The following is a 44906-nucleotide window of genomic DNA, read 5'->3' on the forward strand; positions in this document are numbered from 1 at the left end:
ACGGAACAGTATTCGAAAAAGAAGAAGCAGTTATCTGGAAATGTTGGAATTGTGGATTCTTATATGAAGGCAAAAAAGCACCAAAAATTTGCCCAGCTTGTAAACACCCACAAGACTTCTTCGAAGTTGCAAACTTTAACTATTAATAAGTAGAATATAGAAACGAATTATAAAAAAAATAAAAATTAGAATCTTTCAAAAAATTTCCTGCCTAAGGCAGGATTTTTTTTATCCAAAATTTTATTTATTCCCATATTTTCTCTAATGTGCTAGAATATTTGTAAGAAAATAAAGGAGATTTTTATGAAAGCAATTTTGACAATTATTGGAAACGACAAACCAGGCATAGTTTATAGGGTAAGCGAACTACTTTATAAATTTAATATTAATATTTTAGATTTTAACCAAACAATTATGGAGAAAAATTTTGTTGGTATAATGAATGTTGATATGACAAATGCAAATGAATCTTTTGAAAAAATAAAAGATGAGATGACAAAGCTTGGTAAGGAAATTGGCCTTGAACTAAGACTTCAAAATGAAGATCTTTTTGATAAGATGGCAAGGATTTAGTATGGATACAAAACAAATTATTGAAACTATAAAAATGCTCGACCAAGAACACCTTGATATTAGGACCATAACCATGGGAATTTCACTTCTTGATTGTGCTGATAGTGATTATAAAAAATCTTGCCAAAAAATTTACGATAAAATGATGAAAGAAACTGAAAATTTCATCAAAACTACAAGGCTTGTCCAAGAAATATACGGTGTTCCTATAATTAATAACAGGATTTCAGTAACACCAATCTCACTTGTAGCGGCAAGCTCAAAAATTGACGATTACACCCCTTATGCTGAAGTTTTAGATAAGGTTGCAAAAGAAGTTGGAGTTGACTTTATTGGGGGATTTTCTGCCCTTGTCCATAAGTCTATGACAAAATCTGATAAAATTTTGATAAATTCTATTCCTCACGCCCTATCTTCTACTGACTATGTTTGCTCATCTGTAAATGTTGGTTCAACAAGAACTGGAATAAACCTTGATGCTGTAAAACTTTTGGGAGAAAAAATAAAAGACCTGGCAGAACTAACCAAGGACCAAGACTCACTTGGTTGTGCAAAATTTGTAGCCTTTGCAAATGCAGTTGAAGACAATCCCTTTATGGCAGGATCTTTTCTTGGAGTAGGAGAAGGAGATACGGTTATAAATGTTGGAGTATCAGGTCCTGGAGTTGTAAAAGCTGCCATTGAAAAAGATAAGGGAAAGCCAATTAACGAAGTTTATGAAACAATCAAAAAAACAGCCTTCAAAATTACTAGGATGGGTGATTTGATAGGCCGTGATGTTGCAAAAAGACTTGGAAAAGAATTTGGAATCCTAGACCTATCCCTTGCCCCAACACCTGCAATTGGCGATAGTGTTGGTAGAATTTTGGAAGAAATTGGAATTGACCATGTGGGAGGTCATGGCACAACAGCAGCCCTTGCCATGTTAAATGATGCAGTTAAAAAAGGTGGCCTTATGGCATCATCATCGGTTGGAGGACTTTCTGGAGCATTTATTCCTGTAAGTGAAGATGAGGCAATGATAAAGGCAGCAGAAGCTGGACATTTAACTTTTGATAAATTAGAAGCCATGACTTCAGTTTGCTCAGTTGGACTTGATATGATAGCAATTCCTGGAGATACACCAGCCTCAATAATTTCTGCCATGATTTTAGATGAAGCAGCAATTGGAGTAATAAACCAAAAAACAACAGCCGTAAGGGTAATTCCTGTAATTGGAAAGAAAAAGGGAGAATTTGCAGAATTTGGTGGACTTTTGGGCTATGCACCAATAATGGATATAAGAGACTCTAGTGCAGAAAAATTTGTAAATAGGGGAGGCAGAATCCCTGCTCCTGTTCATTCATTTAAAAATTAAAATCTTTTAAAAAAATAAAATTCTAGTAAAATACTATTATTAAGGACTGGATAATTTATCTAGGACCAGATTAGTAAAGTAAAGAAAAAGGAGTAAAAATGAAAGTAATAATTTCAGATTCATACGAAGAATTATCAAAAAAGGCAGCTGACCTTTTTATAAGCATTTTACAAGAAAAGCCCCAATCAAAACTAGGACTTGCAACAGGATCATCACCAGTAGGCCTTTATAAAAATCTAATAAAAGCACAAAAAGAAGGAGAAATTTCCTTTCATTGGGCAAAAACAATAAACTTAGATGAATATGTAGGAATTGATCCACAAAACGAACAATCTTACCAATATTTCATGAACGATAATTTATTTGACCATGTAAACATAAAAAAAGAAAATACTCACCTACCAAAAGCTGATAGAAACGATGAAAAATATACAGAAGAATATAATAAATTATTAGATGAATTTGGTACAAGGGACCTTCAAGTTTTGGGACTTGGACCAAATGGTCACGTTGCTTTCAACGAACCTGGAGAGTTTTTAAACAAAAGAACATCAATAATAGAATTAACAGACCAAACAATCGAAGCTAATTCAAGATTTTTTGATTCAAAAGAAGATGTTCCAAAATACGCAATATCAATGGGAATGGCAGATGCTTTCAATGCAAAAACACTAATAGTAATAGCAAATGGGAAAAATAAAAAAGAAGTCGTAAAAAAATTACTAAAAACAGATAAAATTTCCACAGACTTCCCAGCGTCCCTTCTATTACTCCACCCAAATTGCTACCTCTTTGTAGACAAAGAAGCAATAGAAGACTAAAAAAAGATGATGCAATCTTGCATCATCTTTTTTAAATTTCAAAATTACAAGGCCATATCATCAATAAAATCCATAGACCTTCTAATTTTAGACAATTCTCTTGCAAACATCATATACATAATCTTGCTAGCATTATTAAAATTATTCTTCAAGGCCCTGTCCCTATTAAGAGAAGAAAGAGTCATACCATTTTTAAGAATTATCTCACAATTACGAATATCCTCAACAAAATAACAATTCACAAAACCTCGTCTTAGATCATCATTATCAGTTTGCCTAATCTTAAAAGGAAAAAAGACATTAAAACTATCAATACAATAGGGTAAATTCCTAGAAACCTTCAAAATTTCCTTCATATTTTTGTGCATAAGCTTGATAGAAACAGACCTTTTACTTGCCATGTGCTTTAAAAAAAGACAAGGAGTGCTCCTATCAACAAAAACTCTCTTTTCAGTATAAACTTCACACCCAATCCCAACTCCCTTAATCTCGGCTGGAAGGATGGCAACAATCTTGTCCATAAATCCTCCTTTCTTTAAAGAAGAAAGACTTCTCTAGACGTTAAGTGTACAACAAAAAGTTTAATTAGTCAATAAAAGACTAGAACAAATCATTATCAATAAAATATTTCCTAAGTTTTCTAACAATATTATAATGATAATTAGTAATAGACTTAGTAGAAAGGTTCAAAAGCCTTGCAATCTCCTTGTGGGGCAAATTCTTATCATATTTCAAATACAAAATTTCCCTCTCTTGCTTTTTCAAAGTCTTAATAGCCTTAAAAAGCTCCTCGATTTCCAAATCCTTAAAAAAATCATCCTCAATAGAATTATCATCATCAATTTTTTCAATAAGCTCGACCCCGTTTTTATCAAGATTATTCAAAGAATCAACCCTTTCCTTCTTACATTCATTCAAAAAATAAAAATAAAGTCTGTACTTTAAATATCCACCAAACTTTCCCTTATCAGGATCAAAATCCCTAACAATTTCAAAAACCATATCCCTTGCCATAATATAGGCCTCATTCCTATCAAAAACAGGAAAACGCCCACTCATAGAAAGTAAAAGTGGCTCATATTTTTCAATAATCGCATCCAAATTTTCCAAACATATCTTCATAAAAATTTCCTAACTGCGATCGCTTAAATTTGTCGACACCTAAATTCTAGTAAAAATTTTAAAAAAAGTTTAATTGGATAAAGGCAAATAAAATAAAAAAAATTAGCCTAAAAGACCTTTACAAAAAGAAAAAGTAAAATAAAAGAAATTTATCATAAAAATATTTTTTAAAATAAAAACAAAAAAATAACCTTTAGAATTAAAACCCAGAAAAACCATAACCCATCTCGAGCCCAGTCGAGAGATCTCATAGATTAAATATTGCGAATACTAAAATCAATTGCTTAAATTATTCAAAAAAATAGAAAAATACACACAAAAAAACCGGGGCCAAACCCCGGTTTCTTCTTATCTTCTTATCCTAAATTAAAATCATCTCTAGAAATATTTTCCATATAAGCCTTATTCAAACCTGTAACCTTCTCATCTTTAGTTTGCAAGACCTTGGAATCTACCATAGCTTGCATTTGAGATTTTACAATTTGGTCATTTAAATCAGCCTTTGGATGATTTATACTTACCATCTTTCCTTTTCCCTTACTATCTTTGAAAGATAGTTTTAATATTTTTGTATTCATTTTTGCTCCTTTCTAAGCCTAGATTCTTTCTTCTGTGACTTTTTCAACTATGTGATTTTCAACTTCACTTAGGGCTACAAAGGCCTTGGCGAAATTTGATAAATCTTCATTTGTAAGCTTATCATCAAGATTTGTAAATGTTCTTGAAAATTTTCTAAGCTTCTCACCATCGTTTACTTCATATCTAATTCTAAGTTTCATATTATCGCTCCTTTCATATATAGATAAAGAAAAATGACAAAATGTCCCTAAATTTTCTTTGATTTTTTAAAAAAACCTTTATTAATAATCTTTTTTAGTGTAAGATTAATTCGAGTAAGAAAATTTAAAAACGGTGATACAATGAAAAATAAAAAGAAAAAATCAAAAATATCTAATATTTTGTGGAGACTTATATTTTTAATTGGAATTCTTGTCCTACTTTATCCAATCATCTCAAGATTTTATTATAGGATAGATTCTAATAACCAAGTCGAAGTCTTCAATCAAGGAAAAAATAAACTAGACAAAGAAGAAATTCAAAGAAGAATGGGCCTTGCCAAAGCCTACAATGATTCCTTATCGGGAGGGCCAACCAATGATCCTTTTACCGAAAAAAGATATAAGGAAGGTAGGAAAGAATATGCGAGGATGCTTGAAGTTGAGGAAATGATAGGTCATATAGAAATTCCAAAAATAAACCAAGACCTACCAATTTATGCCGGAACTAGCGAAGATGTTTTGCAAAAAGGCGTGGGCCATTTGGAAGGAACTTCTCTTCCAATAGGGGGCAACAATACCCACACAGTTCTCACAGCCCACAGGGGACTTCCAGAAAAAACTTTATTTACAAATTTAAACGAACTTGAAGTCGGCGATAAATTTTATATCCATAATATAGAAAAAACTTTAGCCTACCAAGTTGACCAAATAAAGGTAATTGAGCCAAGCAATTTTGATGATTTAATGATTGCTCCAGGCCATGATTATGCGACCCTTCTAACCTGTACACCTTTTATGATAAATTCTCATAGGCTTTTAGTAAGGGGTCACAGGGTAGAATATGTAGAAAGTGTAGATGAAGAATTGATTAAAGAAAACAAAACAAATTGGATATTTAGAATATTATTCTTCCTAGCCTTAATAATTATAATCATATTATTGCTAAGAATTAGAAAACTAAGAAAAGAAAACAAAAAAACATCAAGCAAAATTGATCAAATCAAAGAAAAACTAGATAAACTAGGTGAAAATGATGAGAAGAAAGACTAATATAAAGAAAAATCTTCCCTTCATAATCATATTTTTGATAGGATTTTTGATTTTTTCTTACCCCTTTATAAGCCAAAAATATTACCAAATAAAGGCCAACGATGAGATTGTTGTCTTTAATAAGGCAAAAGATGAAATCGACAAGAAAGAATTGGAAAGAAGGATGGAACTTGCAAGGATTTATAACCAAACTCTTGACCCATCAAAACTTGTAGACCCATATGATAAAAAGGTAAAAGATGCTAAGGCAGAATATGCAAAAATGCTAGAAGTCCACGAAATGTTGGGCCATATAGAAATACCAAAAATTGCAGTAGACCTTCCTATTTATGCAGGAACTAGCGATGATGTTTTGGAAAAAGGGGCAGGCCACTTGGAAGGAACCTCCCTTCCAATCGGTGGATCTTCAACCCACACGGTAATAACAGCCCACAGGGGACTTCCAAATGCTCTTTTATTTAGAAACCTAAACCAAATGGTTGAGGGGGATATATTTTATATCCACAACATAAAAGAAACCTTAGCCTATAAGGTCGATAAAATCCAAGTAGTAGAACCATCAAACTTTGAGCCCATTTTGGTAGTAGAAAAAAAGGATTACGCGACCCTTTTAACCTGTACTCCCTATATGATAAACTCCCACCGACTTTTGGTAAGAGGATATAGGATACCCTACACCCAAGCCATAGACGATGGATCAGCAAATACACCAAGACTAAAACCAAACTTTTTCCAATTATTTTTAGTATTGTTGCCAATATTATTATTTACAATAATGGTATATTTAAGAGAAAAAAGAAATGCCAAAAAGATGAATATGGAGGTACTAGAAATTGAACAAAAACTCAGCGAAAAAGAAAAGTAAAATAATAGGTTACATCCTGATATTACTAGGACTTTTAACCCTAGCCTTTCCATTTTCAAGAAGAATATACTCAAACATAGAAAACAAAAGCCAAATAGAAAAAGTGATCAAGGCCCAAAAAGAAGACAAACAATTCGACCAAATAGAAAAAAAGGCCCAAGAATATAATGAAATTGTAAAAAATTCAGACATATCAATGGTTGACCCCTTTACAAGTAAAAATCTTGGCTCAGTAAATATCCTAGAAAACCAAGATGATATATTTGCATACTTGCAAATACCAAAATTGGATAAAAATATTCCTATATATTTAAATGCCTCTTATAATCATTTAGCTTGGGGACTTGGACAAGTATCAGGAACATCTGTACCAATTGGAGGTGAATCTACCAGAAGTGTTCTAGCTGGACATAGGGGATGGTGGGGCGATACTATGCTCTTATATGCTGATGACTTGGTAAAAGGAGATATGATATATGTAAAAAGATCTGATAAAGTTTTAAAATATTCAGTTTGTTCAAAAGAAGTAATTGGACCTTATGATTGGGAAAAATTAAAAGTTATAGAAGGTGAAGATATTATAACTTTATTAACTTGTCACCCATTCATATGGCCAAGGCCTAACAGATTATTAATAAATGCCAAAAGAGTAGAAGACAAAAATGAAGATCCAAAAGATCAAATTCAAAAAACTGAGATAAGTAAAAAAGTAAAGCGAACCAACTACGCCTATATAGGATTTTTACTAATAGATTTAATCTTAATAATCCTTGTAATAAAAAACTTAATAAAGACAATAAGAAAATAAAAATAATCCCACCTTAAAGCAAAATAATTTGCCAAAGGTGGGATTTTTTTACCTACCTAATAATAAATATAAACGATTCTCTAACAAAAAAACCAAGACACCTCATCTCGAGCTTGTCGAGAGATCTCATGCACAAATTATGTCAAACAATAAACTACAATCATTGACTTACAAAATAAATAAAAAATCAAAAAAATTTATATCCAACCATCTTATAAAATCTTTATAAAATATTGAAAAAATTTTAGCAATATAAATTAAAATAAAAAATATGTAAAAAATATGTTGACACAAAAATTTTTAAGTTATATAATTAAATAAACTTAGAATGAAAACAATATCTAAAAAAATATTAGTTCTCAAACCTTATATTTTTTACCCAATCACTTTATCAAAGTACAATAAAAAAATATAAGGTTAGAAAAATTAATTTTATATCCCGTAAGTATAAAAATCAAGAAGAAAGTGCAAGCGATTAGTCATCAAATTTTAGGTAATTTTAAAAAACTCAAATTAGCTAAAATAAAAAAGGAGTTATCATGAAAAAGTTATTGAGAAAATCGACGTCATTATTTATGGCCCTTTTTATGGTATTGCAAGTTATGCTCCCCGCCTTTGCTACAAAGTCCAAGGCAGAAGAAGCCGAGCCTAATTCCATAAAAAACATTGAAAATTTAGACCAAGACCCAGACTCTTACTTTTCACTCACAGATTCGCAAAAAATTTATGACAAAAAAGAGAAGAAAAAGGATGAAAGTAAATTTACTATCGCCTTAGGTATCTCCGATACGAGTACAAATTTTAGACTAGTAAAAAGAAACGACCTAAAATTATATGACGATAGGTATTTTCCTACAAATGAAGAGGCATCCAAGGAGTATTGGAAAATCAAAGATAAGCTCAAAGACCAAGGCCTTGATATAGAAATAGATATAATAAAAGATGACCAAGGTTACAAAATCGTAGGAAAAAATCAAGACCAAGACTCAGAAGAAAATTCTTACGGGATAAATTATTCATACATAGACTTTAAAATAATAGACGATTTTGATTTTAATAAAAAAGGAAATCAAAAATTACTAGAAAAAGATAAATTAGTATTTAATTTAGAATTTACCCAAAACATATCCCCAGATCCATCTTACAACTTGTTTAAAAAAGACCAAGATGGAAATTATGAGATTAAAGATCAAGGACAAATCTTTGCCCTAATCGATAATGACAAAGTTAACATCTATGACACATCTTCTTTATCAAATGATTTTAACGAACTAAATCAATACAAGGAAGATAAAAAATCTGAGGACGAAAGAAAAAAATTAGAAGAAGAGAAAAAAGCTCAAGAAGAAAAGAAAAAGGCTGAGGAAGAGAAAAAAGAACAAGAGGCCCAAAAGCAAAAAGAAGAAGCCGAGAAAAAGGCCCAAGAAGAAAAAGCCAAAGCCGAAGAAGAAAAGAAATTAGCAGAAGAAAGGGCTGAAAAAGAAAAAGCTGAGAAAGAAGAAGCTGAAAAAGAAAAACTTGAAAAAGAATCAAAAGAAGATTCCAAAATAGAAGAAAAATCTTCTTCCAAAGAAAAAGCTGAAGAAGGGAAGAAAGAAGAAGAAAAATCAGCCCAAGAAGAAAAAGAAAACCAAGAAGAGGCTCAAAAGGCAAAAGAAGATGCTGAGAAAAAAGCCCAAGAAAAAAAGAAAGAGGCTGACAAAAAACTCTACTTCCCCAAAAAAGAAGAAAGTCCTAAGTCCATAATGGATAAAAAAGACTCAGAAGAATCCTCCCTTTCAAAAGCAGATAAGGAATTGAAAGAGGCTCTTAAAAATAAAAAGCTAAGCCTTGAGGACCTACAAAAACTCCTAACCACACTTGGAGAAAAATATAAACTAAACAAGGCCGACCAAGAAAAACTTATGACTGAAAATGATAAGTCAATAAGAGACCTTGTTGAAAAAGATAGAGAAGAAAACTTTAGGGCTTTGATGCTAAGACAAGCAGCAAGCCAAGAATCTAATAGCTTTGATGGTAAAAAATTTAACCTAAAAACAACTATGAAGGTTAAGGCAGCACCAGGCTGGCCAATTCCATCTGGTTGGTACTTTGATGTTAATCTTGGACCATACCTAAAAGAAGATATAGGACAAGGAATTAATGACCTTTACAATGACAAACTCGGTCTAGTAGCAACTGCCCAAATCTTTAAAAGAGGTAATGACAATATCATTAGATACATCTATGTAAGAAAGGTTACAGAGTCCATAGACTTAGATATAGACCAAAAATTAGCCTTTGATACAAATGCAATTGGAAACCAAAACCCAATTACCCTAAATATCAAAGTATCTCCAAAAAATAATCCGGTTCAAAGCCTAGATCCAATAACAGTATATAAAAATACACCAAGTCCAGTTACAAGTGAATATGTTGTAAAAGATGAGGGAGAGACCCAAACAGGAACCTACCCTTACCAACTAGACTGGAGAACGACCTCCCAAAAACTTAAGGATAATAAGGGAAACCCAATAGAAAAGTTAGTTGATTTGGACAAGTCCAAACTAACAGGAGCCTATGTAGAATGGGATATAGAAGTCGATACAGATAAGCTTGTAGATCCTAAAAACCCACTTAAATTTGAGAATTTAAATTTAACAGTATTTGGATCAGCCAACCAAGGCCTTACAAATATTTACTACAAGGCATCTAAAAATAAAGAAGACCTTGAAACAACAGCAGGCTACACTTCTTCAACAAATCTTGGAGAACTTTTAATCCAAAACTCACAAATAAGTAAAAATGATCTTGGAAATAAATTATATATCAAGGTCAAAGCAACAATTGACCCTAACCAAGTTCACGAAACTTACTCTATAGGTTTTAGGATCAATCCAGATTCTAACTACATCCAAAAGATGCTTAAAGATATCAAAGAGAAATATGACGCTATCCCAGTTCCACCACCACTCAAATGGTTAAAGGGTGTAGAAGATGCTAGAAGATTTGCAGAAGTGCCATTCAACTTGGTAGAAACAAATATACCTGCAACCTTCCTTGGCCTAACAGATAAGTTTACCAACGAGAGATTCTACTACGACAACACCAGAACTATAACAGCAAATAGAAAATCAGATACTAAGGTAGATTGGTATGCCCTAGATCTTATAAGACGTGGTGAGACCCAAGACCCAGCTCTAGACAATCCTGATTTTGATAGAAATAATGGCAAAGATGAGAGAACTATTAAGGCAAAAAAGGTCTACTACCTACCACTCAAAGACGGTGGCTATAGGAGAACTACTCAAGCAGGAGATGTTGTCTTACAAAATGGTCAATATTTCCCAGGAACCATAGTTTCTTATGAATATCCTAACCACTCAGGAAAAAGAGACGACACCTACAACTTTAGGCCTAACCTAAAAGAAAAGAAGAAATTCAACATCGATGAGTCTTACGATTATGAAGGTGGTCGTGTGAATCTCTTTACAGAAAAAATCTCCGACCAAGACCTAGCCAACGGCTATATAGCCTATACAGAAAACCCATACCCAATCATGCGTATCAATAGAAACTTCGATATGGTATCTTGTTTCAACGACCGTGTCAATGCCCCAGTATACACAGGCAACACCAAGGTCTTCCTAGATAAACATGAGGATGTATCAGGTGACTACCTAATCACAAGGCTAAATGAATCCCATGGTAGACCAACACCTAATTATAGGTTAACAAATCACTTAGCTGGGACTTTATATGACGGAGTTTCTCTAAACCATAATGGTGATTTAAGCCAAGGCCAAGCCATGGAAGAACTTATGAAAAAAATCTACTTCTATGGTGAGGAAGTAAAGAAAGAATACACCCAAGGTAATTATGATAAAAATACCAAGGGCCAACAGATGCACAGGATGATAGAAGCATCCATGTACCAAAGGGTGATCCACCACTTCACAGATGGTAAGTCCCTAGAAGATGACTACTTCCAAGCCCCATCATCCTACAATATAGATGAATGGAAGGTCGGCCACACCCTATCAGGTATCCGTCAAACCTACCCAAAAACAGGTTGGGATGGATCTTTTGCAGGAAGTGACGAAACCAGGAGAATAAATAATCAGCCAGGCGCTCCTAGAAAATTAAAAGATAATGAAACTAAGATAGGAAACTACCCACCAGTCCAATCAACCCAATATGAAATGGCAGAAAAGCTATATAAAAAGGTAATAGCTTCTTATAAAGCTAATAATGATTGGAATGCTGACAAGGCAGATTCTGTAAAATTAGTATTCTATTCCCACACCGACGAAGGCAAATACCAAGAGTTAATCGCAGGTCGTGTCATGGCTCCAATCGAGATTGATAAATATAAGAAAGATGGCAGCAAGCTAAAAGATGCCGAATTCAGATTTACCAATATCGATACAGGTGAGAAAAAAGAGTGGAAATCAACAGAAGATAATAATCCTCACAAACTTTACCTAAGACCAGGTAAGTACAAAGTCCAAGAAATCGAAACTCCACAAGGCTTTGAAAAAATCAAAGACTTCGATATAGAAGTAATAAGAAAAGAAATCTATCCAGATGATGGTTCATACGATGCCAAGAAGCTCCCAAGAATCCATGTCAACGATGGTTTCGAAACAGAAGTGTCAATAGACCAAAAAACTGTTCCAAAAGATACAGACGGCAAAACCCCTCTTGTAGTACTTGATAAAGACAACAAAATTAAAGTCAAGGTTACAAATATAGAAGATAACCTCGGTAAACTTGAATTTATAAAAAGAAATAAATTTATCAAACTAGACGGAGCAGAATTTACACTTAGAAAAATAAATGCAAAAGATCTAGCTGATGCTAAAAATAAATTCAAGAATCCGGCAGACCTAACTTATGATTCAAAATACGACAAGACCGAAAAGGGAAATATTGGTGAATTTAAATTCGACCAAATCCTAGCTGGTTTCTATGTATTAGAAGAAACAAAAGTACCACAAGGCTACGAAAAAGCCCCACTCTACCTAATCCACGCAGAGGAAAAGACAGATGCTTCTGACAAGAAAAAGGTTGAAGTAAGCTTTGTACAAGAATACAAAGAAGTTACAAATGAAAAGGGCGAAAAAGAAGCAAAAGTAGCAGATGCTAAACTTGAAACAGAAAAAGCAAGAAGAGATGGCAAAACAGTAGACCTACCAATAATTAGAAACAAAACCAAAAAGACAGAAATCAAATTTAGAAAAGTAAGAACCGAAAACCTAGGAACAGACAAAGAACACCTAGGCCTAGGAGATGCTAAATTTAGGCTCATGTCCCTAAAAATGGTAGACGGTGACTTCTATATGGAAGAAGCCTACACAGATAATTCCACCAAAACCAAAGCTCCAAGAGAAAAGGTCGATGGCCAACAAGCTGAGGGTGGCGGATATATCACCTTCAAAGACCTAAAAGTCGGCGAATACTTATTAGAAGAGCTAGAAGCTCCAAAAGGCTACAAAAAAACTGACCTCTACGGTTGGAAGCTTGTAGTAAGCCTAGACGAAAAAGGCAACTTCACCCACAAGCTCTACGAAGTTCCAAAGGCAAAAGCTGGAGAGAACCAAGATAAAATCTTTAACTCCGATAAGCTAAGAGAAGTTAAGATATCTAATATAATTAAGGGTCATGAAAAAGTTGATGCCTATCAAATAGGAAACGACGCCAGAACCATAGATATAAACTTCAAAAAATACAAGGGAAAAATCGTAGAAAAAGAAAATGGCAAAACAGAAGTAGAAGCTACAGAAGTTAATGAAAAATTATTGGGCAAAGATAATAAGCCAGTAAGCTTCAACCTCTACAAGTCAGACTTCTACGGGGCAATAATTGGCGAAAAGGACGAAAAAGGAAACTTTATTCCAATCAATAAAGAACCAATCATCCAAGATGAAAAGGGCATCTTCCACCTCAATGGCCTAGAATTTGGTGGCTACTATATCCTAAGAGAAACAAACCCACCAAAAGACTATAACAAGGCTGATGACATCCTTCTAAAGGTAGAGGCAGAGGCCATAGCCAACGAAGGCCAAATGAAGGTAATCGTAAGAGACCCTAACACCAACGCTAAAACCGACATCCACTCAGTATTTAAGGGAGTAGTAGACTTCCTAGAAGATGAAAAACTAGGAAAATTCTCCATAAAGAAAGTCGGTAATGCAATAGGTTACACCGATAAAAATGGTAACCCAATAAGAGTCGGCCTAAGACGTGCCTACTTCAGACTCTATACAGCAAATGAAAACTATGAGATAGAGTACAAGGATAAGGACAAAAAGTATCCAAAAGAATACATCCAAAAGGTAACACCTGGAGATCCAATCACAGAAGATGACGGCAAGGGTGGACAAAAGGGTAAAGACCCTGACAAACTCCCACCAAACCAAGGTATAATAACCTTCGACCAACTAAAACCAGGCCACTACGTCCTAGAAGAATTTAGGGGACCTGCAGGATACGAAAGAGATCCAAACCCTTGGTACATCCTAGTAGAAAGAGATGGAACAGTCAAAAAATACAGGGATAATCCAAAAACAACTAGAAACCCAAAACAAATGGATTACACATCCAACAGCCCAAGATTTAGGATGGCAAGCCTAGATATTTCAGAAAAATTACCTATGCCAAGACTAATGGCAACTCCAAAAGAATCATATCTACAAGATATAGAATATGATGCAAGCTCTGATGATTTGAATATAAAAGTTAGGGCAAGCCAAGTTGACACCACAGATGGTAGTAGAACTATTGATTTATCAATAAGTCCAAAAGCTAAAGCGTCTCAAGAGACTGAAGAGCAAATAATTGGAAATAAGATCCAACTAGTCTTTGTTATTGATAGGTCCAAGGATGCATCAGAATTAACAAATAAAAAAAATCCAAGTGGTCCAACTATAGATAAAAATATCAACAAATTGATAACTGATATAGTTGATAAGGCTAGAAAATCAAATGCAAGTGTTGATGCAACCTTTATTCAATATGATAACGCAAGAAACTCATTAGTAGGTGGCGTAAATCAAGACTTACTAGCACTTGATCAGTCAATATCAAATACTCAAACTTACACAATGACAACTCCTTCAAATCCAAATGGGGAGAATGTAACAATAAAAGATTACCTAGGAAAAATTGGAGTTAAAAATAGAGTTGCAAATAATATTGACGGAAACGATAGGCTTGCAAAAAATAGGGACGACTATTATAGGCAAATCATAAACACAAATAAGGCCTACGATAAAAGAATATTTATTGATATATCAAACTTTATTTCTACTGGAACAAAAACTTTCTATGAAGGAAATACAAAAAAATTCCAAGCTGCTGAAATAATTTGGCCATTTAGAAATAAAGATAATCCAGTACATTTTGATACTTGGATGGCCCATATAGACTTATATTCTGGTTTAAATAGTGAATATACAGATTATATGGCAAATAACACAGCAAATGATCCGTCAGGAAATATTTTAAGTGATCATTTCAAATTCTTTAGAAATGATGATCATAACAATAACGGTAAAGGTCAAAATGCAAGTAAAGACTTTTTTGACAATAATATTTTAACTGATGATAACTTCATTAAAGAAAGAAAAATTATAGAAAAACCAAGTGATGAGTATCTAGTAAAAGATGCTAGCCTTAAGGTAAGTCTAAAAAATGCTATAAACTTAGTAGATGCTAGCGCAAAAATTGGAAATAATGATTTAACACCAATTTTATCAAAAAATGAAAGGAATCATTCAGCCAAATTAGAAAACATCAACCTTAAAAAAGGCCAAACTTTAGACTTTTCATATAAAATTAACCTAGTAAAAGATAATGCTACTATTAAACCTGAAAGTAATAGGGAATATGAAGTAGTTAAAAGCATGGTTTTTACAAACGAAGGAAAAGAAACTAAAATAAGTCCATATGATAATATTAACAATAGCTTTATAAAAACTAAGCTAATCAAAGAAGACCCTCCAACACCAGACCCTGGAACAACAGAAGGCCACAAGGTCATCACAAGCAGTACAGGTGGTGGAAGCATTAGTGCAAGCCCACAAAATAATGTCATACCAGGCACAGAAGTAAAAATAACTATTACACCTAATCCTGGCAAGAAGTTAGCTGAACTACTAATTAATAATGACACAGCCTATGTTGATGGATCTACCGCTACTTTCGAAATGCCTAATCATGATGTAAATGTAGAAGCAACCTTTATAGATGAAAATACCCCTCATCCTACAGGTGAGATGATCTTAAAGGCAAACTTCATTTATTCCAACCAAAAGGACGGAATAGATAATAGTAAGGATGAGCCAAAAGGTTCTCCAGGTACAGTTGAACTTTTCATCAACCAAAGAAAAGGCCTAGTAGACAATTGGGTCAAAGTTCCTGGAAGCGAAAGACCTGCTCGTTATAAGGGCACCTTAGAATACAAAGGTCTTGACCTAGATTCTGATTATAAACTAGTCTATACCAGAGATACAGAAATAGCTGGTGGTTGGGGATCTGAGACTGTATCAGAATACCGATTTGACTCTAGAGATGTTAAAGAGAATAATACTGTAATAGTCAATATCACAAATGGTAACCTAGTAGAAATCTTCAACCACGATGAAACAGGTTTTAGGATTCCGCTAAGAATTACCAAGGTCAATGAAAACAAGGCTGCTCTAACAGGTTCACAATTTAAGGCTCGTAAGCTTGTAAATGGTGAAAGAGTTCCAATCTATAAGAAAAACAAAGATGGTACCTACACCGATACAGGCAAAACAGGTTTTCCAAAATACTACGATGAAAAATTCGACGGAGTGTCAGAGGCTACTGGTAAGCCAGGAGATAACTACTTCAGAGAGCTAACCCCAGGTATCTATGAGCTTGAAGAAATCAAGACCCCAGATAATACCTACAGACCTCCAAAGGATAAAAATGGTAATGATATGAAGTGGTACTTCAAGGTAGTAATAAACAAAGAAAAAGTACCAAGAGATGCCAACTACATGGATATCACCTTTGACTTTGAACACACCTTCTCTGAAAAAGACGATTTCAACATCGGCATAAGTGAAGCTGAAAAGAAACACCTTATAGAAGACGTCAAAACCATCAAGGGCTTCAAAAAAGGAGACCCAGACTTTGCTAGATACATCGAGGAAGTAAAAGATGATGGTCGTTCCGACCCAGCAAGACCAGACGCCCCATACAAGTGGATCCACGATGCTAGAGTTACCAACTACAAAAATAAAACAAAGCTAAACTTCTTCAAAAAGGATAAGGCATCCTACCAAAATATAGGAGGAGCAGAATTCTCCTTAAGAAAAGCTAAGCTTGATAAAGAAGGAAAGCTAGTATTTAAAAATAACAAGCCAGCTTATGAAGAAGAACCAACAAAGGGCGCTGATGGCAAGCCTCTAACACCAGAACAGCTAGACTCAATCAGAGTCCAACCTTATGATGAGGACAAGAAATTTGCCAAGGCAGTTTCAAATGACCAACTAGGTGTAGAATTTACCAACATCGGTGAAGGTACCTACATCCTAGAAGAAATAAAACCAGCCGACGGCTTCAAGCCTACCGATTCCTTCCTAGCTATCACCTTCACAGAAGATGAAAAAGGTTCATGGAAGCAAGAGGTAAAAGGCTACGAGAAAAACAAACAAGGCATCTATCAAGAGATGTCTGATACAAACAAGTTCTTCTCTAAAAACACAAAGGGCGAATTTGTAAGTGTAAACAACGAAAAAGCCTACATCGACCTCAAATTCCAAAAAATCGAAGGAAAAAAGGGGGCGAATGGAGAGGACATCAAAGTAGAATCTGCCGACTTTAAGCTAACCCAAGTTGATAAGGATGGCAAAAAAATTGATGGAGGCTATGATAAGACTATCTACTCATACGCCAACTCTCACTTCGAGTTCAAATACCTTCCTCGAGGTCGTTACAAGCTCCAAGAAACCAGAGCTATTACAAAATTTGAAAAACCAGACCCATGGTTCTTCAATGTAGTTCAAGACGAAAAAACTCACAAGTTAAAAATTGTCTTTGAAAATGACCCAGATGGTACACTTGATAAGTCCATAGGATTTAAGACCAAGGCAAATGGAGATCCTGATTATGATGACGATGGTAACCTCCAAGACATCAAAATCAGAAACTACTCCAAGACCAATTTCTCCTTCATGAAGTTTAGAAATGAGACTAATGACAAAGGAGAAAAACTTCCATTAAAAGACGCCTACTTTAGACTTACAAAAGTAAGATTCTCAATGGACGAAGGAGCAAAGGCTTACGAGTACCACAAAGAAAAAGATGGTGCAGGCCTTAAGAAATATACTAACGGCAAGAAGGTTACAGAATACGACTCTGAAGGCAATGTAGAAAAATTCACATACGATAATAAAGAATATAAGTATGATGAAAAGAAGAATCTGATAAGTGTAGGTGGACAAACACCAACAGAAGAGGACAAAAAGGTCAAACCAGATGCAATCTCAAATGCCACAGGCAAGTACAGCTCCCTACGTCGTTCACAATCTTCTGGTAGGGTAGATTTCCAAAACCTCGGTGAAGGTATCTACCAACTAGAAGAAGTGGGAATCCCAGAAGGCTACCAATCTAACACCAAGCAATTAAAGTGGATATTTAAAGTAGAAAAGACAGATGATGGCCTACAGATAGTAAGAACATACAAGGACAGCAAAGGTAAAAGTCACGATGTCGAAGAAGAATACTTCCAAAAATACGATAAGGACTATTACGACAAGTTCTACTCAAAGAATAACTTTAAGAAAAACTCCAATATTACCGGTGACGGTAAGAAAAATCCTTACGAGATTACCAACACCAAGACCACAACCGACCTTAAGTGGAAGAAAATTGGAGGCAGGAATACAGATAATGTAATAAAGAAGGACACCAAGTTCGTCTTATTAAAAACTTCAAATAATCCAGAGGATTTAGACTCTGCCAAGTCAGGTCAATCAGAATTCCCACCTTACCAAGTGGAAAGTGATGAAGGTGTCTTTGAAATCACTAACCTAGCCAAGGGTGTCTACTTGTTAAAAGAAACCAAAGCCCCAGACGGCTATGATATCATGGATAGGCAAATAGGAATAAAGATCTATGAAGATTCAAAGGGAGCCTTACAAAAAGAATTCTTTGAAATAAAGACTACCAAGGAAGGTGGTAAGGAATTAGTAAAAAGCCCTGGAGATTTCCAAAACTTATTAAATAGAAATACCACAAATCCAGAAACTCATGTAGATAAGGATGGCACTTTCTATGTAATCAATAAGTCCAAACCATATTTCTTTAACCTATACAAAGGCTTTATGGAAGAAGGTAAGTTTAAAAATATCACCAAGGGCAAGCTAAAGGTAAAAATCTACGCTGACCCTGCTGATAAGAAAAACACTGATACAAATGTCTATGAACAAACCATAGACCTATCAAAAAATGCCCCTTACAGTATAGACTTAAATAACAATATCCAATTTGGAAGAGACTATCTCCTAGAAGAGGTTAAATCCCCAGATGGATATGCTAAGACCAAATATAGGTACAAACTAAGATTTGCCTATGATAATTCCTGGGACACTCCATTTGTAGCAACCCTAGTAGCAGTCCTAAAGGAAGTTAAAAAGGAAGATGGTACCAAGGAGTGGGTTCCACTTACAAATAAGGAAGGCAAAAATATATCAGACTCTGGTCAATATCTAGGAGATGGCAAATCCATTAACTCTGGATTCCCATTCCAAATCGTAAACAAGAAAACCGAAGTTGTCTTTACCAAAAAAGGAAAAGATAAGGTCAAGGGAGAAGATGGTAAACTTAAAGACAAAGAAACTCCACTAAAAGACGTTGAGTTCTACCTAGAAAAACAAGACCCAGACGATATCCAAAAGGAAAACCAAGGTTATTATCCATTGACAAAAGATATGAAATATATCAAGTCAGAAGTAGGACGTGACAAGCTCACACACTACTACATCGAAGAAGAAGATGGCAAAAAAACTTGGCTTACAGGACCACTTGGAAATGAGGAAGTCACTCCAGAAACGCACAGAGGAATCTACAAATCTGAAAAAGACGGTAAATTCAAAATAACAGACCTAACCGACGGTTACTATAGACTTATAGAACCAAAAGCAGCCAAAGATGCTAATGGCGAAGAGTACATGAAAGTCAATGGCCCAATCAAGACCTTCAAGGTAGTAGATGGTAAGGTTAAAATTTACACATACGACAAAGATACCAAAAAGATTAAAGAAGCAGAAGTAGATGCGAAAAGTGAAGCCACAGTTACAAACATCATTAACGAAAAACCAGGCAAGGGCGAATTTACCCTAACCAAGGAAGATGAAAAAGGTGGTAAATTAGAAGGAGTTAAATTTACTCTCCACAAGACAGACGCAGACGAAACTCCAATCGGAGATAAAGTTTATAAAACAGGTACTGATGGTAAAATCAAATTCACCGGCCTACCTTACGGCTACTATTGGCTCAAGGAAACAAAAACCAAAAACGGTTATATCCTCGACACCAAGAAGAAACTAATAGCCCTAGGCGGAGACAAAGAATGGAAAGTACCAGAAAAACCAAAAGATGATGTATCAAAAGCAATCAAATTTTATGGCACCCAAGACCAGCTTGTATCAACAGCAGACTCAAAGAGAAAAGATATTGTATATCCAAACAAGGCCGAGGGTATTTTTGCCAAATTCAACTTCAAGATTGACGAAAAAACAACCATCAAACCTGGAGACTTCTTCACAATCAAATTCTCCGACAATGTAGACCTAGATGGAATCAACAAAGATTACTATGACAAGGGTCAAAAGGGTGACGAATACTTCAACATCATAGGCCCTGCAGGACTTCTTGCAAAGGCAAAGGTAAATGATGACAGAAGATCAATCACTTACACCTTTACAGACTATGTAAAAGACTACAAGCCAGAATCAATGTCCATGTTCCTACAACTCTTCCCTAACAGAAGAAAAGTAGATCACACCCAAGACATTACTGTAACAGCTAATATAGAAAAAAATACTGATACAACAAATACTAACTATCATTACTCAGATTCTATAAATATTAACTATAGAGGACAAAATACCCATACAGATTCTGATGGAAAGACAGTAAACTACGATGGTTACCAAAATCCTAATACAGACGTATCTTCCTATATGTTAAGGTTAAACCCAGATGGTAAGACCTTCACAGCTATTCTTTATCTAAATCCATGGAATAGAGAAATGTTAGGCAAGACCCTATCATTTACAACTGATGAAGATATTCTTGTAAATGATAAGCTATCAGTAAAAACCTATATCAAATCAGGAAATGGAAGTAATCCAACTGATAAAGGTGGATGGCGAAATGGAGACCTACCAGACTCATATGACATATATGAAAAAGATGAAAAAGGTAATCTCAAAGTACGCTCTGATTTAAGTCTAATAAGTGATGACTATAACTGGTACACAACCAAAACTTGGACAGATTCAGAAGAAGTCAACTACTATGATGGATATGATTTCTATAGATATGACTACACTTCTAGGACCTATAGATATTACAGATACGTCACCAAGGACAACAGAGCTGATAATATCACTAGAAAAATAGATATCCCAGCAAGATATTTAAATAGAAAAGGCGATTCAAGCACTGCAACCTATGTAATAGAAATTAAGGGTGAGTTAAACCAAAATGCCAAGTCACTAAAAACTAGGGCAGATGAAACTCACTACAATTACAGGACACAAAACCGTATAACCTACAAGGATTCCTACAAATCTCACTTCGAAACCTGGTCACAATTCTTTAACCCAGGAGCAAGTGGAAATGTCAACAAGGAAATCAAACTTGTAAACTTCAAAAACAAAATTGAATTTGCAAAAGTAGATGGAGGTGTTTTATCAAATGTAGTAGATAAGGAAGCAGAAAATCCTAATACCCTAAAAGATTTAGGAATAGGAAATCCTCTAAAGGGAGCAGAATTTACTCTTAAGAAAGATGGAACTGAATTAACAGATTCAAAGAAAAAATCAGACGACAATGGAATCTTCTCTTGGGAAGGCCTAGCACCTGGCAACTACCAAGTCATAGAAACAAAAACACCAGATGATGAAAAATATGACTTGCCAAAAGATGCGATTTCAACCTTTGAAGTAGATAAAGATGGAAAGATTGTAAATATCAAAAACAATAAACAAATCCTAGAAAACTACAGAAAAGCTGAAATAAAAATAAGAAAAACTGACCAAGATGGAAAGGCTCTTCAAGGAGCAAAATTCTTGCTCACCCCAACAAGTGGACAAAAAGACCCTGAAGACCCTAAGAAAAACTATCCTGCTCTCACAAAAACAACAGGAAAAGATGGTCTAGCAACTTTCGATAAACTTGTTGCAGGAAAATACACCTTAGAAGAAAAGAAAGCCCCAACAGGCTACACTAAATCTGACAAAGTATGGGAATTAGAAGTCACAAAAGATGGTAAAGTCAAATGGACAAACTCCTTTGATGATACAAATGATATGAAGAAAGTTTCTGTAAATACCTATTCTGGAGATGCTGATAAAGAAAATCTAAAATCAGAAATCTTAGGGATAGACCAAGAATCTAAAACCTTCAGACAAAAAATAACCATCAAAGCCAAACCAAGCGAGCTTGAAAAAGCAAGATTAGTTTTAGATTCAACAGATAATAACCTAAAATTAAGTCAAGCTAATACAAAAGTAAGATTGGTACAAGCAAGTGGCGACTCTATAGTTAAAAAAGATAATACAACTTACACTGTCGATATTAATAATGGCGAAAGTTCAAACTTAACCCTAAGGATAAACCCTCCATACAGAGAGGAAAAGAAAAACAATCCTGTAGGTTCAAGCCAAGAAAATAATTCTGATCAAACATCATCAGACGATGACAAAGTAAGAGAATATCAATTTATAGTAGATATGCCATACAAAGACGAAGGAAGAATAGGAGCAAAAGCTACCTATCGAATAGGATCACTTGATAAAGATGGCAAAATAAAATTTGATGCAAATAATAAGGTAAGTCTAGATAAATACGTAGAAAAAACAAATCTTACAATTGATGAAAAAACAAAAGTAGATATGAAAGCCTACACAGATAACTATCTAGCCCGTGACATCAACCTACTAACAACAGATATAGGAAATATCAAAAAACCAGATATCTACTTTAAAAAGGTAGACGCTGATAATGAAGATCTTGCCTTAGCAGGAGCTAAATTTGAAATTCAACAAAAAGTTGGAAAAGCTTATGTATCCATTGATAAAAATGGAAAACAAATAGAAGAAACAGATAAAACAGCTGAAAAATGGATGGCGACTTCTGGAGATAAAGGTCAATTTGAATTTAAATCCATCCCAGATGGAGAATATAGGATAAAAGAAACCAAATCACCATCAGGATATATATTATTTAGACAAAAAGAGTTCAAATTTGAAGTGAAAAATGGTAAAATATATTATATAGATGCTAAAGATCTTAATATTTCTAAAACTGACTTGAATAATGGTGAAGAAATAAAAGAAAATACTGCTAATAAGCCAATTTTAATCACAAACAAAAAAGCACATTATCCTTCCACAGGAGGCCCTGGAGTTTGGATTGGATTTATGGTGATAGGTTTAATAGTAATGTTTACATCAGTATTGACCTATTTCAAAAGAAAAGATAAACTAGTAGTAAGAAAATAGTTAATTAACCTTGTCTTTGGGCTTTTTGCCCAAGGTAACAGGGTAAATTATAAATGTAGGAACGTTTCTAGTATAAATCTTGAAATAAAGATTATACATAATTGATAGGCGAAAGCCAAGATATATCAATGCATATTGACAAAAAAATATAAAGGAGAAAATTATGAAACACAAAATTTTGTCATTTTTAACAGCATTCGCAATGGTGTTCGGAATAATAGCAGCACCTTTTGTAAATGCTAGTGCGGCTGAAGCTACAGAAACAGAATCTGTAACAATTCACAAAATCTTGTTGACAAAAGAAGCATTAGATGCTCACGACAAAGACAAGAAATATGATGGTAATGAAATTCAAAACATCAAAGATTTCTTTGGTGATCAAAAAGCAAAAGAAATTAATGGAGTTTATTTCAAACTTCAAAAATTAAATGCTGACGTAGCTGAGGGAGACATCGACGTAAATAATGATGCTCAATGGACAGATATAGAAGGTAAATCTGGACTAACAAAAGACGATGCTGGTCTAAAACTAGATACAAAGGGACTTGGAAAAGGTACTTACAGAATAGTTGAAGACTTGAAACAATCAAAATATAAAGGAGACAATGGAGAATTATTAGCTGCATCTAAAGCAGTTCCAACTCTTTTAGTATTACCAGTAGTAAATGATGCAGAAGGTATCGTAAAAGATGCTCACGTTTATCCAAAGAACACTCAAGAAAAACCAGAAATTGACAAAAACTTTGGAAAAGATAATGATTTAACAACAGTTGAAGATAAAGAAGGAAACCAAAAAGCTGGAGCTGATTACAACAATTATAAAGCTAATAAAGCTACAGTAACAGCAGATATTGGAAAGAAAATACCTTATGAAGTAAAAACAAAAATACCAAAAGATTCTCACTATCAAAAATTGGTATGGAACGATAACATGACAAAAGGTCTTACTTATAATAAAGACTTAGTAGTTTCATCAGACCAATTAACAGGAGAGAATGCTCTTGCTGCTGCTGATTATTCAATAATCGCAACAGATAGAGGATTTACATTAGTATTTAAACAAACAGGTATTGATAAAATCGAAAAAGCAGCAAAAGCAGCAGATGTTGAAATTAAATTAGTATACTCTGCAACAGTAAATGGAGATGCAGTTGTTGATAATCCAGAGCTAAACGACATTGCTTTAGATTATTCAAATAAACCTGGTAAAGATAATGAACCAAAAGAGTTTACTCCTGGTAAAAAAGAAATCAAAATGAAAAAATCATGGGATATTACAGGAGATCAAACTATAACAGAAGCTGATAAGAATGTAGTAGCATACTTTACACTTCAAAAGAAAAACGACAAAGGCGAATGGGAAGATGTAAAAACTGTTGAAAAAACAGAAAAAGATGCATTCACAGTAACTTTTGATAATCTTGATGAAAATGGAACATACAGAATCGTTGAGTCTGTAAAAGGCTATGAAGCTGAATATATGGAATACAACAAAGAAACTGGCGAAATTGAAATCAAGGACCACAAAAATACAGATAACCCAAAAGAACTTAATCCAACAGAACCAAAGGTTCAACTTGGTGGAAGAAAATTCGTTAAAACAAATAACGAAGATAAAGGAAGCGCTAAACTAGAAAGACTTGCAGGAGCAGAATTCTACGTTAAAAACGCAGATAATAAATATCTAGTAGCAGCTAAAAAAGACGCAAAAGCAGTTACAGATGCAAAAGCAGCTCTTGATGAAGCAGTTAAAGCTTACAACGGGCTTTCAGCTGAAGACCAAAAAGGTCAAAAAGGAACAGATGCTAAAACTTTAATTAATCAAAAACAAGAAGCTTACAATGAAGCATTCAAGAATAATGCAACAGCATATACTTGGGGCGAAAAAACTGATCCTAATGTTGTTGTATTAACATCCGACGCTGAAGGTAGATTTGAAATTTCAGGTCTTGAATATAAAGCAGGATATGAATTAGAAGAAAAAACAGCACCAAAGGGATATGCTAAGCTACAATCTAATGAAAAATTTGAAGTAAAAGAAGGCTCATACGCAAGTACAGATGCTGAACTTCAATACAACAAAGATAACGCTGAAAAGGGATACGGACTACAAATCAAGAATAAGAACGTTGTAATCCCACAAACAGGTGGAATTGGTTCTATCATCTTTGTAGTAGCTGGTCTTATGATTATGGGACTTGCAGCTTACAAAATGAAAGCTAACAAAGAACAAGCTTAATACTAACTAACAGAGGAGTTACTATGACAAAAACTAATAAAAAAATAATAAGAGTAGTAGTCCTTGCGATTTTACTACACCTAGTTACTCCTCTTTTAGCTTTCGCTAAAAGCGGAAATAGCCTATTAATAAATACAAATTTCACAGATGGTGAAAGTAAAGAAGTTATTGTAGATTATGTAGATTACTGGAAAATTCCAGATGATAAAGCAAAAGATTTGAAAGATCCTCAAAAAAATCTTGATTTCATTAATCTTTATAAAGATAAAACAGACGAGGAAATTTCAAAAGATTTGGGTGAGATGAAATCATCAAACAAGTCAGAAGAAAATAATGGCATGTATTTTGCAAGTATTGATAATTTGGAAAAGGGAGCCTATCTATTAAGATATAGGTCAAAAGATTCTAATAGACCATATATTCCCTTTCTAGCAATAATTGACGAAAATACAGAAAATCCCCTCACAATTTATCCCAAAAAAGCCCCAGACGACTTGACCCTAACCAAAAGGGACAAAAATTCTGGTGAAGTTTTAAAAAACGTAGGCTTTGAAGTGGTAAATGAAAAAGGTGAGATTCTTTCCTTTGAAATAATAAAAGATGATAAGGGAGAAGAAAAATTAACCTACAAAAAAGACGGGAAAATCAAAGAACTTTTCACTGACGAAAAGGGACAAATTAAAATCTATGGTCTAGAAGAAAAGGTAAAGTTCAAAGAGACAAAGCCTCTAAAAGGCTATGAATCTCAAGTGGGAAAAGAAAGTGACCCAGCTCAAACTGGTAGCATCGAGATGACAAATGAAAAAGATAATCCAGAAAATTATTTTTCATTTATAAAAATTGACGGCACAAATGATGACCCACTAAAAGGAGCAGTTTTTAAAGTTCAAGTCAAAACCGACAAGGGCTATGAAGATGTCATGGAAAATGACAAAATCTATACCCTAACAAGTGACGACAAGGGCGAATTTAAAACAAAAAACCTCCCTTACGGACAATATAGACTAGTAGAAACCAAAGCCCCACAAGGCTACATCGAAAACACAGTCCCAAATGATTTCGAAATAAACGAAAACTCACACACAAAAACAATCCGCATAAAAAACTTTAAACCAACAACCCCACCCCCACCAACAAAAACTACCCCAAACGGTGGCACAACAGTAGGATCCAGACTAGGCAAAAACCTACAATCAATGGCCAAAACCGGAGATAACACAATCCTACTAATAATGGCAATAGCCTTGTTGATGATAGGAGTAGGAATAAGATTTGTTAGGGCTAAAGAATAAAATAATTTTAAAACTACCTTGCTTGGCAGGGTAGTTTTTTTGTGGAGAAATTTAAAATAAATAGAAAATAAAATACAATTTTTAAATTTTAAAATAATTATAGTAAAACTTTAAATGATAAATAAGCTTTTACTTTAGCAATTAAATAAGAAAAATCAACCCATCTCGAGTGAGCAAAGCGAATCGAGAGATCTCACGGATTAAGTAAATTTAGAAATAAAGTATGCATGTAAAGAAAATTCTATAAAAAACCCAAGGAAAGAGTAGAATTGCAATCTAAAAATAAGAAAGAGATCTCTCGACAAGCTCGAGATGGATAAGACTTCGATTGGTTATTAAAAATTTAATATAGAACGAATTATAAAAATAAATAGAGCATATAAATAAAATAAGGACTTTAGTAATAAAATAAAGAGAACATTAACCCATCTCGACCGAGTGAAGGGAGTGGAGAGATCTCATGTAATAAGTAAATCAAGAGAAAAAGTAAATATTTAAGGAAATATCCTTATATAATCCAAGGTAAAAATGGAATTATAATCACAATACAATCCAGAGATCTCTCGACAAGCTCGAGATGGGGTTAATCTTTATTTATAGGTTTTGCTACGAATAGGGATAAATTAAGCTTTAAAATAAAAATAGAAAACTATTAACTATCACAATTAATAAAATGATATTAGAAAAATATTAATAGAAAATTTTTAATTATTAAAATTAAGAATATAAATAACAAAAATATAAAAGAATTAAGTGAAACTTTAAATGATAAATAAGCTTATACTTTAGCAACCAATTAAAGAAAATCATAACCCATCTCGAGCGAAGTCGAGAGATCTCTGATATTAATATAGCTTATAATTAAATTCATTTAAAATTAGAACGTGCATTAAAAAATTGAAATATGGGTATTTTTTATTATAAATACAAAATATGGAGAATATTATGTCAGATTATTATGTATACATACTAGCAAATAAAAGCAATTCCACCATATATATTGGCTACACTCATAACCTAGAAAAAAGATTATATGAACATAGAAACCACGTAGTAGAAGGCTTTACTGACAAATACAATTGCACTAAATTAGTGTATTATGAATATCTTGACGATAAATACCAGGCATTATCTAGGGAGAAGCAACTAAAAAGATGGTCTAGGGATAAGAAAAATAATTTGATAAACTCAATAAATCCAAAGTGGAGAGATTTATCTTTTGATTGGTACAGTTAATCTGATTTTAATTTAGAAGAAAATTCAAGGAAAGTACGTATTATAAGATAAATTTAACTTAGAGATCTCTCGACAAGCTCGAGATGGGTTATGTCTTTACTTATTTTTATTTACTATGAATGGAGTTAAATTAATCTTAAAATATTAAAAGTAATTATAATAAAACTTTAAATGATAATTAGCCTTATACTTTAGCAACCAAACAAGGTCAATCAAACCCCATCTCGAGCAGATAAATATGCCTTGATTTGGCATATTTATCCCTAAAACTAGTGCGAGAGCACGGAAAAGTTTTCGAAGAAAACTGGTTTTAGTAGTCGAGAGATCCCATGGATTAAGTAAATCTGTAAATAAAGTAGGCAATAAATACGATATATAAAATCCAAGGTAAAAATAAATGACACTCTAAAGATAAGCAAATAGATTTCTCGAAAGGCTCGAAATGGAGCTTAGTCTTTATTATATTATATACTTCGAATGAGTTGAGTCTTTATTATATTTTAACTTTGAATTAAGTAAAATTAAAATTAATGGTAAGAATTACAATAATACAATAACAGTGAAATTTAAAATCATAGTTAGCTATATACTTTAGTAATTAAGCAAGTGAAACAAAAACCCATCTCGAATGAAGTTAGAGATCTCAAGGATTATGATTTATATAAATTTAGTAAATAAAAGAGAAATTTTTAAAAATCTAGATTGAGTTTCTTATTTTATTCAAAAAAAGACAGGAAAAATTCCTGTCTTTTTCTTTATCCCTTTAGGCCGTCTGCTTGTCTTTGCATATTTTCTACTACTACATCAAATATATCTCCGATTGATTGGGCGTATTCTAATATTTCCCATGGTTTATTTGTGTGGAAGTGGATTTTTATTAAATCTTCATCTCCAACTGCAAGGAGGCTATCTCCTTCAAAGTTTTCTGTTATATGATCGAAAATTTCGTCTTCGTCTAAGTCTTCTCCTGCTATTAAAAGCTGGGTATCAAATTTAAATTCTATTTTTTCTGCCATTTTTTTCTCCTAACTATTTTTTAATAAATTTCTTTTTAATTCTTCTTCAAGTCTGCCAAGTTCGTTTTTGGCATCTTCTCTATTTTTCTTTCCTTCGATTTGTATTGATCTTACTTCATCAATCGCCTCGATTAGTCTATCGTTTGTGTATTTTATTGTATCAAGGTCTATTATACCACGTTCGGTTGCTCTTGCTGTATCGATTGTGTTTTGCTTTAACTTGTCGGCGTTTGATTTTAATAAGTCATTGGTAAGATTTGTTACGGCTTCTTGGGCACGGATTGCTTGTTCTGTGTGGCTCATGCCAAGGGCTAGAACCATTTGATTTTTCCAAAGGGGAATTGTGTTCACAATTGTTGTTTGGATTTTTTCTGCCATAATTGAGTTTGATGATTGGACCATCCTAATTTGTGGGGCCATTTGCATTGAAACCATCCTGGTTAAGTCTAAGTCGTGCAATTTTTTTTCAAACCTGTTTGCTTGGGCTTTTAGATCATTTGCTTTTTGGGCATCCATTGGAAGGTTTGAAGATTGGGCCTTATTTTCAAGCTCTGGTATGTCTTCTGTAAAAGTTTTTTGAAGCTTTCTATTTCCAGCTTCTATATACATGGAAAGTTCCTTGTAATAATCTTCATTTAATTCATACATTTGATCTAGCATGGAAATATCTTTTAATAGGGTTATTTGGTGCATATCCAAGGCCTTGGCAATTTCATCAATATTTTTTTCTGTTGATTGGTATTTTAATTTCATACTATCAAGCTTTGATTTTTGCTTTTTGAAAAATCCAAAAACCCCACCATCATCTTGGTCCATTGTTTTTATTTCAGTAACTACCTTATCCAAAAGTCCACCAATTTCTCCAAGGTCCTTGTTTCTTACTGTATTTAAGGTCTTTTCTGAGAAATTGGAAATCTTTTTTTGGGCTCCAACTCCGTATTGTAAGATTATATTTGAATCTTCTAGGTCAATTTTTTTAGAAAAATCGTCAATTTGCTTTTCTTCTTCTGGTGAAAACTTAATAGACTCGTCTATTTTAATTTCATTTTTATAGGAAACTGCTTCTAATTCTGGATCTTGGTCGGCTCCGTCTAGCCTTAATTTAATATCACTCATCTTTGCTCCAATCTTTTTCTAAATACCCTTCTTGATTTAAGAGAATTTTCATTGTATCTATATCAGTTTTTATATCCATTGTCCTATCTTCCATAAGTTCCAATTGGATTTTTCCAAAAGCCTGGTTGATTGTTTCTATAGAAGATTCAATTTCAAAAAGAGAATTTTTTATTTTTGGATCCTTAGATTCAATAATTTCATATTCTGCGTAGGCATCGATTAATTTTACAGTTGTTGGCAAATAATAATCCATAAACTTATCCAAGGCATAGGCCTTGTCCGGGTATCTTTTTATAATATTTACAATATTTTCTATGTTTTTTTTGATTTCTATTACTTTTTCAAGAAAAGACCTAGATTTAATCCTAGAAATATCAAGATTTATGGAATTTATTTCCTTGCTTGCAATTTGTATTATGTTTTCTGCCTTTTCTATATTTACATTCTTGTGGGCATCATTTTCTATTTGTTTTTTTTCTTCATAAGACAAATTTGGCATTTGACTTTTTTGGTCTTTATATAATTTGAAAGTTGGAATATCTAGCAAGAATAATGAATCATTTTCAACAATTCTAGCTTGTTTGAAATATCCCTTATTCATCATATACATAAGCTCTTTTATTGTATCTTCTTCAGATTTTTGAATTGATGATGCCAAATCTCTTATGGGAATTACAGTATTATGGCCAAGTTCTTTTAAAAATCTTGTGTAATCTTTTGAAATCATATCAATTTCTTTAAATTTTTTCCAAGAAAAAACTCCCATAATTCCAAAAGCGATAGCCATAATTAAATCTGTAAACATATCAGGACCACCATCAAAAACTGAAAGGCCACTTGCAAAAGTAACTATGAAGGAAAAAATACCACCAGCTTTCAAAAGTCCAGCCTTAGATTTTTCTGGTAAATTTTGGGCGCAAACTTGGGGATTTTTTGTTTGAAGGACAGGCTTATTATTTGGCCTATAATTTACAAAGGCCATAGTCCTATCAATAAAATTATCCAAACTATTTTTTAATTTTTCACTTATGTCAGAAAAATCCATGTCGGAAATAGCCTTATTTAGACTATTTTCCAAAGATTTTTCATTTTCTTTATCAAAATCTGTCATAATAACTCCTTAATAAAATTATACCCGAAAGCTTTAAATCTTAAATCATCTTTAATATTTATTTAATATTTGATTGTTAGATTCAAATATATTAATAAAAATATTCATATATTTAAGAATCAAGGTCTATTATTTTATCAAAATAATTTTCATTTTCCCTTATTTTTTCTCTATTTCCAAAAACGGTAAGGTTGTTTTTATCTAAAATATCCTTATAAGCATCTTTCAAATTTATTATATCATCTAAGCTAGCATTTTTTATATCAAAAAGTTTATCATGAAGCTCCTTATAAGAAAATCCTTGCAAGTACCTTAGAAAATCTAAAGAAGTCTTGGATTGGATAGACTGAGGTTTTAAATATGAACCCATTTTTGAAATTTTTTGGTTTTTCAAATCGTTTTGATCAAGCCTTAAATTTTCTAAAATATCTGGTATTTTTTTATAATTTTCAACAGTTTTTTCTATATTAGGGTCCCTGTAAGAATAGGTACCAATATTTCCATACTTATCAATCATAAGGCCTGCCCCATAGGCTCCCCCTTTTGCACGAATTAAATCGTGAAGGTAGGGATTTGAAATAATTGATGAAGAAAGGGCCAAAAGATTTAATTTTTTATCAGAAAATTCTTTTAAATCTGCCCCCATTGAAACATAATTTACATTTGCATCGGATAAAATTCCTTCCTTATAATAAGATTTATTAAATTCAATCTTAGCCTTATCTTTTTCTATTTTATCAAGGTCTGAAAATTCTTTCTTTATATATGTTTTAAGAATTTTATAATCTTCATTTGATCCTGTAATATTAATTAGAAGATTTTTTGAGAAAATTTCCTTGTATAAATCCTCTAATTTTTCCTTGAAAGTAAGAAAGTCTTCTTCTACATCCTTTGAAATTTTCTTTATAAATTCATAGTATCCAAAACCATTTAGCTGATCTTTGATGTATGAAAGCTTATCAAAATGTGAGAAAGAACGGGTTAGGGCAAGGCTGTGACCAGAATCATACATGTTCATTTCAAACATGGCCTTTATTTGTTTTAAAATATCCTTAATTCTTTTCTCATCAGAAAAATCAGTATTTTTCATGACTTCTTTTATTATTCCAAGAGATTTTTCATACCTATCAAGGGTAGTTTTAAAGGAAATTTTTATAAAATTATTGATTTGACCTTCTTTATTTTTAATATTTTGGACGGTGAAATTAAGACCTGCCATATTTATTGGAATTAAGTCATCTAATTTTTGGTAGGAATATTTTTTTGTATCAATTGATCCCAAAAAGTCTGATATTAGGCAAAGGTATTTTAGATTTTCAAGATCCATGTGATTTACGTCAAAGAATAATTCACTATAAATCATCCCCGCACTATCAAGGTCGTGGTAGATAAATTTAAAATTATCGTCTTCAACTTGTCTTGGAACTTTTTCAACTTCAAGGTCAAGGTCACTAATTTCAAGAGTAGGAATTGTAGCCTTATCCTCTTTTGAATCTTCTCTTTCTTGGAAAGTTTTTAATCTTTCTTCCTTTTTCTTTAAGTCATCAATTTGATCTTTAGATAAGGAATTTTTATAATCTTCTAAGTCCTGGTCGATTTTTTCTTCTATATTTTTGAAATAATCCTTATAAGGTTTTGCCACAAGGACTAATTTTGTCTTGTTATCAAGGAAATATTTCCTAACTTGTTTTTCAAAATAATCTGTTTCGATCAAATCTCCCAGTTCATTTATATAGTCAATCAAATTTAAACTTTCAAAAATTTCATTATCTAAATTGTGCATGAGTATATATTCGATTCCCTTTGAGGCTGAATTTATTTGGTCTCTTTGAGAAAAATCAAAAAGTGCGTGGGCTGCCTTTAGGGAATCTTTTGGAATATGGTTGGCATATTTTTCAAGTTCTTCTTCAATTATTTCAACAAATTTATCCAAATTTTCATAGGATGTGCCTTGGGCTGTAATCTGAATTGAAGAAATATCCCCATAACCTGTTCTTGCATAAAAACTTTCTGGAGAAATTTCCTTGTAAATTCTTTGAGAGATTTCAGAAGAATCTGAATTGAAAAGGGCGATAGATAAGATTGCATTTGCAAGCTGGTCTTTTATATCAGCTCTTTTGTTAGTTAAAAATGAATAGGTTAGGTAGGATTTATTCTTATCCTCATTGTTTGATTGGAATTTTGTAAAGATAGGTTTTTTATAATAATTTTCAAAAACCCTACAATCAGCCACAATTTCTTTTTTCTCGTAATTGGATAAGTATTCCACATCAAGATTTTCTAAATATTTTTCTATATCCATATCCCCATAATAGAAAATTTGGGCGTTTGATGGGTGGTAAAATCTCTTGTAATAATCTAAAAATTCTTGGTAGGATAATTTTGAAATATCATAAGGGTTTCCACCTGAGACATATTGGTAGCAGGAGTTTTTATAAAGATATTTGTTTATTTCATTTATAATAATGGTGTCAGGATTTGTAGTAGCACCCTTCATTTCATTATAAACAACTCCTGATATAGAGAAATTTCCATCCTCATCGATTTTTATAGATTTTCCTTCTTGTAAGAAAATTTCTTCCTTATTTAAAACTCTTGGATTAAAAACTGCATCAAGATAAACATCTTGCAGGTTAAAAAAGTCCTTGTCATTTTCGCTTGCCACAGGATAGACAGTTTTGTCAGGATAGGTCATGGCATTTAAAAAAGTTTGAAGACTTGATCCAATCATATCCATAAAAGGTTCTTTGGTCCTATATTTTTTTGACCCATTTAAAACAGAATGTTCCAAAATATGGGAAATCCCCTTGGAAGACTCTGGAGGAGTTTTGAAAGCTATGGCAAAAGTTTTATTTTTGTCATCAGCCTTTATATAATTAATTCTTGCCCCAGATTTTTTATGTTCATATAAAAAAACATCCAGGCCAAGTTTTTCATATTTTTTATTTTTTATTAAGATATATTTTTCCATAAATAAATCCTTTCTTTATATATTTACTAGGACTATACTCTTAAATAAATTTTATCTCATTAATAGAAAAACATAGTTAAAAAAATATTTAATAAATTATAAGAAATAGGGTAAAATTAAAGTAGGTTTATAATATAAATCAATATATTTTAAGGAGGGAAGTAAATGATAGGTATTATACTGGCAAGTCACGGAGAATTTGCAAATGGTATAAGACAATCTGGAGAGATGATTTTCGGAGAACAAGAAAAACTCGAAACAGCTGTTCTCTTACCATCAATGGGCCCTGATGATTTAAGGGCTGAACTTGAAGAAAAAATCAAAAAACTAGATTGCCAAGAGATACTTTTCTTAGTCGACCTATGGGGTGGAACACCATTTAACCAAGTTTCAGCTCTTATGGATGGACATGAAGAAAATTGGGCTGTTCTTACCGGACTTAATTTACCCATGTTAATTGAGGCCTTAGGTTCAAGACTTATGGAAGAAAAATCACACGATCTTGCAAAAGCCTTACTAGAACCTGCCAAAGAAGGAGTAAAAACTAAACCAGAATCCTTGATGGACGATTATAATAAGTCAAATCAAAAAGAAGATGTTAAAGAAAATATTCCAAAAATTTCGGGATCGATTCCAGAAGGAACTGTAATTGGAAGTGGAAAAATTAATATTGTTCTTGCAAGGATTGATACAAGATTACTTCATGGACAAGTTGCAACAGGATGGACAAAGGCAACAAATCCTTCAAGGATTATTGTAGTAAGTGACAATGTAAGTGAGGATGAGCTTCGTAAGTCAATGATAAGAGAGGCAGCTCCTCCAGGAGTTAAGGCTCACGTTGTACCAGTTTGGAAGATGGCAGAAATTTTTAAAGACCCACGTTTTGGTGATACAAGGGCAATGTTATTATTTGAAACACCTCAAGATGCCTTAGCCCTTATAGAATTAGGAGTAGATTTAGATGAAATAAATCTTGGATCAATGGCCCACTCACAAGGAAAGGCCTATGTAACTTCTACAGTTTCTATGGGTAAGGAAGATGTTGAAACTTTTGAAAAATTACTTGATAAGGGAGTAAAAATTGATGTAAGAAAAGTTCCAGCAAATCAACCAGAAAACTTTAAAAATATTATGAAAAAAGCAAAATCAGAACTTGGTTTAGCTTAAGGAGGAATTATGTCAGCAATTAGTATTATTTTAATTGTTATAGTTGCTCTACTTGCAGGTATGGAAGGAATCCTAGACCAATTCCAATTTCACCAACCAATTGTAGCTTGTACTTTGATTGGACTTGTAAGTGGACATTTAAAAGAAGGAATTATGCTTGGTGGAGCTCTTCAAATGATTGCTCTTGGTTGGGCAAATATAGGAGCAGCAGTAGCCCCAGATGCAGCCCTTGCATCAGTAGCAAGTGCCATAATTATGGTTTTGGCCCTACAAGATGGAACAGGAAATGTAAACAATGCCATAAATACATCAATAGCAGTAGCAATTCCACTTTCAGTAGCAGGTCTATTTTTAACAATGATAGCAAGAACTTTAGCAATTCCTATAGTTCACGGAATGGATGCAGCAGCAGAAGAAGGAAATTTTAGAAAAATTGAAGTCTTACAAATGCTTGCAGTTTTAATGCAAGGACTTAGGATTGCAATTCCTGCAGCAGCACTTTGTTTTGTTTCACCAAAAGTTGTAACAAGCGTTTTAAATTCTATGCCTGATTGGTTAACACATGGTATGGAAGTAGGTGGAGGCATGGTTGCAGCAGTAGGTTATGCTATGGTAATTAATATGATGAGTACAAAAGAAACTTGGCCATTTTTTGCTATAGGTTTTGCAGTTGCAGCAATCCCACAACTAACCCTAATAGGACTAGGTGTAGTAGGATTTTCACTTGCCCTAATTTATTTAAAACTTAAAGAATCATCTTCATCAAATGGATCAAATAATACTGGAGATCCACTTGGCGATATTATAAATGATTATTAGGAGGAAATATGACTGAAGTAAATGAAAAAAGAATAGAATTATCAAGATCTGATAGGATAAAAGTATTTAATCGTCATCAACTCCTACAAGGTTCTTGGAATTACGAACGTATGCAAAATGGTGGTTGGTGTTATTCAATAATTCCAGCTATCAAAAAATTATACAAATCAGACGAAGACAGAAAAGCTGCTCTAAAAAGACATTTGGAGTTTTACAATACCCACCCATATCTTTCAAGCCCAGTAATGGGAGTTACCCTTGCTATGGAAGAAGAAAGAGCAAACGGGGCTCCAATCGAAGATAAAACAATAAACTCAGTAAAAGTAGGAATGATGGGACCTTTGGCAGGTGTAGGAGATCCTGTTTTCTGGTTTACAGCAAGACCAATCATAGGAGCCCTTGGTGCATCAATGGCTCTTACAGGAAATCCTATTGGACCAATATTATTCTTTGTATTATGGAATGTTTTAAGAATGTTATTTGAATGGAAGAGTCAAGAGTTTGGTTATAAGGTAGGAAATGAAATTACCAAAGACTTATCAGGTGGTCTTTTAGGAAAGGTAAACCTAGTTGCATCAATTGTAGGTATGTTTATAGTTGGAGCTTTGGTACAAAGATGGGTAAATGTTACATTTACAGTAAATGTATCAGAAGTAACCCAACAAGCGGGATCTTTTATTGATTGGAATTCCCTATCAAGTGGAAGCAAGGGCCTTCAAGAGGCTTTCAAACTTTATGATCAATTAGGATCAGCAGGACTTGACCAAGTAAAAGTTACAACCCTTCAAGATAACTTAAACCAATTAATACCAGGACTTGTTCCAATGCTACTTACTCTTGGTATTTGTAAATTATTAAAGAAAAATGTATCACCAATTGTTATAATTATAGCCCTATTTATTATAGGAATTATAGCATCTGTACTTGGAATTATGTAATGGTTCAAAGTCAAAATAAAAAAGTAGATTTATCCATTAAGGCAAGGTGCCTTAATGGATTTACTTCTGATGGGGACATATTGATAGGGGATAAGGCCTTTGAATATTATAATGAGAAAAATCTAGAAGATTATATACAAATTCCTTATAAGGAAATTTCTTTTGTAAGCGCATCAGTTTTATTTGGCAAAAAAATAAACAGGTTTGCAATTCATACAAGGGAAAATGGGAATTTTATTTTTACAAGTAGGGATAATAAAAAAGTTTTGAGAGCTTTAAATAATTATATAGATTCAAATAAATTAAGAAGGTCCCTATCGTTTTTTGAAGTAATTAAAAGAGGATTTAAAAATTTAATAAAAAAATAGACTCAGATTCTCTGGGTCTCAGAGCGTAGACAAAGTATAGACTTATATAAAATTTTATTTTAAAATAAAATCAAGCTAAGTACCATCTCGACTAAGTGAGTGAAACGAACGCATGGAGAGATCTCATGAGATTTCTCCGCTCGTTGCACTCGGTCGAAATGAGTAAAATTCTAGTTTGTCGACAACCTTAGACTCAGACTTTCTGGGTCTTTTTTTATGGGGAAATTTAATATGGTAAGTATTTTTAGAAGAAATTTTAACAATAAAAACTTTTTCACCAAAAAAATCTGACTTCTTTATAAAAATATATAAATTAAATTTGATAAATTGGGTATATAAAATACATAGAATGAAAAAAATGTTTTCATCGACTAAATGGAGGTTATTTTATTATGAAAGATTATAAAACAAACAAATTAAGGAATTTAGCTTTAGTAGGGCATTCAGGAGCAGGTAAAACTAGCCTAACTGAATCTTTACTATACCATACAAAGGCCATTGATAGGGTAGGAAAAGTTTCTGATGGAAACACTGTTTCTGATTATGAAAAACAAGAAATCAAAAGAAAAATTTCTATCCAAACTTCAATAATTCCTGTTGAATATAAAGATTATAAGGTAAACTTTATCGATGCTCCTGGATTTTTTGACTTTGAAGGTGAAGTTTTAAATGCACTTAGGGCAAGTGAATCAGCTTTGTTTGTAATTGATGGAGAAAATCCGATTGAAGTTGGAACTGAAAAATATTGGAAATATACAGAAAATATTTCTTTGCCAAGAATAATTTTTGTTAATAAATTAGATAAGGAAAATGCTAATTTTAACCAAGCAGTTAGTGACTTGCACATAGAATTTTCTAAAAAAATAATCCCACTAACCTTAACCCTTGGTGAAGGGGAAGACTTTGAAGGTTTAATCGATGTTGTAGATAAAAAAGCTTATAAATATAAAGATGGTGTAAGAGAAGAAGTCGAAATACCAGAAATTAGACTTGAAGAAGTAGATGCAGTTTATGAGGAAATCTTAGAGGTTGTTGCTGAAAGTGATGATGCCTTGATGGATAAGTATTTTTCTGGTGAAAGTTTTACAGAAGAAGAATTCAAGGAAGGCTTTAGGAAGGCTATTGTAAATGGTAGCGCTGTTCCACTTTTGGCTGGTAGTTTAGAAAAAGAAATTGGTCTTGATTTATTATTAGATATTATTACAAGATTTATGCCATCTCCAGACCACAAGGCTGCAAATATTGGTTTTAGAGTTACTGATGATTATGAGGAATTTGCAGTCAGTGAAGATAGTCCTTTTTCTGCTGTTGTTTTCAAAACAATTGCTGATCCGTTTTTGGGTAAAATTTCTATATTTAAAGTATTATCTGGAGCTATTAAAAAAGACCAAACCTTCTATGATATTTCTAAGGATAAGGAGTTAAAGGCTTCTAATATTTTCTATTTAAGAGGAAAAGAACAATTTAAAACTGAAAGAATTGTTGCTGGAGATATTGGAGCATTTTCTAAACAAGATAGCCTTCAAACTGGAGATACTTTATGTACAAAGGACAATCCTATTGAATATAAGAGAATTAAATATCCAAAACCAGTTTTATTTTATGCAATAGAGGCTGAAAGTAAAAATGATGAGGATAAGATATCAGCAGCTTTGAAAAAATTATCTGAAGAAGATCCAACTTTTGAAGATAGAAGAGATGTTGAAACCCACCAAGAAGTTTTGGCAGGACTTGGAAATGTTCAACTTGAGGTTTTAATGGATAAGTTAAAAGATAATTATTCTGTTAATACAAAAGTTGTTGATTTGAAAATCCCTTATAGGGAAACTATTAAGGGCAAATCTGACGTTCAAGGTAAACACAAAAAACAATCTGGTGGTGCCGGCCAATATGGTGATGTTTTTGTAAGGTTTGAGCCTTGTGATGAAGAATTTATTTTTGAAGAAGAAGTATTTGGTGGGGCAGTTCCTAAAAATTACTTCCCTGCAGTTGAAAAAGGTCTAAAAGACTCTATGGAAGAAGGACCTCTTGCAGGATATAAGGTTGTTGGAATCAAGGCTACCTTATATGATGGATCTTACCATCCAGTAGATTCAAACGAGCAAGCTTTCAAATCTGCTGCAAGAATTGCCTTTAAAAAAGGAATTGAAGAGGCAAAACCAATCCTACTTGAGCCTATTATGAAACTTGAAATTAAAGTTGATGATAAGTACATGGGCGATGTTATGGGAGATATGAACAAGAGACGTGGAAAAATTTTGGGAATGGAACCACAAGAAGACGGCTCCCAAATAATTTCAGCTCTTGCACCAGAAAGTGAAGTTTTAACATATTCTATAGATTTAAGGTCAATGACTCAGGCTCGTGGATCTTTCTCAATGGAATTTGAAAAATATGAAGAAGTGCCAAAAGACTTGACTGAAAAAATAGTTGAAGCTAATAAAAAAGAATAAAATCTTATTTAAAATATAGTTTAGAAAAGGGGCAAAATAATGAAAGACTGGAAAATTTTGGAAATTGATCCTTGGATAAAGGACTACAAAAATGATATAGACCTTAGGATGGAAGAGTATAAAAAACAAAAGAATAGACTTTTGAAAAAAGGTGAAAAATTAAAAGACTTCGCCAATGCCCACAATTATTACGGCTTTCATAAAACAAAAACAGGTTGGATTTATAGGGAATGGGCACCTAATGCTAAGGGGCTTTACCTAGTTGGAGATTTTAATAATTGGGATAGACATTCCCATCCTTTAAAAAAGATAAATGATGGTGATTGGGAAATTTTCATAAAGGGGATAAGAACTATCCCCCACAAATCCAGACTTAAGGTTATGGTTGACTATGGAGATAGTTTTCAAGATAGGATACCCCTTTTTGCAAGAAGGGTAGAAAGAGATGAAAACCACGATTTTTCAGCAATCCTAGAAAATCCTAGAAAAAAATTTGAGTGGACTGACGATAAATTTAAGATAAAAAAAGATGATCTTTTAATTTATGAAGCCCATATAGGTATGGCTTGTGAGAGAGAAGGTGTTGGAACCTACAAGGAATTTGAAAAAAATATTCTTCCAAGAATTAAAAAAGAAGGATACAATACCATCCAACTTATGGCCATAGCAGAACATCCTTACTACGGATCTTTTGGTTACCAAGTTTCGAATTTCTTTGCCCCATCTTCATGGTATGGAGAAAATGACGAATTAAAATCTTTAATAAATACAGCTCACCAGATGGGCCTTAATGTGATAATGGACTTGGTTCATTCTCATTCTGTAAAAAATACTAACGAGGGAATAAACCTTTTTGATGGAACAGAATACCAATTTTTCCATGAAGGAGATGAGGGAAATCATCCTGATTGGGATTCTAAATTATTTGATTATCACAAACCTGGAGTATGTCATTTCCTTCTTTCAAATATAAAATATTGGCTAGAGGAATTTCACTTTGATGGTTTTAGGTTTGATGGGGTAACTTCTATGATTTATAAAAATCACGGAAGAGGAGAAAGCTTTGATAATTACTCAAAATATTTTTCTATGAATACAGACATAGAAGCTATAAACTACCTCCAACTTGCCAATGAACTTATAAGAGAAGTTAAAAAAGATGCCATAACAATTGCTGAAGATATGTCAGCCATGCCAGGAATGTGTCTTCCAATAAAAGATGGTGGAATTGGTTTTGATTATAGACTTTCTATGGGCATGCCAGATTTTTGGGAAAAGGCCTTGGAAAAAAGAGATGAAGACTGGGATATGGGAAAGATGTGGTATGAACTTTCTACCTACAGACCAGAAGAAAAAAGAATTTCTTATGTAGAAAGTCATGACCAAGCCCTTGTTGGATCAAAAACTACAATTTTTAGGCTTGCAGACTCTGCTATGTATTGGGATATGGAAAAGAAAACCCATAATATTATAATAGATAGGGCTATTGCCCTTCACAAGATGATAAGGTGGATTACAATTTCTATGGGGGCTGAAGTATATTTAAACTTCATGGGAAATGAATTTGGTCATCCTGAATGGATAGATTTTCCAAGAGAAGGAAATAATTATTCCTTCCATTACGCAAGACGTTTGTGGTCTTTGGCAGATAATGATTTATTAAAATATGACTGGCTTTTAAAATGGGACGAGAAAATGCTTGATCAAATAAAAGAAGATGATCAATTAGGAAATGATATTTTTAGGCTATGGCTTGATAATGATAGGAAGGTTATTGCCTACAGAAATAAGGATATAGTTTATATTTTCAACTTCCACCCACGAAATTCCTATGATTCTTTTCAAGTGCCAATTCACGATAAGGGAAAATTTAAAGTAATCTTAGATACTGATGATGAAGAATTTGGTGGACTTGGTAGGATATCTAAAGATATAATTTACGAATCTAAAAATTTAGAAAATACTGACTATGATGGAATAGAAATTTATATTCCATCAAGAACAGCCCTTGCCTTAAAGAAGGTAGAATAATGAAAATAATTTGCTTAGGAGATTCCTTTACCCAAGGTTATCTTGTAGAATGCAATAATTACACCCGCTTTTTAACAAAGGCGGGTTTTGAAATTATAAATCTCGGCATTAATGGTTCTACAAGCTCTGATATGGTTAAAAGGTATAAAAAAATAAGAAATAAATACAAAGATATAGATTATTTGATAATATTTGGTGGGTCTAATGATTTTTTAAATGGAGAAAGTGTGAATCTTGCATATTCAAATGTCAAAAGTATATTAGACTTATCGACTGCCAAGAAAAATCTAATAATTATCCCACCCCTTCTAGAAGAGGAAGAGGTCTATCCAATATATACTTATGTAAATGAAAAAATAAATGATTTTGCAGAGAAATTGTACGATTTGGATGCCCTTATTTTAGATTCAAGAAAAATTGACCCCTACTACCTAGATGGGCTTCATATGGGAAAGATTTTTCACCAAAAGTTAGCAGAAAAAATCGAGAAAATTATAAAGGATGATATAGATGAATGAAATAAATGATATTGATAAGATGGTAGAAAAAAGTTCCTTATTGCCTGAATTTATGAGAAATAAAATAATTATAGATATAATTTCAGTAGCTATTGTTGTTTTAGTTTGTTTTTTTGCACTAAAACTTGTTCACAAAATTATAATCAAGTTTTTTAATAGGAATAAGAAGAAAATAAATAGAAATTCAGCAAAACTTGAAACCCTAATAAAAGTATTCTATTCAACGGCTAGGGTAATAATAATTTTTATAGCTATTACAATAATTTTGGATATATTTGGCATAAATACCTCAAGCCTAATAGCGACTGCAGGAATCGGAGGTATAGCCATAGCCCTTGGAGCCCAAACCTTAATTGCAGATTTTGTAAAAGGAATTTTTATAATATTTGATGATAAATTAAGGGTTGGAGAATGGGTTGTATGCTCTGGAGTAGAAGGAACAGTAGAAGAAGTAAATCTTAGGATTACAAAAATAAGAGATTACAACGGATCTCTTCACATAATTCCAAACTCAAACATTACAAATGTTCAAAACTACAACAGGGGAGCCCAAAGAAGTGAAGCATATTTTTGCGTATCAAACGATACAAAACTTGAAGATGTAAAAGCTATGATTGAAACAGTTTCTCAAAAAATAAAAAATATGCCAAAATACAAAAAGGCCTTTATAGAAGACTTAAGTTTTTTTGAAATAACAGAATTTAAAGACTTCTCCTACAAGGTAAGGGTAACATCCCTAGTAAAAATAGGAACTCAGTGGGAGATTTCAAGAAAAGTAAGAGAGCTAATAAAAATTGAAATGGAAAAAAGAAATATAAAAAGCAGTTTATTAGAAGAGGAAATATATGAAAAAATATAAAATAAACGACATAGTAAGCTTAAAAAAACCCCATCCTTGTGGAGAAAATAAATGGAAAATCGAAAGAATGGGAGCAGATATGAAACTAAGGTGTCTAGGTTGTGATAAATTAGTTTGGTTAAAAAGAATGGACTTTGACAAAAGAATTAGAAAGATACAAAACAAAGAAGGAAAGTTCGTATCAATAGTAAACTACGAACCAGAAGATTAAAGGAGATAAAGGAATTAATGATAAATGACCAAATAAAAATTGATTATGAAAAGATAATAAATGAAAACTATTCAGAATATAAAAAAGACTATGAAAAATTACTAAACAATAGAAAAGAATATGGAGCAACATATAAAGAAGAAGAAATTCCTACCTTATATGATGCATATTTTTATAGCCAAGAAGACTATAAACTTTATGATGATATGATAGATACCTTTATGTCTATAGTAGAAAAAGTAACTAAAGAATATGTAGAAAATGAATCTTACAGAAAATTATTTGCCCTAGATGACTTGACAGAAAAATTAATATTAAAAGACCCAGGCTATAATATATCAACACCTATAGCAAGATTTGATGTAATGTATGATGGAAGAGAAGACTATAAATTTTGTGAATTAAACACAGACGGATCATCTGCAATGCTAGAAGATAAGTCTCTCGCAGACTTGATGAAAGAAACAAAGGCTATAGAAAAATTAAAAGAAAAATATGTCATAGACCACACAGACCTACTACAAAGTCTAGTAGATTCTATAGAAGTTTTGTATTACAAAACAAAAAAAACTAAAGAAAAAATAAACATAGCCATAGTAGACATAGTAGAATTTGACAATATAGAATTTAAAACCATACAAAAATTATTCGAAAAAAAAGGACACAGGTGTAAAATAGCCAACCTAAAAGATCTAGAAAGAAAAGATGGCGGTCTATATATAGATGATATGAAAATAGACCTAGTATATAGAAGACTTGTGACAAGTGATCTAATAGAAAACAAAGACATAGGCAAAAACCTAATAGATGCCTATCTAAATGACGAAGTAATGACAATAGGCTCCTTCAGGTCAACCTTATTTTACACAAAAGACATATTTAGAATCCTAAGACTGAAAGAAAGTCAAAAAATCCTATCAGAAAAAGAAAATGAATTTATAAAAAAACACATACCATACACAGAAAAATTCAATTATAAAAAAGACAAAGAAAAAATATTAGAAGAAAAAGACAAGTATATACTAAAACCAATCCAAGGCTATGCATCCCATGGTATATATGTAGGAAAAGAACACGACAAAAAAGAATTCGAAGAAATATTAGAGCAAATAAAAGACAAGGACTATATCTACCAAGAATACTACACAGTAAAACCAATAAAATTCATAAAAATGGAAGATGACAAAGCAAAACTAGAAGACTTTTCCTTTGTAACAGGTCTATTTGCCTACAACAAAAAATTCATCTCCCCATATATGAGAATAGGAAATGCTGCCCTAATAAGCTCAGCTAGAGAATACTATGTAGTAAGTTCCTTGAAAATTAGAGAAAAATAAAAAAATAAAAAAAATATTTGACAAAAGTCAAAAAAGATAATATACTAATATAGCTGTTTGATTAACAGCTATATTTTTTATCTCAAAAATAGTCAAGAAAAAA

General features: G+C 32.8%; 29 protein-coding genes (1 of these 29 running past the window's edge). 21 read left to right on the forward strand and 8 right to left on the reverse strand.

Annotated features, from left to right (window positions below; translation table 11 throughout):
* The 4 genes from rbr to nagB form a co-directional block, all read left to right on the forward strand.
* Positions 1 to 146: the end of a rubrerythrin gene (gene rbr / locus CJ192_RS07685; RefSeq protein WP_004813891.1), read on the forward strand. Its footprint begins 448 nt before the window's first position; the window shows 146 of its 594 coding nt (coding positions 449-594); the start codon falls outside the window, past its left edge; it ends in the stop codon at positions 144 to 146.
* A 157-nt stretch (positions 147 to 303) separates the two neighbouring features.
* Positions 304 to 573, forward strand: a complete 270-nt coding sequence (locus tag CJ192_RS07690) for an ACT domain-containing protein (RefSeq protein WP_102198365.1) — start codon at positions 304 to 306, stop codon at positions 571 to 573.
* Position 574: 1 nt separating this feature from the next.
* Positions 575 to 1930, forward strand: a complete 1356-nt coding sequence (locus CJ192_RS07695) for a PFL family protein (protein ID WP_102198366.1) — start codon at positions 575 to 577, stop codon at positions 1928 to 1930.
* 98 nt (positions 1931 to 2028) lie between these two features.
* Positions 2029 to 2751: a glucosamine-6-phosphate deaminase gene (gene nagB / locus CJ192_RS07700; protein WP_102198367.1), complete on the forward strand. Its 723-nt coding sequence runs from the start codon at positions 2029 to 2031 to the stop codon at positions 2749 to 2751.
* A 44-nt stretch (positions 2752 to 2795) separates the two neighbouring features.
* Here nagB and CJ192_RS07705 read toward each other — a convergent pair whose 3' ends face one another.
* The 4 genes from CJ192_RS07705 to CJ192_RS07720 form a co-directional block, all read right to left on the reverse strand.
* Complete coding sequence (locus tag CJ192_RS07705) at positions 2796 to 3272, reverse strand: hypothetical protein (RefSeq protein WP_102198368.1); 477 nt, start codon at positions 3270 to 3272, stop codon at positions 2796 to 2798.
* Positions 3273 to 3351: 79 nt separating this feature from the next.
* Positions 3352 to 3873 carry a sigma-70 family RNA polymerase sigma factor gene (locus tag CJ192_RS07710; protein WP_102198369.1) on the reverse strand — a complete coding sequence of 174 codons (522 nt, stop codon included), beginning with the start codon at positions 3871 to 3873 and terminating at the stop codon, positions 3352 to 3354.
* Between the two features lie 356 nt (positions 3874 to 4229).
* Positions 4230 to 4451 carry a DUF2922 domain-containing protein gene (locus CJ192_RS07715; protein ID WP_004812576.1) on the reverse strand — a complete coding sequence of 74 codons (222 nt, stop codon included), beginning with the start codon at positions 4449 to 4451 and terminating at the stop codon, positions 4230 to 4232.
* An 18-nt stretch (positions 4452 to 4469) separates the two neighbouring features.
* Entirely contained in the window at positions 4470 to 4652 is a 183-nt protein-coding gene (locus CJ192_RS07720; RefSeq protein ID WP_004812579.1) for a DUF1659 domain-containing protein, read from the reverse strand.
* Positions 4653 to 4793: 141 nt separating this feature from the next.
* Here CJ192_RS07720 and CJ192_RS07725 point away from each other — a divergent pair, with 141 nt between their 5' ends.
* The 7 genes from CJ192_RS07725 (at position 4794) to CJ192_RS07755 (ending at position 27888) form a co-directional block, all read left to right on the forward strand.
* Positions 4794 to 5702 (forward strand): class C sortase, encoded by a 909-nt coding sequence (locus tag CJ192_RS07725; RefSeq protein WP_004817589.1) that lies wholly within the window; start codon positions 4794 to 4796, stop codon positions 5700 to 5702.
* Positions 5686 to 6567 (forward strand): class C sortase, encoded by an 882-nt coding sequence (locus CJ192_RS07730; protein WP_102198370.1) that lies wholly within the window; start codon positions 5686 to 5688, stop codon positions 6565 to 6567. Before CJ192_RS07725 ends, CJ192_RS07730 begins: the two co-directional genes overlap by 17 nt.
* Positions 6536 to 7375 carry a class C sortase gene (locus CJ192_RS07735; protein ID WP_102198371.1) on the forward strand — a complete coding sequence of 280 codons (840 nt, stop codon included), beginning with the start codon at positions 6536 to 6538 and terminating at the stop codon, positions 7373 to 7375. Before CJ192_RS07730 ends, CJ192_RS07735 begins: the two co-directional genes overlap by 32 nt.
* A 539-nt stretch (positions 7376 to 7914) precedes the next feature.
* A complete protein-coding gene (locus CJ192_RS07740; protein ID WP_102198372.1) occupies positions 7915 to 23121 on the forward strand; it encodes a SpaA isopeptide-forming pilin-related protein in 15207 nt (5068 codons plus the stop codon).
* A gap of 163 nt (positions 23122 to 23284) precedes the next feature.
* Positions 23285 to 25360, forward strand: coding sequence for a pilin N-terminal domain-containing protein (locus tag CJ192_RS07745; protein WP_102198373.1), 2076 nt, complete (start codon positions 23285 to 23287; stop codon positions 25358 to 25360).
* Positions 25361 to 25383: 23 nt separating this feature from the next.
* Complete coding sequence (locus CJ192_RS07750) at positions 25384 to 26652, forward strand: MSCRAMM family protein (protein WP_102198374.1); 1269 nt, start codon at positions 25384 to 25386, stop codon at positions 26650 to 26652.
* Positions 26653 to 27597: 945 nt separating this feature from the next.
* Positions 27598 to 27888: a GIY-YIG nuclease family protein gene (locus tag CJ192_RS07755; protein WP_004817560.1), complete on the forward strand. Its 291-nt coding sequence runs from the start codon at positions 27598 to 27600 to the stop codon at positions 27886 to 27888.
* A 755-nt stretch (positions 27889 to 28643) separates the two neighbouring features.
* Here the strand turns inward: CJ192_RS07755 and CJ192_RS07760 are convergent.
* From CJ192_RS07760 to CJ192_RS07775, 4 genes are all read right to left on the reverse strand, one after another.
* Complete coding sequence (locus tag CJ192_RS07760; RefSeq protein WP_004812605.1) at positions 28644 to 28904, reverse strand: fatty acid kinase subunit FakA-related protein; 261 nt, start codon at positions 28902 to 28904, stop codon at positions 28644 to 28646.
* A gap of 9 nt (positions 28905 to 28913) precedes the next feature.
* A complete protein-coding gene (locus CJ192_RS07765) occupies positions 28914 to 30020 on the reverse strand; it encodes a toxic anion resistance protein (RefSeq protein WP_102198375.1) in 1107 nt (368 codons plus the stop codon).
* Positions 30013 to 31131 (reverse strand): 5-bromo-4-chloroindolyl phosphate hydrolysis family protein, encoded by a 1119-nt coding sequence (locus CJ192_RS07770; protein ID WP_102198376.1) that lies wholly within the window; start codon positions 31129 to 31131, stop codon positions 30013 to 30015. The genes CJ192_RS07765 and CJ192_RS07770 overlap by 8 nt, the downstream gene beginning before the upstream one ends.
* Before the next feature lie 112 nt (positions 31132 to 31243).
* Positions 31244 to 34102 (reverse strand): insulinase family protein, encoded by a 2859-nt coding sequence (locus CJ192_RS07775; protein WP_102198377.1) that lies wholly within the window; start codon positions 34100 to 34102, stop codon positions 31244 to 31246.
* Between the two features lie 165 nt (positions 34103 to 34267).
* Between CJ192_RS07775 and CJ192_RS07780 the strand changes: the two genes are divergently transcribed.
* The 10 genes from CJ192_RS07780 (at position 34268) to CJ192_RS07825 (ending at position 44803) form a co-directional block, all read left to right on the forward strand.
* Positions 34268 to 35269 (forward strand): PTS sugar transporter subunit IIB, encoded by a 1002-nt coding sequence (locus CJ192_RS07780; protein WP_102198378.1) that lies wholly within the window; start codon positions 34268 to 34270, stop codon positions 35267 to 35269.
* A gap of 9 nt (positions 35270 to 35278) precedes the next feature.
* Complete coding sequence (locus CJ192_RS07785; RefSeq protein WP_004812623.1) at positions 35279 to 36088, forward strand: PTS mannose/fructose/sorbose transporter subunit IIC; 810 nt, start codon at positions 35279 to 35281, stop codon at positions 36086 to 36088.
* Positions 36089 to 36096: 8 nt separating this feature from the next.
* A complete protein-coding gene (locus CJ192_RS07790; RefSeq protein WP_004812625.1) occupies positions 36097 to 37026 on the forward strand; it encodes a PTS system mannose/fructose/sorbose family transporter subunit IID in 930 nt (309 codons plus the stop codon).
* Positions 37026 to 37394, forward strand: a complete 369-nt coding sequence (locus tag CJ192_RS07795; protein ID WP_102198379.1) for a DUF956 family protein — start codon at positions 37026 to 37028, stop codon at positions 37392 to 37394. The genes CJ192_RS07790 and CJ192_RS07795 overlap by 1 nt, the downstream gene beginning before the upstream one ends.
* Positions 37395 to 37786: 392 nt before the next feature.
* Positions 37787 to 39847, forward strand: coding sequence for an elongation factor G (fusA, locus tag CJ192_RS07800; protein WP_102198380.1), 2061 nt, complete (start codon positions 37787 to 37789; stop codon positions 39845 to 39847).
* 39 nt (positions 39848 to 39886) lie between these two features.
* Positions 39887 to 41878 (forward strand): alpha-amylase family glycosyl hydrolase, encoded by a 1992-nt coding sequence (locus CJ192_RS07805; protein WP_102198381.1) that lies wholly within the window; start codon positions 39887 to 39889, stop codon positions 41876 to 41878.
* Positions 41878 to 42396 carry an SGNH/GDSL hydrolase family protein gene (locus CJ192_RS07810; protein ID WP_102198382.1) on the forward strand — a complete coding sequence of 173 codons (519 nt, stop codon included), beginning with the start codon at positions 41878 to 41880 and terminating at the stop codon, positions 42394 to 42396. Before CJ192_RS07805 ends, CJ192_RS07810 begins: the two co-directional genes overlap by 1 nt.
* Entirely contained in the window at positions 42389 to 43255 is an 867-nt protein-coding gene (locus CJ192_RS07815; RefSeq protein WP_102198383.1) for a mechanosensitive ion channel family protein, read from the forward strand. The genes CJ192_RS07810 and CJ192_RS07815 overlap by 8 nt, the downstream gene beginning before the upstream one ends.
* On the forward strand, positions 43242 to 43466 hold the full coding sequence (locus CJ192_RS07820) for a DUF951 domain-containing protein (RefSeq protein ID WP_004812637.1): 225 nt from the start codon (positions 43242 to 43244) through the stop codon (positions 43464 to 43466). Before CJ192_RS07815 ends, CJ192_RS07820 begins: the two co-directional genes overlap by 14 nt.
* Before the next feature lie 17 nt (positions 43467 to 43483).
* A complete protein-coding gene (locus CJ192_RS07825; RefSeq protein WP_102198384.1) occupies positions 43484 to 44803 on the forward strand; it encodes a glutathionylspermidine synthase family protein in 1320 nt (439 codons plus the stop codon).
* Positions 44804 to 44906: the final 103 nt, after the last annotated feature.

This window comes from Anaerococcus hydrogenalis, from assembly GCF_002871895.1.
GTDB lineage: Bacteria > Bacillota > Clostridia > Tissierellales > Peptoniphilaceae > Anaerococcus > Anaerococcus hydrogenalis.

Bases quoted from the DNA above. Each gene is read 5' to 3' on its own strand.
- CJ192_RS07690 (WP_102198365.1), top strand. From the start codon at position 304: ATGAAAGCAATTTTGACAATTATTGGAAACGACAAACCAGGCATAGTT.
- CJ192_RS07695 (WP_102198366.1), top strand. From the start codon at position 575: ATGGATACAAAACAAATTATTGAAACTATAAAAATGCTCGACCAAGAA.
- nagB (WP_102198367.1), top strand. From the start codon at position 2,029: ATGAAAGTAATAATTTCAGATTCATACGAAGAATTATCAAAAAAGGCA.
- CJ192_RS07705 (WP_102198368.1), bottom strand. From the start codon at position 3,272: ATGGACAAGATTGTTGCCATCCTTCCAGCCGAGATTAAGGGAGTTGGG.
- CJ192_RS07710 (WP_102198369.1), bottom strand. From the start codon at position 3,873: ATGAAGATATGTTTGGAAAATTTGGATGCGATTATTGAAAAATATGAG.
- CJ192_RS07715 (WP_004812576.1), bottom strand. From the start codon at position 4,451: ATGAATACAAAAATATTAAAACTATCTTTCAAAGATAGTAAGGGAAAA.
- CJ192_RS07720 (WP_004812579.1), bottom strand. From the start codon at position 4,652: ATGAAACTTAGAATTAGATATGAAGTAAACGATGGTGAGAAGCTTAGA.
- CJ192_RS07725 (WP_004817589.1), top strand. From the start codon at position 4,794: ATGAAAAATAAAAAGAAAAAATCAAAAATATCTAATATTTTGTGGAGA.
- CJ192_RS07730 (WP_102198370.1), top strand. From the start codon at position 5,686: ATGAGAAGAAAGACTAATATAAAGAAAAATCTTCCCTTCATAATCATA.
- CJ192_RS07740 (WP_102198372.1), top strand. From the start codon at position 7,915: ATGAAAAAGTTATTGAGAAAATCGACGTCATTATTTATGGCCCTTTTT.
- CJ192_RS07745 (WP_102198373.1), top strand. From the start codon at position 23,285: ATGAAACACAAAATTTTGTCATTTTTAACAGCATTCGCAATGGTGTTC.
- CJ192_RS07750 (WP_102198374.1), top strand. From the start codon at position 25,384: ATGACAAAAACTAATAAAAAAATAATAAGAGTAGTAGTCCTTGCGATT.
- CJ192_RS07755 (WP_004817560.1), top strand. From the start codon at position 27,598: ATGTCAGATTATTATGTATACATACTAGCAAATAAAAGCAATTCCACC.
- CJ192_RS07760 (WP_004812605.1), bottom strand. From the start codon at position 28,904: ATGGCAGAAAAAATAGAATTTAAATTTGATACCCAGCTTTTAATAGCA.
- CJ192_RS07765 (WP_102198375.1), bottom strand. From the start codon at position 30,020: ATGAGTGATATTAAATTAAGGCTAGACGGAGCCGACCAAGATCCAGAA.
- CJ192_RS07770 (WP_102198376.1), bottom strand. From the start codon at position 31,131: ATGACAGATTTTGATAAAGAAAATGAAAAATCTTTGGAAAATAGTCTA.
- CJ192_RS07775 (WP_102198377.1), bottom strand. From the start codon at position 34,102: ATGGAAAAATATATCTTAATAAAAAATAAAAAATATGAAAAACTTGGC.
- CJ192_RS07780 (WP_102198378.1), top strand. From the start codon at position 34,268: ATGATAGGTATTATACTGGCAAGTCACGGAGAATTTGCAAATGGTATA.
- CJ192_RS07785 (WP_004812623.1), top strand. From the start codon at position 35,279: ATGTCAGCAATTAGTATTATTTTAATTGTTATAGTTGCTCTACTTGCA.
- CJ192_RS07790 (WP_004812625.1), top strand. From the start codon at position 36,097: ATGACTGAAGTAAATGAAAAAAGAATAGAATTATCAAGATCTGATAGG.
- CJ192_RS07795 (WP_102198379.1), top strand. From the start codon at position 37,026: ATGGTTCAAAGTCAAAATAAAAAAGTAGATTTATCCATTAAGGCAAGG.
- fusA (WP_102198380.1), top strand. From the start codon at position 37,787: ATGAAAGATTATAAAACAAACAAATTAAGGAATTTAGCTTTAGTAGGG.
- CJ192_RS07805 (WP_102198381.1), top strand. From the start codon at position 39,887: ATGAAAGACTGGAAAATTTTGGAAATTGATCCTTGGATAAAGGACTAC.
- CJ192_RS07810 (WP_102198382.1), top strand. From the start codon at position 41,878: ATGAAAATAATTTGCTTAGGAGATTCCTTTACCCAAGGTTATCTTGTA.
- CJ192_RS07815 (WP_102198383.1), top strand. From the start codon at position 42,389: ATGAATGAAATAAATGATATTGATAAGATGGTAGAAAAAAGTTCCTTA.
- CJ192_RS07820 (WP_004812637.1), top strand. From the start codon at position 43,242: ATGAAAAAATATAAAATAAACGACATAGTAAGCTTAAAAAAACCCCAT.
- CJ192_RS07825 (WP_102198384.1), top strand. From the start codon at position 43,484: ATGATAAATGACCAAATAAAAATTGATTATGAAAAGATAATAAATGAA.